55 protein-coding genes and 1 pseudogene are annotated in these 53908 nt (G+C 69.3%); 26 read left to right on the forward strand and 30 right to left on the reverse strand.

All coding sequences use genetic code 11. The annotated features are described in order from the left end of the window. The first annotated feature begins 244 nt into the window (after positions 1 to 244). The 5 genes from ACRC20_RS17335 to ccsB all read left to right on the forward strand — a co-directional run bounded on the left by ACRC20_RS17335 (position 245) and on the right by ccsB (position 4928). Positions 245 to 877 (forward strand): histidine phosphatase family protein, encoded by a 633-nt coding sequence (locus ACRC20_RS17335; protein ID WP_438687643.1) that lies wholly within the window; start codon positions 245 to 247, stop codon positions 875 to 877. Beyond that, complete coding sequence (locus tag ACRC20_RS17340) at positions 874 to 1461, forward strand: TlpA family protein disulfide reductase (RefSeq protein ID WP_438687644.1); 588 nt, start codon at positions 874 to 876, stop codon at positions 1459 to 1461. The genes ACRC20_RS17335 and ACRC20_RS17340 overlap by 4 nt, the downstream gene beginning before the upstream one ends. Positions 1462 to 1474: 13 nt before the next feature. Then, on the forward strand, positions 1475 to 2269 hold the full coding sequence (locus ACRC20_RS17345) for a cytochrome c biogenesis CcdA family protein (RefSeq protein WP_438687645.1): 795 nt from the start codon (positions 1475 to 1477) through the stop codon (positions 2267 to 2269). A 112-nt stretch (positions 2270 to 2381) separates the two neighbouring features. Further along, the gene (gene resB / locus ACRC20_RS17350; protein WP_438687646.1) at positions 2382 to 3938 is read left to right on the forward strand and encodes a cytochrome c biogenesis protein ResB; all 1557 of its coding nucleotides are present in this window, start codon (positions 2382 to 2384) and stop codon (positions 3936 to 3938) included. Positions 3939 to 3986: 48 nt separating this feature from the next. Further along, entirely contained in the window at positions 3987 to 4928 is a 942-nt protein-coding gene (gene ccsB / locus ACRC20_RS17355) for a c-type cytochrome biogenesis protein CcsB (RefSeq protein WP_438687647.1), read from the forward strand. A gap of 21 nt (positions 4929 to 4949) precedes the next feature. Here ccsB and ACRC20_RS17360 read toward each other — a convergent pair whose 3' ends face one another. Next, the gene (locus ACRC20_RS17360; protein ID WP_438687648.1) at positions 4950 to 5102 is read right to left on the reverse strand and encodes a hypothetical protein; all 153 of its coding nucleotides are present in this window, start codon (positions 5100 to 5102) and stop codon (positions 4950 to 4952) included. A 67-nt stretch (positions 5103 to 5169) separates the two neighbouring features. Here ACRC20_RS17360 and ACRC20_RS17365 point away from each other — a divergent pair, with 67 nt between their 5' ends. Then, complete coding sequence (locus tag ACRC20_RS17365; protein WP_438687649.1) at positions 5170 to 5508, forward strand: DUF4229 domain-containing protein; 339 nt, start codon at positions 5170 to 5172, stop codon at positions 5506 to 5508. A gap of 9 nt (positions 5509 to 5517) precedes the next feature. On the opposite strand, the gene ACRC20_RS17370 is transcribed toward ACRC20_RS17365, so the two are convergent. The 3 genes from ACRC20_RS17370 to ACRC20_RS17380 form a co-directional block, all read right to left on the reverse strand. Then, complete coding sequence (locus ACRC20_RS17370) at positions 5518 to 6390, reverse strand: cyclopropane mycolic acid synthase family methyltransferase (protein WP_438687650.1); 873 nt, start codon at positions 6388 to 6390, stop codon at positions 5518 to 5520. Positions 6391 to 6508: 118 nt separating this feature from the next. Next, complete coding sequence (locus ACRC20_RS17375; RefSeq protein ID WP_438687651.1) at positions 6509 to 7375, reverse strand: cyclopropane mycolic acid synthase family methyltransferase; 867 nt, start codon at positions 7373 to 7375, stop codon at positions 6509 to 6511. 142 nt (positions 7376 to 7517) lie between these two features. Beyond that, complete coding sequence (locus tag ACRC20_RS17380; protein ID WP_438687652.1) at positions 7518 to 8387, reverse strand: 1,4-dihydroxy-2-naphthoate polyprenyltransferase; 870 nt, start codon at positions 8385 to 8387, stop codon at positions 7518 to 7520. 60 nt (positions 8388 to 8447) lie between these two features. Between ACRC20_RS17380 and ACRC20_RS17385 the strand changes: the two genes are divergently transcribed. Beyond that, the gene (locus tag ACRC20_RS17385) at positions 8448 to 10091 is read left to right on the forward strand and encodes a DEAD/DEAH box helicase (protein ID WP_438687653.1); all 1644 of its coding nucleotides are present in this window, start codon (positions 8448 to 8450) and stop codon (positions 10089 to 10091) included. Between the two features lie 15 nt (positions 10092 to 10106). On the opposite strand, the gene ACRC20_RS17390 is transcribed toward ACRC20_RS17385, so the two are convergent. Continuing rightward, positions 10107 to 11090 carry an oxygenase MpaB family protein gene (locus tag ACRC20_RS17390; RefSeq protein WP_438687654.1) on the reverse strand — a complete coding sequence of 328 codons (984 nt, stop codon included), beginning with the start codon at positions 11088 to 11090 and terminating at the stop codon, positions 10107 to 10109. A 266-nt stretch (positions 11091 to 11356) separates the two neighbouring features. Between ACRC20_RS17390 and fadD5 the strand changes: the two genes are divergently transcribed. Next, positions 11357 to 12922 (forward strand): fatty-acid--CoA ligase FadD5, encoded by a 1566-nt coding sequence (fadD5, locus tag ACRC20_RS17395; RefSeq protein ID WP_438687729.1) that lies wholly within the window; start codon positions 11357 to 11359, stop codon positions 12920 to 12922. Between the two features lie 25 nt (positions 12923 to 12947). Here the strand turns inward: fadD5 and ACRC20_RS17400 are convergent, their stop codons facing one another. Next, positions 12948 to 14222: an FAD-dependent oxidoreductase gene (locus ACRC20_RS17400; protein ID WP_438687655.1), complete on the reverse strand. Its 1275-nt coding sequence runs from the start codon at positions 14220 to 14222 to the stop codon at positions 12948 to 12950. A 121-nt stretch (positions 14223 to 14343) separates the two neighbouring features. Between ACRC20_RS17400 and ACRC20_RS17405 the strand changes: the two genes are divergently transcribed. Then, the gene (locus ACRC20_RS17405; protein WP_438687656.1) at positions 14344 to 15105 is read left to right on the forward strand and encodes a hypothetical protein; all 762 of its coding nucleotides are present in this window, start codon (positions 14344 to 14346) and stop codon (positions 15103 to 15105) included. 13 nt (positions 15106 to 15118) lie between these two features. Here ACRC20_RS17405 and ACRC20_RS17410 read toward each other — a convergent pair whose 3' ends face one another. Together ACRC20_RS17410 and ACRC20_RS17415 are read right to left on the reverse strand one after the other, a co-directional pair. Beyond that, positions 15119 to 16048: a dienelactone hydrolase family protein gene (locus ACRC20_RS17410; RefSeq protein WP_438687657.1), complete on the reverse strand. Its 930-nt coding sequence runs from the start codon at positions 16046 to 16048 to the stop codon at positions 15119 to 15121. A gap of 75 nt (positions 16049 to 16123) precedes the next feature. Continuing rightward, positions 16124 to 16750: a TIGR03085 family metal-binding protein gene (locus ACRC20_RS17415; RefSeq protein WP_438687658.1), complete on the reverse strand. Its 627-nt coding sequence runs from the start codon at positions 16748 to 16750 to the stop codon at positions 16124 to 16126. Positions 16751 to 16848: 98 nt separating this feature from the next. On the opposite strand from ACRC20_RS17415, the gene ACRC20_RS17420 reads away from it, so the two are divergent. Genes ACRC20_RS17420 through ACRC20_RS17430 form a run of 3 tightly spaced genes read left to right on the forward strand, consistent with a single transcriptional unit; the run spans position 16849 to position 18661 of the window. Beyond that, positions 16849 to 17604, forward strand: a complete 756-nt coding sequence (locus ACRC20_RS17420; RefSeq protein WP_438687659.1) for an alpha/beta fold hydrolase — start codon at positions 16849 to 16851, stop codon at positions 17602 to 17604. Continuing rightward, positions 17601 to 18212 (forward strand): hypothetical protein, encoded by a 612-nt coding sequence (locus ACRC20_RS17425; RefSeq protein WP_438687660.1) that lies wholly within the window; start codon positions 17601 to 17603, stop codon positions 18210 to 18212. Before ACRC20_RS17420 ends, ACRC20_RS17425 begins: the two co-directional genes overlap by 4 nt. Then, positions 18209 to 18661, forward strand: coding sequence for a bleomycin resistance protein (locus tag ACRC20_RS17430; RefSeq protein ID WP_438687661.1), 453 nt, complete (start codon positions 18209 to 18211; stop codon positions 18659 to 18661). The genes ACRC20_RS17425 and ACRC20_RS17430 overlap by 4 nt, the downstream gene beginning before the upstream one ends. Positions 18662 to 18706: 45 nt before the next feature. Here the strand turns inward: ACRC20_RS17430 and car are convergent, their stop codons facing one another. Beyond that, positions 18707 to 22273: a carboxylic acid reductase gene (gene car / locus ACRC20_RS17435; protein ID WP_438687662.1), complete on the reverse strand. Its 3567-nt coding sequence runs from the start codon at positions 22271 to 22273 to the stop codon at positions 18707 to 18709. A 185-nt stretch (positions 22274 to 22458) separates the two neighbouring features. Here car and ACRC20_RS17440 point away from each other — a divergent pair, with 185 nt between their 5' ends. The 3 genes from ACRC20_RS17440 (at position 22459) to ACRC20_RS17450 (ending at position 26165) form a co-directional block, all read left to right on the forward strand. Further along, positions 22459 to 23256 (forward strand): polysaccharide deacetylase family protein, encoded by a 798-nt coding sequence (locus ACRC20_RS17440; protein WP_438687663.1) that lies wholly within the window; start codon positions 22459 to 22461, stop codon positions 23254 to 23256. 128 nt (positions 23257 to 23384) lie between these two features. After that, entirely contained in the window at positions 23385 to 24743 is a 1359-nt protein-coding gene (locus ACRC20_RS17445) for an ABC1 kinase family protein (protein WP_438687664.1), read from the forward strand. A 69-nt stretch (positions 24744 to 24812) separates the two neighbouring features. Then, the gene (locus ACRC20_RS17450) at positions 24813 to 26165 is read left to right on the forward strand and encodes a CoA transferase (RefSeq protein ID WP_438687665.1); all 1353 of its coding nucleotides are present in this window, start codon (positions 24813 to 24815) and stop codon (positions 26163 to 26165) included. Positions 26166 to 26177: 12 nt separating this feature from the next. On the opposite strand, the gene ACRC20_RS17455 is transcribed toward ACRC20_RS17450, so the two are convergent. From ACRC20_RS17455 to ACRC20_RS17465, 3 genes are read right to left on the reverse strand one after another with little or no spacing between them, the layout of a single operon-like run. Further along, the gene (locus tag ACRC20_RS17455) at positions 26178 to 27146 is read right to left on the reverse strand and encodes a phosphotransferase (protein ID WP_438687666.1); all 969 of its coding nucleotides are present in this window, start codon (positions 27144 to 27146) and stop codon (positions 26178 to 26180) included. Further along, positions 27143 to 28042: a phosphotransferase family protein gene (locus tag ACRC20_RS17460; protein WP_438687667.1), complete on the reverse strand. Its 900-nt coding sequence runs from the start codon at positions 28040 to 28042 to the stop codon at positions 27143 to 27145. The genes ACRC20_RS17455 and ACRC20_RS17460 overlap by 4 nt, the downstream gene beginning before the upstream one ends. Then, positions 28039 to 29391, reverse strand: a complete 1353-nt coding sequence (locus ACRC20_RS17465; protein WP_438687668.1) for an aspartate aminotransferase family protein — start codon at positions 29389 to 29391, stop codon at positions 28039 to 28041. Before ACRC20_RS17465 ends, ACRC20_RS17460 begins: the two co-directional genes overlap by 4 nt. 88 nt (positions 29392 to 29479) lie before the next feature. On the opposite strand from ACRC20_RS17465, the gene ACRC20_RS17470 reads away from it, so the two are divergent. Both ACRC20_RS17470 and ACRC20_RS17475 read left to right on the forward strand, forming a co-directional pair. Continuing rightward, positions 29480 to 30073 (forward strand): DinB family protein, encoded by a 594-nt coding sequence (locus ACRC20_RS17470; RefSeq protein WP_438687669.1) that lies wholly within the window; start codon positions 29480 to 29482, stop codon positions 30071 to 30073. Continuing rightward, positions 30073 to 30795 carry a hypothetical protein gene (locus ACRC20_RS17475; RefSeq protein WP_438687670.1) on the forward strand — a complete coding sequence of 241 codons (723 nt, stop codon included), beginning with the start codon at positions 30073 to 30075 and terminating at the stop codon, positions 30793 to 30795. The genes ACRC20_RS17470 and ACRC20_RS17475 overlap by 1 nt, the downstream gene beginning before the upstream one ends. A gap of 34 nt (positions 30796 to 30829) precedes the next feature. On the opposite strand, the gene ACRC20_RS17480 is transcribed toward ACRC20_RS17475, so the two are convergent. Then, positions 30830 to 32209 (reverse strand): DoxX family protein, encoded by a 1380-nt coding sequence (locus ACRC20_RS17480; protein WP_438687671.1) that lies wholly within the window; start codon positions 32207 to 32209, stop codon positions 30830 to 30832. A gap of 127 nt (positions 32210 to 32336) precedes the next feature. Here ACRC20_RS17480 and ACRC20_RS17485 point away from each other — a divergent pair, with 127 nt between their 5' ends. Both ACRC20_RS17485 and ACRC20_RS17490 read left to right on the forward strand, forming a co-directional pair. Continuing rightward, positions 32337 to 33434, forward strand: coding sequence for a sulfate ABC transporter substrate-binding protein (locus ACRC20_RS17485; RefSeq protein ID WP_438687672.1), 1098 nt, complete (start codon positions 32337 to 32339; stop codon positions 33432 to 33434). 25 nt (positions 33435 to 33459) lie between these two features. After that, on the forward strand, positions 33460 to 35244 hold the full coding sequence (locus tag ACRC20_RS17490) for a SulP family inorganic anion transporter (protein ID WP_438687673.1): 1785 nt from the start codon (positions 33460 to 33462) through the stop codon (positions 35242 to 35244). A gap of 70 nt (positions 35245 to 35314) precedes the next feature. Here ACRC20_RS17490 and ACRC20_RS17495 read toward each other — a convergent pair whose 3' ends face one another. Further along, complete coding sequence (locus ACRC20_RS17495; RefSeq protein ID WP_438687674.1) at positions 35315 to 35950, reverse strand: TetR/AcrR family transcriptional regulator; 636 nt, start codon at positions 35948 to 35950, stop codon at positions 35315 to 35317. 74 nt (positions 35951 to 36024) lie between these two features. Between ACRC20_RS17495 and ACRC20_RS17500 the strand changes: the two genes are divergently transcribed. From ACRC20_RS17500 to mddA, 4 genes are all read left to right on the forward strand, one after another. Next, positions 36025 to 36951, forward strand: coding sequence for an SDR family NAD(P)-dependent oxidoreductase (locus tag ACRC20_RS17500; protein WP_438687675.1), 927 nt, complete (start codon positions 36025 to 36027; stop codon positions 36949 to 36951). Further along, positions 36948 to 38597, forward strand: coding sequence for an AMP-binding protein (locus ACRC20_RS17505; RefSeq protein ID WP_438687676.1), 1650 nt, complete (start codon positions 36948 to 36950; stop codon positions 38595 to 38597). The genes ACRC20_RS17500 and ACRC20_RS17505 overlap by 4 nt, the downstream gene beginning before the upstream one ends. 29 nt (positions 38598 to 38626) lie before the next feature. Beyond that, a complete protein-coding gene (locus ACRC20_RS17510) occupies positions 38627 to 39238 on the forward strand; it encodes a TetR/AcrR family transcriptional regulator (RefSeq protein WP_438687677.1) in 612 nt (203 codons plus the stop codon). A gap of 228 nt (positions 39239 to 39466) precedes the next feature. Further along, complete coding sequence (mddA, locus tag ACRC20_RS17515) at positions 39467 to 40237, forward strand: methanethiol S-methyltransferase (protein WP_438687730.1); 771 nt, start codon at positions 39467 to 39469, stop codon at positions 40235 to 40237. Positions 40238 to 40254: 17 nt separating this feature from the next. On the opposite strand, the gene ACRC20_RS17520 is transcribed toward mddA, so the two are convergent. From ACRC20_RS17520 to ACRC20_RS17530, 3 genes are all read right to left on the reverse strand, one after another. Continuing rightward, a complete protein-coding gene (locus ACRC20_RS17520) occupies positions 40255 to 40980 on the reverse strand; it encodes an FMN-binding negative transcriptional regulator (protein WP_438687678.1) in 726 nt (241 codons plus the stop codon). Continuing rightward, positions 40962 to 41663, reverse strand: coding sequence for an HAD family hydrolase (locus tag ACRC20_RS17525; RefSeq protein WP_438687679.1), 702 nt, complete (start codon positions 41661 to 41663; stop codon positions 40962 to 40964). The genes ACRC20_RS17520 and ACRC20_RS17525 overlap by 19 nt, the downstream gene beginning before the upstream one ends. A 70-nt stretch (positions 41664 to 41733) precedes the next feature. Next, entirely contained in the window at positions 41734 to 42546 is an 813-nt protein-coding gene (locus ACRC20_RS17530) for a TetR/AcrR family transcriptional regulator (protein ID WP_438687680.1), read from the reverse strand. A gap of 85 nt (positions 42547 to 42631) precedes the next feature. Between ACRC20_RS17530 and ACRC20_RS17535 the strand changes: the two genes are divergently transcribed. Beyond that, positions 42632 to 43903: an FAD-dependent oxidoreductase gene (locus ACRC20_RS17535; RefSeq protein WP_438687681.1), complete on the forward strand. Its 1272-nt coding sequence runs from the start codon at positions 42632 to 42634 to the stop codon at positions 43901 to 43903. Here the strand turns inward: ACRC20_RS17535 and ACRC20_RS17540 are convergent. From ACRC20_RS17540 to ACRC20_RS17580, 9 genes are all read right to left on the reverse strand, one after another. After that, positions 43900 to 44958, reverse strand: coding sequence for a cation diffusion facilitator family transporter (locus tag ACRC20_RS17540; RefSeq protein WP_438687682.1), 1059 nt, complete (start codon positions 44956 to 44958; stop codon positions 43900 to 43902). The two genes, ACRC20_RS17535 and ACRC20_RS17540, sit on opposite strands and share 4 nt — an antisense overlap. Further along, positions 44955 to 45371, reverse strand: coding sequence for an ArsR/SmtB family transcription factor (locus tag ACRC20_RS17545; protein ID WP_438687683.1), 417 nt, complete (start codon positions 45369 to 45371; stop codon positions 44955 to 44957). Before ACRC20_RS17545 ends, ACRC20_RS17540 begins: the two co-directional genes overlap by 4 nt. A 104-nt stretch (positions 45372 to 45475) precedes the next feature. Next, positions 45476 to 45892, reverse strand: a complete 417-nt coding sequence (locus ACRC20_RS17550) for a VOC family protein (RefSeq protein WP_438687684.1) — start codon at positions 45890 to 45892, stop codon at positions 45476 to 45478. A 23-nt stretch (positions 45893 to 45915) separates the two neighbouring features. Continuing rightward, positions 45916 to 46494, reverse strand: coding sequence for a cation transporter (locus tag ACRC20_RS17555; RefSeq protein ID WP_438687685.1), 579 nt, complete (start codon positions 46492 to 46494; stop codon positions 45916 to 45918). 55 nt (positions 46495 to 46549) lie between these two features. Then, entirely contained in the window at positions 46550 to 47002 is a 453-nt protein-coding gene (locus ACRC20_RS17560) for an ArsI/CadI family heavy metal resistance metalloenzyme (protein WP_438687686.1), read from the reverse strand. A 10-nt stretch (positions 47003 to 47012) separates the two neighbouring features. Next, positions 47013 to 47450, reverse strand: coding sequence for a low molecular weight phosphatase family protein (locus tag ACRC20_RS17565; RefSeq protein WP_438687687.1), 438 nt, complete (start codon positions 47448 to 47450; stop codon positions 47013 to 47015). Continuing rightward, entirely contained in the window at positions 47447 to 48562 is a 1116-nt protein-coding gene (gene arsB, locus ACRC20_RS17570) for an ACR3 family arsenite efflux transporter (protein WP_438687688.1), read from the reverse strand. Before arsB ends, ACRC20_RS17565 begins: the two co-directional genes overlap by 4 nt. Then, positions 48559 to 48927, reverse strand: coding sequence for an ArsR/SmtB family transcription factor (locus ACRC20_RS17575; protein ID WP_438687689.1), 369 nt, complete (start codon positions 48925 to 48927; stop codon positions 48559 to 48561). The genes arsB and ACRC20_RS17575 overlap by 4 nt, the downstream gene beginning before the upstream one ends. Before the next feature lie 84 nt (positions 48928 to 49011). Then, positions 49012 to 49590 carry a TetR/AcrR family transcriptional regulator gene (locus ACRC20_RS17580; RefSeq protein ID WP_438687690.1) on the reverse strand — a complete coding sequence of 193 codons (579 nt, stop codon included), beginning with the start codon at positions 49588 to 49590 and terminating at the stop codon, positions 49012 to 49014. 50 nt (positions 49591 to 49640) lie between these two features. On the opposite strand from ACRC20_RS17580, the gene ACRC20_RS17585 reads away from it, so the two are divergent. Then, positions 49641 to 50495 carry a phytanoyl-CoA dioxygenase family protein gene (locus ACRC20_RS17585; protein ID WP_438687691.1) on the forward strand — a complete coding sequence of 285 codons (855 nt, stop codon included), beginning with the start codon at positions 49641 to 49643 and terminating at the stop codon, positions 50493 to 50495. 56 nt (positions 50496 to 50551) lie between these two features. Here the strand turns inward: ACRC20_RS17585 and ACRC20_RS17590 are convergent, their stop codons facing one another. Then, positions 50552 to 51394, reverse strand: coding sequence for a LysR family transcriptional regulator (locus ACRC20_RS17590; RefSeq protein WP_438687692.1), 843 nt, complete (start codon positions 51392 to 51394; stop codon positions 50552 to 50554). Positions 51395 to 51496: 102 nt separating this feature from the next. Here ACRC20_RS17590 and ACRC20_RS17595 point away from each other — a divergent pair, with 102 nt between their 5' ends. Beyond that, complete coding sequence (locus ACRC20_RS17595; protein WP_438687693.1) at positions 51497 to 52222, forward strand: SDR family NAD(P)-dependent oxidoreductase; 726 nt, start codon at positions 51497 to 51499, stop codon at positions 52220 to 52222. Between the two features lie 88 nt (positions 52223 to 52310). Here ACRC20_RS17595 and ACRC20_RS17600 read toward each other — a convergent pair. From ACRC20_RS17600 to ACRC20_RS17610, 3 genes and pseudogenes are all read right to left on the reverse strand, one after another. Beyond that, positions 52311 to 52415: pseudogene (locus tag ACRC20_RS17600) on the reverse strand (alpha/beta hydrolase fold domain-containing protein); the annotation flags it as partial. Positions 52416 to 52617: 202 nt separating this feature from the next. Continuing rightward, positions 52618 to 53082 carry a hypothetical protein gene (locus ACRC20_RS17605; protein WP_438687694.1) on the reverse strand — a complete coding sequence of 155 codons (465 nt, stop codon included), beginning with the start codon at positions 53080 to 53082 and terminating at the stop codon, positions 52618 to 52620. Between the two features lie 64 nt (positions 53083 to 53146). Beyond that, positions 53147 to 53791, reverse strand: coding sequence for a hypothetical protein (locus ACRC20_RS17610; RefSeq protein WP_438687695.1), 645 nt, complete (start codon positions 53789 to 53791; stop codon positions 53147 to 53149). Between the last annotated feature and the right edge of the window lie 117 nt (positions 53792 to 53908).

Raw genomic sequence — 53908 nt, forward strand, 5'->3', positions numbered from 1 at the left:
CCCCCCCCCCCCCCCCCCCCCCCCCCCCCCACGGCGCGCGAGGCTCCACGGACAGCAGACCTGCGGCCAATGATGTCTTTACCTCGATGGCTACTACGTTGCCGACGCCAGAGGCGTCAAGGCGTGGTTGTTCTATGCGAACGTCAGCCGTATCAAGGACAAGTGCCCGGCTGTGTTCGCCGATGTCGTGGACAATCCCGACGCCCTCTAGAATGCCTAAGGCCACCGAATTCGAGGAGAGCAGATGACCCAGACCGGCGACGAGCAGATCGTCCGCACGATCGTCCACGTGATGCGCCACGGCGAGGTGCACAACCCGACGGGGGTGCTCTACGGCCGCCTGCCCGGCTTCTACCTCTCGGAGCGGGGCCAGCAGCAGGCGAAGAAAGTGGCCGAGCATCTGGCCGGGCGCGACATCAAGCGCCTTGTCGTCTCCCCGCTGCAGCGCGCGCAGGAGACCGCGAGGCCGATCTCCGAGACGCTCGGCCTTGAGATCGAGACCGAGGACGAGCTCATCGAGGCGGGCAACGTCTTCGAGGGCACCAACTTCGCCGAGGGCAAGGGCGTGCTGCTCAAGCCCCAGCACTGGTGGAAGCTGCGCAACCCCTTCAAGCCCTCCTGGGGCGAGCCGTACACGGAGATCCGCGACCGGATGGTCCGCGTGGCGACCTCCGTCCGCGACAGCGTCCGGGGCCACGAGGCGGTCATTGTGAGCCACCAGCTGCCGGTCTACACGCTGCGCCTGCACTACGAGGGCAAGGGCTTCTTCCACGACCCGCGCAAGCGCGAATGCGACCTCGCCTCGCTCACGAGCATCGTCTACGAGGGCGACGCGGTGGCGGAGATCAAGTACAGCGAGCCCAGCGCGGGGATATGAGGCAACTGTTCGTCGCGCTCGGTTGCGCGCTCGGTTGCGCGCTCGTCGCGCTCTCCAGCGCGGCGTGCGTGGTGCGCCAACCGTCCCCGAACGGGATCTTCTCCCCAGACGGGAAGCCCGAGCACTGGTACGACCCCGGCCACCGTCCGACGCTCACCGGGCCGGTCGCGGGGCCGGAGCTCGTGACCGACGCGCGCGTCTCCCTCGACGACCCGCAATTCGCCGGGAAGGCCGTGGTGCTCAACACCTGGGGGAGCTGGTGCGGTCCGTGCCGGAGCGAGACCCCCGCGCTCGAAGCCACCTACCAGGCGAAGAAAGACCAAGGCGTGGCGTTCCTCGGAGTCGACCTGCGGGAAGACTCCCGCGACAGCGCCAAAGACTATGTGCTCGACCGCAACGTGTCGTACCCGTCGATCTACGACCCGCCGGGACGCTCGCTTCTGGGCCTCTCGGCGCACGTCTCAACGAGCGCGGTCCCGACGACCGTGGTGCTCGACCGCGCGCACACGGTCGCGTGGGTGCATATCGGGGCCGTGAGCCAGACAGTGCTCGAGCCCGTGCTGGACAAGGTGCTCGCAGAATGAATGAGATGGCACAGTGAGCCTCGGCGCGACCTTCGAGCAGGCGGCCGCCTCGGGGCCGATCCTGTTGGCCTTGGGCGCGTGCGCGCTCGCAGGCCTGGTCTCGTTCGCGTCGCCATGCGTGCTGCCGCTCGTGCCGGGGTACGTGTCCTACCTCGCGGGCCTCGTCGGGGTGAGCGTGGACGGCACAGGAGCAGAGGGCGCAAAGCTGCGCGGCGCGGGGGCGAGGTCGAGAGCGGCGTTGGGAGCCGGGCTCTTCGTCCTGGGCTTCAGCCTGGTCTTCCTGTTGGAGACGGCGCTGGTCTTCGGCCTGGCAGACCAATTCGCCCTGCACCGCGAGACGCTTTCGCGGATCGGCGGCGCGGTGACGATCCTCCTCGCGCTGGTCTTCCTCGGCTGGCCGCCCATCCTGGGCAGGGAGGCCCGACTCGCGCCTCGGCCGGTGGCGCACCTCGGCGGGGCGCCGTTGCTCGGCGCGGTCTTCGCCCTCGGCTGGACCCCGTGCATCGGCCCGACGCTCGGCGTGGTCGTGTCCTCCGCGCTGGCGACGGACGGCGTCGACGCCGTCCGAGGCGCGGGGCTGGTCCTCGCCTACTGCCTCGGGCTCGGCGTGCCGTTCCTCCTCGTGGCGATCGGCTCCGCTGCCATGGCCAGCGCCACGAGCTGGCTGCGCGACCACGCCAGGGCCGTGCGGATCGTCGGCGCGGCGACGATGGCGCTCATCGGCCTGCTGCTCGTCACCGGGCAGTGGGACGCCGTCGTCGGGCAGCTGCGGTCCGGTATAGGGGCGGAGTACGTCTCGCCGATATGATCGCTCGCACCCTGGCGGCGATCTGCCGCGTTATCGGAGTCTCGCGCACCCCCACCGCCCATGTGCGCGTCGACTCCTGCTGCCTCGCATCTCATCCGCCAGGATCACGAGCATGATCTCCTTCCTCCGCAATAGCTGGCGGGCGCTGACCAGCATGCGGACCGCGCTCTTGCTCCTGTTCCTGCTCGCTGTGGCGGCCGTGCCTGGCGCGATCTTGCCGCAGAAGGACCTGAACATCGGCAAGGTCGACCGTTGGATCCAGGACCATCCCGGCGTCGGCCCATGGATGGACAAGCTCAAGTTCTTCGAGATCTTCGTCTCCCCGTGGTTCACCGCGATCTACGCGTTGCTCTTCGTCTCTTTGGTGGGGTGCCTCGCCCCCCGCCTGGTCGAGCAGTTCAAGCAGTTGCGCGCGCCCCTCACCGCGACCCCGCGCAACCTCTCCCGGCTCCCGCACCACGCCCGGCTGCGGCACGCCGGGGCGGAGAGCGCGCTGGCCCAGGTGCGGGCCGTGCTGCGCGGCTGGCGCCACGAGGTCCGCGAGACGGCGGAGGGCTGGGAGCTGTCCGCCGAGCGGGGCTTCCTCCACGAGGCGGGCAACCTGCTCTTCCACTTCGCCCTGCTCGGGATCCTCGTCGCGATCGCGCTCGGCAGGCTGTGGGGCTACGAAGGCACCCGGACGTTGATCGCGGGCGACAACGAGGCGGGTTTCTGCAACACGTCGACCTCGGTCTACGACTCGTTCCGGGGCGGACTGCTCGAAGACGGCACCGACCTCGACCCGTTCTGCCTCCAAGCCAGGAGCTTCCACGAGAAGTTCCTCGCGAACGGCCAGCCGGACGACTTCCAGTCGGATGTCGCCTACCAGCTGCCTGCGGACTTCGCGGGCGGGGGCTGGCACGGCTACCAGCTCAAGGTGAACCATCCGCTCCGGGTGGAGGGCCTGCGGGTCTACCTCATGGGCCACGGCTACGCGCCAACGTTCACCGTCACCTGGCCAGGCGGCCCGGACGGGCAGCGCCGGACCGAGACCGTGCCGTTCATCCCGCAGGACGGGGCCACGTTCCTCTCCAGCGGCGCCGCGCGGTTCGACCCGCCAGCGGGCATGTGGCCCGATCTCGGGGAGCGGGACAAGCACGGCGTCGCGCTCGAAGGGCTCTTCGCGCCGAGCGCCGGGCTGCACGGGACGCTGTTGACCTCGCTCTCGCCCGAGCTCACCGATCCGGGCGTGGCGATCGACGTGTACGAGGGCGACACGGGCCTCAATTCCGGGCGTCCCCAGTCTGCGACCGCGCTCGACCATCGGCTGGTCGAGTCGGGCAAGCTTGTCCGGCAAGCGCGCAAGAACCTCATGGCGGGGGAGTCCGTGACGTTGCCGGACGGGGTGGTCGTCCGGTTCGACGGCGTGCAGCAGTGGGTGTCGTTGCAGGTGTCCAAGGACCCGGCGCAGCTGTGGGTGCTGCTCTTCGCGCTGACGATGGTGTCCGGCCTTGTGGGCTCGCTCGTCGTTCGCCGCAGGCGCGTCTGGGCCAGGTTCGAGGCAGGGACGCTAGAGCTGGGCGGACTGGCGCGCACCGACCAGGCGGGCTGGCACGGCGAGTTCGACGAGCTGGTCAGAAGGATCGAGCAGAGGCTGCGAGAAAGCGCGGCAGGGCCGACTCAGGCGTGACGCTCTACTACGTGCGGTAGTCTGAGTAGCTATGAGAAGGAGCGCCCCATGCCGGTGAACGAAACGCTGGCCGGGTACGCCGGAGTCGCCTTCGGCGCTGCCCTCACCTGCTACGTGGTGGCGTTCGTCGCGTTGCTTTTCGAGTGGGCGCGGGCGGTCAAAGAACAGCCCGCCGAAAAGGAGCTCGTCGCCGTCGGCGCTGCGCAGAAGCCCGGCGTGGTGAGCGCGCCGAACCAGGGCGCGACCCGGACGGCGGGGGAGCGGGCAGGCCGGGCGGGGTTCGCCGCGATGATCCTCGGCTGGGTGTGCCACGTCTTTGTGCTGCTGTTGCGCGGATTCGCGGCGGGCAGGCCCCCATGGGGGAACATGTTCGAGTACATCACCCTCGCCACAGCGGCGGGCCTCTTGGCGGCGATGGTCCTCCTGCGCTCGGACGCGACCAGGCGGGGCCTCGTCTTCGCGCTCGGCCCTGCGGTGGTGCTCATGTACATCGCCGGGAAGTGGCTCTACACCCCGACCGCGCCGGTCGTGCCAGCGCTGAAGTCGTACTGGCTCGCCATCCACGTCTCTATCATCTCCACGGCGACCGGGGTGTTCCTCGTCTCCGGGGTCGCCAGCGCGCTGTACCTGGCCCGCGAGCGGTTCAAAGACACGGCATGGGGCTCTCGCCTGCCGCAGGGGGAGGTGCTGGACCGAGTCGCCTACCAGGCGGCGGTGTTCGCGTTCCCGCTGTTCGGGATCGGCGTCATCTGCGGCGCGATCTGGGCGGAGTCCGCATGGGGCAGGTTCTGGGGCTGGGACCCCAAGGAGACCGTCTCGTTCGTGGTCTGGGTGATCTACGCGGCGTACCTGCACGCGCGGGCGACAGCAGGCTGGAAAGAGCAGCGGGCGGCGTTGATCAACCTCGTCGGCTTCGGCATGCTGATTTTCAATCTCTTCTACGTGAACCTGGTGCAGTCCGGGCTGCACAGCTACACGGGCCTGAACTGAGCCGAGCTCGCTCCTAGGCCGCTACTCCTGGTCGCGCTGGATGCGGTTGCGCAAATCCAGCAAGAAGTCGGGGTCGTCGTCGGGAGCGAGCACTCTGCGCTGCTGCGCCGGGCGTGCCCGCCACAGCAGCACCACGACCACAGCGATCGCCAACGCGGCTATGAGGTACGCCATGTCTTCCAGAATAGCCCGTTCACCCGCTGTTCGCGTCGGCTCCCCTTTTTGAACTACGCTGTGTGACATGTCGGACCCCACCACTGGCCCTGCTGCTTCGGGCAAAGGCCGTTTCGCCGCGAGCGTCGCCGGATACCTGCTGATGCGCTTCGCGCTCCTCGTCGTCGTCGCCGCATTGGTCTACGGGATCGGCAGGCTCATCGGCGTTGAGGTGCCAGTGATTGTCGCGCTCCTCTTCTCGGGCGTCGCCTCGATGCCGCTGTCCTGGCTCCTGTTCAACCGGTACAGCGCGAAAGTCGGCTCCGGCATGGCGGAGGCGGACGCGCATCGCCGCTCGGAGCGCGCCACGCTGCGCGCCCAGCTCGCGGGGGAAGGCCAGTCCAAGGACGGCTCGAAGGACTCGTGAGGCGAGCCGCTACTTCACGAGGGTGAACTGGATAACGTCGTTGAAGCCGAGCTTGAAGCTCTCCGAGCTGCCGGTGAGATACCGGATGTAGCGGTCGTAGACCACTTGTCCGCCGATGGCGAGCGCCTCGTCTTTATGGGCTTCGAGGTTCGCCACCCAGATGTCGAGGGTGCGGGCGTAGTGCGGCTGGAGGGGCTGCTCGCGTTCGAGGGCGAAACCGGCCTTCGCGGAGAGCTCGCGGACGTCCCTCGGGTTGGGGAGCTGGCCGCCGGGGAAGATCTCTTTCGCGATGAACAGGGCGAAGCGCAGCCGTTCTGAGCTGTAGTAGAGGCCTTTGGCGGCGAGCTCGTCCATGTCCTCAAGGGTGATGGTGTGCAGGAGCATGCGCCCGTCGGCGGGCAGCAGCCGGTGGGTCTTCTCGAAGAACGCGGTGTGGCGCTCTTTGCGGAAGTGCTCGAAGGCGCCGATGGAGACGATACGGTCGACGGGCTGGTCGAACTCCTCCCAGCCTTGCAGGCGGACTTCGGCAGTGCGGCCGTTGGGGTTGGGGAGCTTGGCGAGCTCGTTGTTGACATGCGCGTGCTGGTTCTTGCTCAACGTGAGGCCGATGACGTTCACGTCGTATTTGGCCAGGGCCCGTTTGATGGCGGTGCCCCAGCCGCAGCCGATGTCGAGGAGGGTCATGCCGGGCTTGAGGTCCAGCTTGCCGAGGGCGAGGTCGACCTTCGCGAGCTGCGCCTCTTCGAGGGTCATGCCGTCGCGCTCGAAGTACGCGCAGCTGTACGTGCGCGTCGGGTCGAGGAACAGCGCGTAGAAGTCGTCCGAGAGGTCGTAGTGCGATTGCACGTCCGCATAGAACGGTTCGAGGTCAGTCTGTGCCACGTTGCACCTTGACTTTCGCGCCTCGCTCAAGCAGGGGAGGCGTGCCTGGAGCTGCGGGGATTTGCGCTCATGTGAAGGCTAACACACCCATGCGCGGAACGCTAGGAAACGCGTGCGACTACTTCACGAGCGTGAACTGCATGACGTCGATGCTGCCGTCCCAGAAGCCGACGGCGCAGCCGTTGAGGTAGCGGATGTAGGTGTCGTAGACCTCTTGGCCGCTGATCGCCACGGCTTTCTCCCGCTTCTCGGCCAGGGACCAAGACCAATGGTCGAGGGTGCGGGCGTAGTTGATGTTCAGAGAGTGCTCGCGCTCGAGGGAGAAGCCGGCCTTCGCGGAGAGCTCGTGCACCTTCTTCGGGTTGGGGAGCTGGCCGCCGGGGAAAATCCGTTTCGCGATGAACAGGCCGAAGCGCAGCCGCTCGGAGGTGGGGTTGATGCCCTTCGCGGCGAGCTCGTAGAGGTCGAACGAGACGATGGTGTGCAGGAGCATGCGCCCGTCGGCGGGCAGCAGCCGGTAGGTCTTCTCGAAGAACGCGTCGTGGCGCTCGCGGCGGAAGTGCTCGAAGGCTCCGATGGAGACGATGCGGTCGACGGGCTGCTCGAACTCCTCCCAGCCTTGCAGTCGGACTTCGGCGGTGCGGCCGTTGGGGTTGGGGAGCTTGGCGAGCTCCTCGGTGACGTGGGCGTGCTGGTTCTTGCTGAGGGTCAGGCCGATGACGTTCACGTCGTATTTGGTCAGCGCGCGCTTGAGCACCCCGCCCCAGCCGCAGCCGACATCGAGGAGGGTCATGCCGGGCTTGAGGTCCAGCTTGCCGAGGGCGAGGTCGATCTTCGCGAGCTGGGCCTGTTCGAGGGTCATGTCCTGGCGCTCGAAGTACGCGCAGCTGTACGTGCGCGTCGGGTCGAGGAACAGGGCGTAGAAGTCGTCCGAGAGATCGTAGTGCGACTGCACGTCTTCGTAGAAGGGCTTCAAGTCAGACATTCGGGGGCCTTCGCCTGCCACACGGTTGAGGGGTGGCATTTCCTCGGCTCCGACCACAGCGTCCAAGCCTTTCAGAAGGCTACAACATCGTGTGCGATGTTCTGTGCGTGACGCGCGATACGTGTGGCGCGCGCAGCGCGGGCTAGCCGAGGAACAGCGCGGCGGAGGCGATGGCGGACCAGGCCAGCATGCTCAAGTTCGTGGCGCCGAGGACTGCGACGAGCGTGGGCCCCTCTGCTCCCCGGCGCACCGCCATGGCGGGGCCGACGAGGAGCAGGGCGGCGGCGAGGGACAAGATCGCCATGGGCTGGCGCGCGGCGAGCGCGGCGGAGACCAGGAAGGGCGCGACGGCCAGCCCCAAGTACAGGTACCGCGTCCGGGCCTGGCCGAGCCGGACCGCCAGCGTGCGTTTCCCGCTCTGGGAGTCCCCTTCGATGTCGCGGAGGTTGTTCACCGCCAGCACGGCAGCCGAGAACGCCCCGGCGCCGACGGCGCAGAGCACGCCTGTCGTGTCGATCGTGCCCGATTGGGAGAGCTCGGTGCCGAGCACGGCGGCGAGCCCGAAGCAGAGGAACGCGGCGACTTCGCCGAACCCCTGGTAGCCGTAGGGGTTGGAGCCTCCGGTGTAGAACCAGGCGGCGAGCAGGCAGCAAGCGCCAAGGGCCACAAGCCACCACGTGCTGGTCGCGGCGAGGGCAATGCCCGCCGCGCAGGCGACGGCGAAGCTCAGGACGGCGGCCCGCAGCACCGCCTTCGGGCTCGCGGCGCGCGAGCCGACCAGGCGCATCGGCCCGACCCGGTTGTCGTCGGTGCCCCGGACGCCGTCCGAGTAGTCGTTGGCGTAGTTCACTCCGACGATGAACCCGACGGAGACGACGAGCGCCAGCAATGCCTTCCACCAGACGAACCCGCCGAGCGCCGCGGCGGCTCCCGAGCCGAGCAGCACCGGGGCGACAGCGTTCGGGAAAGTGCGCGGGCGGGCTCCTTGCGCCCACTGCCTGAGTGTTGCCATGGGCCGATCATTCCCTATTCATTAGGCGAAAGCGCTCTCGCCCCGGTAGACTTTCGCCTAGTGAGCTCAGAATCTCCGGCGGACGTCACCTTCGCCGACCTCGAATTGCATCCAGCGGTGTTGAAAGCGGTGCAAGAAGTCGGCTATGAGACGCCTTCGCCGATCCAAGCCCAGACCATCCCGGCCCTGCTCGACGGACACGATGTCGTCGGCCTCGCGGCCACCGGCACCGGGAAGACGGCGGCCTTCGCCTTGCCCGTCCTCTCGCGGATCGACCCGAAGCTGCGCAGGCCGCAGGCGCTGGTCCTCGCGCCGACGCGCGAGCTCGCGCTGCAAGTGTCCGAGGCCTTCGGCCGCTACGCATCGAAGTTGCCGCAGGTCTCCGTGGTCTGCATTTACGGCGGCGGCTCGTACCCGGTGCAGCTGCAGGCGCTGGGCCGGGGCGCGCAGGTGGTGGTCGGCACCCCGGGGCGCGTGGTGGACCACCTCGAACGCGGGACCCTCAAGCTCGACGGGCTGAAGTTCCTCGTGCTCGACGAGGCCGACGAGATGCTCAAAATGGGCTTCCAGGAGGACGTGGAGCGGGTGCTCGCCTCTGCCTCGGAGGACAAGCAGGTGGCGCTTTTCTCGGCGACGATGCCGGGCGCGATCCGCAAGATCTCCAAGACATACCTGCGCAACCCCGTCGAGGTGACCGTCAAGTCCGCGACGACGACTTCGGAGAACATCGAGCAGCGGTACACGCTGGTCGCGCACCATCGCAAGCTGGACCTCTTGACCCGGATCCTGGAGGTCGAGCCGTTCTCGGCGATGATCGTCTTCGTCCGCACCAAGCAGGCGACCGAAGAGCTCGCCGAGCGGTTGCGCTCGCGGGGCTTCACGGCCCGCCCGCTCAACGGCGACATCGCGCAGTCGGCGCGCGAGCGCACCGTGTCCGCGCTGCGCGAGGGGAAGATCGACATCCTGGTGGCGACGGACGTCGCGGCCCGAGGCCTCGACGTCGAGCGGATCAGCCACGTCTTCAACTACGACGCGCCGCATGACACAGAGTCGTACGTGCACCGCATCGGGCGGACCGGCCGGGCGGGCCGCACGGGGGTCTCGTACCTCTTCGTCACCCCCCGCGAGCGCTCCATGATCAATGCGATCGAGCGGGCGACCCGCCAACCCCTCGCCGAAGCTCCGCTGCCGACGGTGGCGGACGTGAACGCGGGCCGGATCGCGAAGTTCCGGGACTCGATCACCGAGGCGTTGTCCCTGCCGGGGGTGGAGCAGTTCCGCAGGCTCGTCGAGGACTACGAGCGCGAGAACGACGTGCCGATGGCCGACATCGCCGCCGCGCTCGCGGCGCAGACCCGCAGCGGGGAGGAATTCCTGCTCAGCGAGGACCAGGAGGACTTCCAGCCGAAGAAGGGGCCCAGGGGCGAATACCGCGACGACCGGGGCGGTCGAGAAAGCCGTGGCGGCGGCCAGGACGGCCGCAGGTCCGGCTTCCACAAGCGGGGCCCCGGCGGCTTCGGGAGCCGCTCGGAGGGTTTCTCCTCCGGCGGGTCCGGGCGGCGCGACTTCGGCGGCCGCCGCGAGCAGCGCGGCGGCTGGGAACCGCGCAGCGGCGGCGGCGAGTCGCGCGGCGGTTGGGAGCCTCGGGGCGGCGGCGACAAGGGCGGACGCAAGGGCGGCGGTCCCCGCCGAAGCGGTTGGTGAGCTAGCCGCCGCGCCCTAGAAAGGGCATCCGGCGGCTTTGCGGGCCCTGCGGGCGTGTTTGTCGTTGGCGGTGAAGTCGTCGAGCTCTCGCTCGCGCATCGTGTTCACGATCCGTTGGTGTTTGCGCGCGTGGTAGGCGAGCGGCGCGAATGTGGCGCGCTCTGGAAGGACGCGGTGCGCGGCGCGGATCAGCCTGCCGAGCAGCTGCAGCTGCCGCTCGTCCCGCGCGCTCCACTCGATTTCGAGGATCGTCCGGATCTGCGGCGGCATCACCCCGGCGTAGAGCAGGCGCAAGACGTGCATGCCTGTCTTCGCGACCGGCTTGGCCAGCGGCCACAGCGCCGAGGGGATCTGCGGGGGCTTGCGGAGGCTCGTCCGGAAGTTGTGCACGATGTTCCTCGCCACCGTGGTGTTCTCCAGCGCTTGGCCCGTCATCCGGTCGAGGTAGCGCGCGAATTCGGCACGGGTCGCGGGGAATTCGTTCTCGGGCACTTGGAGGCAGCGGGCGATGGTCCGGATCTCCTGGAAGAGCTGTTCTTCCTCGGCTTCGTCGTACCGGCGGCCGAGCAAGAGGGGAGCCGCCCACACGCTGGACACGAACGCGGTGGCGACCACCCAGCCGTACGCCTCCGGGTTGAGGGCGCTGATGTGCTTGCCCTTCGCGTCGGCCATCTGCAGGGGCCGGTGCATCTCGCGTAGCCAGTAGCCCTGCTCGATCGCGGCTTTGCCGCCGTAGAACCATTGCAGCACGGCGTCGAAAGAGCGCACGCCGCGTCCGGCCGGGTCGGTGTCGTAGACCGAGTAGCGGTCCACCACCGCGCCGATCACCGGGTGCATCGTCTGGAGGATGAAAGCCGCGCTGTTGACCGGCAGTCCCACCCATCGTCCCGCGACGTCTCCCATGAGGCCCAAGGGGTCCACGAGGTCTGGCACTGGCTGGACCCAGTTTTGCCGCTCGCTCTCGGCGGCCGGTCGGTCCTGGTCGAAGACGGCGGTCATAGTTGCTCCTCGGTGCGTTCGGGCTGCGATGTCATGTTAGTAATAGGATATGTTCGTAACATACCAGGTTACAAGAGCGCAGTTTGAGAGATGGGCGTCACGTATGTGGCGCGGAACTCTTTTTGACCAGAAAATCAAGTGTTGCCCAGCACATTTGCAAAACGATGTGAGTGTAAGCTCTCTTCTGCCTCGTACCCCGCCGACCAAACCGAGAAGGGAAAGCTGTGACCACAGTCCTGCGTCACGACGACCACCAGAACAACGCGGTGCTCGACCCTGACCGCCAGCCATTGCGCTCCAGCCACAACACGTGGGCTGCGAGCGTCGCCCGGCACGCCCAGATGCGCCCCGGCTCGGCAGCCTTCCGCTTCCAGGGCGCGACCACGACGTGGGCCGAGGCCGAAGACAGGACGAGCAGGCTCGCGGAGCGCCTGCGGCAGGGCGGCGTCGGCGTCGGCGACCGGGTTTTGGTGCTGATGCTCAACCGGCCGGAGTACATCGAGACGGCGATCGCGGTGGGCAGGCTCGGCGCGATCTCTGTGCCGGTGAACTTCCGGCTCGCCCCGGCCGAGGTGGCGTTCATCGCCCGCGACAGCGGCGCCCGCGCGATCGTCACCGACGTCGTCCTGGCGCAGTTGGCGCGCGCCGTGGTCGCAGAAGTCCCCGAGCTGTCGTTCGCGATCGGCGTGGGGGTCGAGGCGGGCGACGGCCTCGTGCCGTACGCCGAGGCCGTGGCGGGCGGCAGGCTGGAGCACGAGCGGGCGACGGCGGACGACGAGCCCGCGTTCATCATGTACACCTCGGGCACCACGGGCAAGCCGAAAGGCGCCGTGCTGACCCACGCCAACCTGCACGGCCAGGCCTTGACGTCCATCTGCGCCTTCCAATCCCGCGCGGAGGAGGAGGTCGCGTTCGTCGCGGCGCCGATGTTCCACATCGCGGGCCTGGGGAGCATCGGCCCCGACCTGGTGCTCGGCTTCCCGACCGTGATCCATCCGACCGGCGGATTCGACCCGGCCCAGGTCCTGGACTCCCTCTCGGCGGAAAAGATCACGACGACATTCTTCGTCCCGACCCAGTGGCAGGCGCTCTGCGCGGAGCAACGCGCCAGGCCGAGGGAGCTGAGCCTTCGGATCATCTCGTGGGGCGCCGCTCCGGCTTCGGACGAGCTCCTGCGCGAGATGGCCGAGGTCTTCCCGGACGCGGACAACGTCGCGGTGTTCGGCCAGACCGAGATGTCGCCGATCACCTGCGTCCTTGAGGGCAAAGACGCGATCCGCAAGCTCGGCTCGGTCGGCAAGGTCATCCGGACCTTGGAGGCGCGAGTGGTGGACGACGAGATGAACGACGTGCCGCAGGGCGAGATCGGCGAGATCGTCTACCGGGGACCCACGATGATGCGCGAGTACTGGAACAACCCGAGGGCGACGGCAGAGTCGTTCGAGGGCGGCTGGTTCCACTCCGGCGACCTCGTGCGCGTGGACGAGGACGGGTTCGTCTTCGTCGTCGACCGCAAGAAGGACATGATCATCTCCGGCGGCGAGAACATCTACTGCGTCGAGGTGGAGAACGTGCTCAGCGGGCACCCGCAGGTGGCCGAGGCCGCAGTCGTCGGCCGGGCGCACGAGAAATGGGGCGAGGTGGTCGTCGCGGTGATCGCCCCGCTCCCCGGCGCGGGCGCCGAGGCGCTCACCGCTGCGGGGCTCTCCGCCTGGCTGGACGACAAGCTCGCGCGCTACAAGCACCCGAAAGACGTCGTGATCGTCCCCGCGCTCCCGCGCAACGCCAGCGGCAAGGTGGCCAAGGGCGACTTGCGCGCCCAGGTCGGCTGAGGCGGGCGAGCCCAGGACTGCGCGATCAGCTCTGCGGCCTGCGGGCCCATTCTGGCGCGTGCTCGGGCAACGGGCCGATGGCGATGAAATAGCCGGGGACGACCTGGAGCGCGGGGAAGCGCGTGATCACCCGCAACACGAACGGCTTGGGCTTGTTCGGGTCTGGCGGCGCGGTCGGCTTCGGCGCGCCGATCTTCGAGAACAAGGCTCGGTGCGCGAACTGCTGGAAGCCTTGGACCACGGCGGTGGGGAAGAGGCGGCGCCTGCGCACTTTGGCGAGCTCTTGGCCGGAGACGGGCGGGCCGCCCGCTTGCGCCCGCTTGAGCGGCTCGGCCAAGATCCGCGCCGCCGCCACGCCGTCTTGCACCGCGAGGTTGATCCCGACCCCGCCGACCGGGGACATCGCGTGCGCGGCGTCGCCGATGGCGAGCAGGCCCGGCACATGCCAATGCCCGGGCAGCCGGTTGAGCTGGACGTCGAGCAGCTTCGCCTCGTCGAGGCTCGTCACCGTGCTCATCCGGTCGGCGAGCCAGGGCACGAGCGCCCCGACCCGCTCCCGGAACTTCTCCACGCCTTCTGCGCGCAGCGCGCCATCGGCGCCTTTCTGGATGAGGTAGGCGATCTGGTAGTAGTCGCCCCGGTCGATGATCGCCATGCCTTGCCCGTTCGAGAACCGGCCCGTCACCCCCGCGACATCGATCCCCTCGACCCTGGGCACGCGGAACCACCACACGTCGATCGGGGCGCCGAAGGACTTCGGGGAGAGGCCTGCCGCCGTCCGCAGCGTCGAGACGCGTCCGTCGGCGGCCACGACGAGCGCCGCTCGCAGCTCGCCGGGCACGCCGTCGCGGCGGTAGGCGATCCCCGCGACCCGGCCGTCCTCCATGATGGTCCCGGTCGCCTCGGCTTTCATCCAGAGGCGGAACGAGGGCTCTTGCTCTCCGGCTTCCGCGATGAGCTTCAAGAAATCCCATTGGGGGATGAAGGCGATGTGCTTGTGCGGTCCGGGCAGCCGGCGCAACGCGCCGAGCGGGGTCGGCCCGGAGTCCAAGATGAACTGCGCCGAGTCGATGAACCGCGCGTTGAGCTTTTTGAACTTCTCCCCGAGGCCCAGCTCGTCGAGCAGCGTCAAGGTGCTGGCATGCACCGTGTCGCCCCGGAAGTCGCGCAAGAAATCGCCGTGCTTCTCAAGGACGACGACATCGACCCCGGCCCTGGCGAGCAAGAGCCCGAGGATCATCCCCGCAGGGCCGCCGCCGACGATCGCGCAGGTCGTCGTGTTTGTGGTTGCCTCGGCCATGGCGGTTCCTTCCTCTTGGATCCGAGCTTAGCCTTCGCCCCGCCTTCACCCGGAGAAACGCGGCAGGTGCAGTACAATTGCCCGTCAATCGGCGAGACAGGGGACGAGAGGAGCGCGAGATATGGCCCGTCGGGGAACGGCGCTGCCGCTCGCGCTGCTCGCCGTGGGGACAGCGGTGCTGGCGGGCTGCGAGCGGCCTGTTCCGGCGAGCGGGGCGGCTGCCGCGAGCATCGATCGCACAGGCCCCTCGGCCTCGGCGGTCCGGCTTGCGCCCGGGCAGCTCGCCATGCGCCCGGACGGCGAGCTGTTCGCGCTGCTGCCGACGCAGGAGGACTTCCCGGCGGACGCGTTTTTGACCCCGAGCCCCGCAGACTCGGGCGGGGCGCAGCAGTCTGCGGAGCGCAAGCTTCCGGAGACGGACCCGCCAGGCTGCGCGGCTGGCAATCCGGCAGGGTTGCGGGCGAGCAGCGTGGCCGCATCATTGGCCTCGGAGGAGGCGGGCAAGCGCGCCGTGGCGCTGTCCATCGGGAAGCTGACGGCGGGCCAGGACGAAACGCGGACGGTCAAAGACTGGGTCGCCCGGTGCGGGCATTACCGCACCCAGCCGAGCTTCGGCGGGGTCGAGGGCGACGAGGCGGTGACGCTGGTCCCGCAAGACTCCCCGGACCTCGGGCTCGACGAGATTGTCTCCTACGAGCAGCGCACCACGGGAAGGGTCCGGACCACCGGCAGCGACCAAGAGACGGACGTGGACGAGCGTGTCGTCACCGTGTTCGGCCAGCTTCGCGGCGTGTTCGTCTCGGTCTCATGGCTCGACGACCAAGACCGCGATCTCGCGGCGCGGCTGTTCGAGGGCCTTGTCGACCGTGTTCGCTCCGCCTAGCCAGACGGATTGCTCACGCGAGGTATTTCTTGAGCCAGAAGACCAGCTGCTGCCACGCGTCGTTGGCCGCGACGGGGACGTAGCGGGGGCCGGTGTCGTTGAAGAAGGCGTGGTTGGCGTTGCGCTCCACCACGATCGCATGGGCGAGCCCTGCCGCTTTGAGCGAGTTCTCCGCCGCCGCGCGGCTCGCGTTGACCCGTGCGTCCTGCTCGCCGTAAAAGGCGATCACCGCCGCGCCGCTCCCTCGGAAGTCCACGAGCGCGTCGGGCGGCCCCTCCTCGTGCAGCGGCCCGTAGAACGGGGCGCCGACGGCGACCCTCGGGTCTTTCGTCAGCAGCAGCTGCCAGGTCAGGCCGCCGCCGAAGCAGAAGCCCATGACCGCGAGCTTCTTGCCAGGCTCGCGCCGGGCAAGCTCGTCGAGGCCGGATTTCAGGTCCTCGGCGAACCGCTCGGACGATGCGGCCATCAGCGCTTTGGTCGCCTCGTCCTGGCTCGCGAACGCCGAGGTGCCGCCCTCCTCGGACAACAGGTCGATGGCGAGCGCCGAGAAACCAACCCCCGCGAGGCGGCCGGGGATGGTCTTGATGTGGTCGGTGAGGCCTCGGTTCTCGTGGATCACCAGCACGGCGCCTTGCGCGTTCGGAGCCTCCGACCACGCGCCGAGCAGCTCGCCCCGAGCGCCGGGGAAGGCAATGGGCTCCACCGCGAGCGCGTCCTGCGCGCCAGGCGGGGGCGCCGAGGGGGATGCGGCGGTCGCAGGGACGCCCGCCCGCTCGCTCTCGTGGGCAGACTGGCGGCCTGCGGGCGCGCAGGCGGCGATGAGCGCGGCGGCCGCGGCGGCGGAGAGGCCCAATCCGGTCAGCCTCCCGAGGGCCTCGCGGCGAGAGAGAACACCTTCCGCGCAATCGGTGGCGATTTCTTCGGCGATGTACTTCTGGAACATCACCCCATCCTATGCAGAGGACGTGATGCGTGGCGCTGGAAACCAGCCAGAGCAAAGACCCATGCGGGCCGGGCGCTAGAGGCCGCGCTTGGCCTGCGCCACGCCGATCAACGCCGAGGCCGTGCCGTCGAGCGTGATGTTGGCGGGCTCGCGCCCGAACGCGAAGAGCAAGAGCTCCTCGACTTCGCCGATGACGGACACCGGCTCGCCGCCGCTGCCGCCCCGCGCCACGGTCTCGCCCTGCGGCGTCACGAGCGAGACATCGCCCGGGGTTCTTTTCAACGAGACCGAGCCAAGGGTCCGCAACGGGCGGACGAGCGCTTTGCGCAGCCCCTGGCTGATCGTCCGGGGCTGGAAGCCGGGCTGCGCCCGCGCGATGTCCTCGGTGTGGACGAACATCTCGACCAAGTTCGCGGAGCGGTCGACCAGCGCGAACGGGGAGTACCACGCGGGGCCCGAGGCGACGGTGTCGAGCAGCGTCTCCCAGTCGCGGGCCACGACGCGCAGCCGCAGGCGCTCGCTGTGCGCGGCGAGCTTTGGCACGAAGATCCCGGCGGTCGCGTCGACGCGCAGCGACTCGCGCAGGACGAGATGCGCGAGGAGGTCGCGAACAGTCCAGCCTTCGCAGAGGGTCGGCGCGTCCGGGCCTGCCGCGCGCGCCGCGCTCACCAAGGCCGCTCGTTCGTTCTGGGAGAAAGTCATGCGGCCAGTCTAAGACGGGCGGGAAGAGCGCGGAGGCCGTGGCCGAGATTGGTACAGTGAGATGATCAGTTTCGTCTTGCGAGCGTCAGGAGAGGCCGATGCCGAAGTTCTTGCTGCTGCGGGGACTCAGTCGGGAGAGCCGCCACTGGGAAGATTTCCCCGAGCTGCTCGAAAGCAGGCTCGGGGCGACCACGACAAGCGTGGACGCCCCTGGGTTCGGCTCGGAGCACCGCCGAGTCTCGCCGCGCACGATCGCGGGCATCACCGACGACATCAGAGAGCGGTTCGGCCAAGGCGGCGCGGACTGGACGTTCGTGGGGATCTCGCTCGGCGGCATGGTGGCGCTGGACTGGTGCGCCCGCTACCCCGAGGACTTCGGCCGCGTCGTGATCATCAACTCCAGCACTGCCGCGACGCCGCTCTTCCGCCGTTTCTCGCCCGCCGCGCTTCCCGACATCGCGCTGGGGCGGTTCAAATCCGACGTCGAGGCGGAGCTGGCGATCCTGGCGATGTCGGCGAACCATCCCGAGATCGACCGGACCGACCTCGCCGAGCGGTGGGCGGGCTATCTCGCCGAGCAGCGCCCGTCCAGCACCAGCCTGGCCAACCAGATCATCGCCGCCGCCCTTTTCCCCATGCCGAAGCAGGTGAGCACGCCCGCGCTGGTGCTCGCTGCTCGACAGGACCGGATGGTCTCGGCCTCCTCGTCCGAGACCATCGCGGCGCGGCTTGGAGCCCCGATCCGCTACCACGAGACGGCAGGGCACGACCTGACCCTGGACGACGGCCCGTGGGTCGTGGACCAGATCGCGGCCTGGCTCGGGAACCCTGCGGACGAAAAGGCCTCGTTATGACTTCTGCCGGGCAGGGGCTCCCGTTCTCCTCCGACGCCGAGGCCATCGTCTGGTGCGCGCGACTGCGCAGCGACACCTTGCGCACAGACGTGCTGGGCAGGGCAGGCCTGCGTCGCCGGAACGAGGCGTTCGCCGAGCTGTCCAGGGTCTTCCAAGCCGCGCCCGCCCCGAAGCCGTTCGACGGGAACACGGACATCGGCCTTGTGGCGGCCCCGCTGGGCCCGCCGGTGGACGCGGTGGTCCGCCTCTTCTTCAACACCGGGTTCTGGCTGCACAAGAAGTTCGACGCGAGCGAGCGCCGGGGGATCAACGGCTTCCCGAGATGGTTCCGCCCGCTCGCCCCGCTCGTCTTCCCCCGGGGCGGCTTCTTCGCGGACGGGGGCGGGCTCTGGGGCGTGCGCTTCTCGAACGAGCTGGCGCAGAGCCTCGCCTTCCCCGGCAAAGAGGTGTTCACCATCGATTACCGGGACCCCGGGACGACGCTCGTGATGCGTCCTGCCGTCGACGAGGCCGTGCAGATCTCGCCGAACGTGTCGCTGTGCCTCGGGCTCGCGGTCGTCGCAGGGCGGCCCGTCAAGCTGCTGTGGTTCACATTGACCCGCGCGTGAGCCCCCTCGCCCCCGGTCCCGCGCTCGTCCCCGAGCTGCTGGTCGCCGACACGCGCAGAAGCATCGAGTTCTGGTGCGGGCTCTGCGGGTTCGCGGTCGACTACCAGCGCCCAGAAGAGGGCTTCGCGTACCTCTCGCTCGGCGCCGCGCACATCATGCTCGAGCAGGTCGGCTTCGGCAGGAACTGGATCACCGCGCGCCTGGAGCCGCCATTCGGGCGAGGAGTCAACTTCCAAGTCGGCGTCCCGGCTGTCGACCCGATCCTCTCGGCGCTCCACCGGGCAGGCTATCCGCTGTTCATGCCGCCTGAGACGAAGTGGTACCGCGTCGGCGGCCACGAGGAAGCAGGCGTGCGGCAGTTCCTCGTCGCCGACCCCGACGGGTACCTCGTCCGCTTCCAAACATCCCTCGGCCGCCGCCCGGCCGCCCAACAGGGAGCCGCGCCCTAGCCGGGGCGGGCGAGGGGAGCGCTCTGCGGAGCTCCCTCGCCCGCGCTACAGCAGCCCGAGCTGCTTGATGTCGTCGGCGTACTTCACGATGAGCGCCTTGTCCAGATGCGGCACGTCGTGCTCTTCGCCGATCTTCGCCTCCTGGACCGAAGAATGGAAATTCTTGGTCTGGAACGGCGAGCCGTCGATCGCCAAGCCGGGCTCGGCGAACCCGTGCAGCAGCGGGAGCACCGAGTGCTGGCGCTGGGCCTCGGGCAAGCCGCGCAGCGAAGTCTCGAACCGGGACAGCCATTCGGCGTAGTCGTCGATCCGCGAGATCGGGTGCCCCGCCTCGACGAGCCAGTCGACGAACTCGTCGTACCCGATCCCGTCGTGGTGCGGGTTGAACACGTCGAAGCTGCGGTAGCCGTCCGTGCCCGCCAGTCCGAGCTCCGTGATCGCCTCGGCGGTGAAGTCCACCGGGATGCCGTCGTAGTGGGCCCGCTGCCGTTCGCCCCCGGCGCCCAGCTGGTAGAAGGACTTCGGCGCGATCCCGGTGGCCAACAGGCTCAGGATCAGGCGGGTGAACTGGTCGGGGACGTTGAGCTGCCCGGTGTACTTGCGGTGGGCGAGGATCATGTCCGAGCGGAACACCCGGACCGGCAGGCCCGTCAGCTCGTATGCCTCGCGCAGCAGCACCTCGCCCGCCCACTTGCTGTTGCCGTAGCCGTTCGCGTAGCCCTCGTCGATCGAGCGCTCGGCGCTCACGTCGCGGATGTCGCCGTCCTCCTCGAAGGCCGAGGGCTCGATGCCCGCCGCGACCGCCACCGTGGAGAGGTAGGTGACCGGCTTGAGCCGCTTGGTGAGCGCGAGCTTGGCGACCTCTGCCGTGCCGACCACGTTCGGGCCGAACAGCTGGGTGTACGGCAGGACGTGGTTGACCAGCGCGCCGGAGTGGACGACAAGGTCGACCTCCTCGGCGAGCCGGTCCCAGTCCGCCTTGCGCAGGCCGAGGTCGGCGTCGCTGAAGTCGCCCGCGAGCACTTCGAGGCCCTTCTCGGAAAGGCCCTGGTAGTGCGCCAAGAGGGCGGGGTCGCCGCTCTCGAAGGCGGAGTCGAGCCGCTCCTTGGCGGCCTTGTCGTCCTTGCCGCGCACGATGGCGACGACTTTGCCGCCCTGTGGCACGAGGCGCTCCAGCCAGGTCAGGGCGAGGAATCGCCCGAGCCAGCCGTTCGAGCCGGTGAGGAGCACAGTGCGCACCTCGCCTGTGGGGCGGGGCAGGGACGGGGCTGCGGCGAGGACGTCCGCGTCGAGGAACTTCTCCAGCTTCAGGTCGCTCGCGCGGATCGTCGTCGAGCCCGCGCCGTGCACGCTCGCGAAGGTCGGGCGGCCGTCGTCGGAGGAACGCTGCTTCTCGATGTGCGCCGCCACGCCCCGCAGGTTGTTCGCGGCGCTCACGATGACGCTCACCGGCACGTCGACCTGGAAGATCTCGTGCAGGAAGTTGGAGTAGGTGAGCGCGGAGAGCGAGTCGCCGCCGAGATCGGAGAAGTGGGCCTCGGGGTCGACCTCGGCGGTGGAGGCGCCGAGCAGCGCGGCGGCCGCCCGTTGCACGGTTTCGAGCACCGGACGGTCGCCCGCGCCGACGCGGATCGAGCGCAGCTCGCCCGCCTGGCTCTCGGCGAGCGAGGCGTACAGCGCCTCAAGCCGCTCGCCGTAGCGCTCCTTCACCTTCGGGCGCAGCGTCTTCCCCGCGTCGGAGAGGATGCCGTTCTCGATGGTGAACGGGTCGGTCTCGATGATGAAGTCGCGCGGCACCTCGTAGGACTGCAGGCCCTCCTCGCGGGCGATCTTCTGCAGCGACTCGCCGAGCGCGGACTTGACCGCCTCGCCGTCGCCGTGCTTCGCGAGCGTCTCCGGGGTCGGGACGACGACAGCGAGGAGGTAGGAGCGCTCGCTGGAGCCGTAGACCGAGATCTGGCGCACGAGGGTGCTCGTGCCGTAGACCGCCTCCAATTTCGACAGCGCGACGAATTCGCCCTGCGAGAGCTTGAGGACGTTCTTGCGCCGGTCGACGTAGACGAACTTCTCGGGGGCGACTTCGGCCACCACGTCGCCGGTGAGGTAGAAACCGTCCTCGTCGAAGACCTCTGCGGTCACGTCGGGGCGTTTGTAGTAGCCGGGGAGGATGGTCTTGGTCTTGATGGCCAGCTCGCCCCGGGGGTGCGGGGTGTCGGTGGCGAAGTAGCCGAGCTCGGGCACGTCGATCAGCTTGTAGTCGGTCACCGGGGGCTTGACGAGGCGGCCGTCGCGCCACACGGGGCCCGCCTCGGTCGATCCGTAGCCGTCCACGAGGTGGACCTGCAGCAACGACTCGACGAACGCGGTGAGCTCCGCGGACAGCGGAGCCGAGCCGGAGCCCGCGGTGAGGACTCGCCCGCCGAGGAGCTTCTCGCGCAGCTCGGCCTTCACCGCCTCCGCCTGGGGCGTGCCGTCGAGCGCGCCCTGCTTGTCCAGCTCGCTCTGGTAGTGCTGGTAGATCATCTCGGAGATGCGCGGCACCGCGAAGAACCGTGTCGGCCGCGCGAGCGAGAAGTCCTCGAAGAACGTGGACAGGTCGCTCTTGGCCACGAAGTACGTGATGCCGCCGCTGGAGAGGGTGCCCATGAGGCCGATCCGCCCCGCGACGTGGCTGAGCGGCAAGAAGTTGACCATGATGTTCGGCGTGTCGACGACGTCGTCGCCCTCGCCGAAGGCATTGTCCCAAATGCCGCCCCAGAACTGGGCGACGTTGCGCTCGGGGTACATCGCGCCCTTCGGGGTGCCTGTGGACCCCGAGGTGTAGATGAGCAGGGACAACGACTCGTCACCCTCCGTGGTGGCGGGCGGCAGCGCGACCTCGGGGAGGCCGTGGCCGCGTGCGACCACCTCGTCGAGCGTGTCGACGACGACGGCGCTGCCCGCCTCGGCGAGCTGCTGTCGGGCGGCCTCGACCGCCTCGCGGTCGCCGTCCACCCCAGGCCGGTAGTCGAAGACGAGAAGCCTGCGCACGGACGGGGTCGCGAGCGTGGTCGCGACGGCGTTGTCGAGGTATTCGACGCTCGACCCGAAGACGGAGGGCGCGGTCTCCTCGGTGATGGCCGCGAGCGTCGCGAGCGTCGCGCCGGTCTGCAGCGGCACGGATGTGAGGCCGAGCAGCACAGCCGCGATGTCCAAGGTTGTGTAGTCGGTGCTGGTGAAACCGATGGTCGCGAAGAACTCCCCGGCCTTGACCGGCGCCTCGGCGTGGTGGGCCAAGTCGCTCGCGACCGCCCGCGCCCGCGCCAGCAGCTCGCGGTACGTCACCGTTTCGTATGCGGGCTGCAGCACGGCTTCAGCCCGTCCGGTGATGGGATCTTTTGTGACTGCAAAAGCGCGCTGGCCGAGGGCCGGGCGGTCTCCGTAGCCCGTGAGGAGGGCTTCGACGCGCTGGGCGAGCCGCAGCTCCGGGCGAGTCGCGCGCTTGGCGATCTCCCTGTCCGGCATGGCGAGGGCGGCCTGCGCGTCGGTGGCGAGGAGTTCGGCGACGCGCTGGGCGAGGCTCTGTCCGAGCGGCGCGCCCTGCGCGCCTCCAGCTGAGTTCGACTGGGTCATGAGGATCCTTCCTTCATCGCGGTTCTGTCGCAGCGCGGGGCCTGCGGCGTCGGAAACTATAGTTTCGCTTCCCTAACTGTATACCTGGACCAGGGTCGAAAGTACATGGTTGCCCATGTGAATTTTGGCACTGCGCGCGGGCGCGTTCTTCCTGGAAGAGCCCTGTGCGCTGCTATCATTGTCGCATGGCAGCGATGGAACGGCGGCGGTTCCTTCAAGCGCTCGCGGCAAGCGCAGCGGTCCTCGGATCGGTCACTGGCGGCACGGATTTGGCGCTCGACGACATACTGCCTGGCGAGGAGAGGACGCCGAGGGCCTCGGCGAAGCCGCTGCGAAGCGCCCCTGTGGTGGGCGCGCCTTTCGGGGTGATCACGAGATTGCCGGAGAGCGCGGGCTCGCGGCTCGCCTGGACGGTGGACGACGGGTGCAGCGTCCCCGTGGTCGCGGCCTTCGCGCAATTCCTCAAAGACACCGGAATCCGGATGACTTTTTTCCCAAACGGCGCGAATGCCTCGTGGACGGCATGCGCGCCCGCGCTGCGCCCGATGGTGGAGTCGGGGCAGGTGGCGCTCGGCAACCACACATGGTCCCATCCGGACGTCACCAAAATCTCGGCGAGCGACGTCGCGGACCAGATCGTCCGGAACGAGAAGTTCCTCAAGAACACCTACGGGGTCACCGGGCGGCCGTTCTTCCGCCCGCCCTTCGGCAAGCGCACCGCCGCGACCGACCGGATAGCGGCGGACAACGGCTATCGCGTCATCGCGCTCTGGAGCGGCACGCTCGGGGACTCGACCGTGGCGGGGGCGCAGAGCCCGGACCGGCTGGAGGCCGCAGCGCGCAGGGAGTTCCAGCCGAGGGGCGTGGTGCTCAGCCACGCCAACCTCCCAGGGGTCACGCATTGCTACCCCCAGCTGGTCGAGCTCATCAAGAGCCGGGGGCTGCAGACGGTGACGCTCCAAGACGTCTTCGGCGCTGGTTAGATCCGGCCGGTCGCGGTCGGGCGACGGCATGCGGCTTCCGGCGGATATCCGCCACATCCGTGACGCGCCCTTGGGCGGGGTCACATTCGTGCTGTTACGCTCAGCTCGATCGTCAAGGAGGACGCGGCATGGGCGAAGACATTCCTGTCAAAGGGTGGCGGCGGAACGCGAAATTGGCTTCCTTCTCGGTCGGGGTCGCAGGCCAAGCGGCGAAGGGGCTCGGGAAACGCCTCGGCGGCAAGAGCAAGGACGAGGTCTCCGTCGAGCTCGCGCTCAAGACCGCAGAAGACCTCTTCAAAGTCCTCGGCGAGCTCAAGGGCGTCGCGATGAAGATGGGGCAGCTGCTCAGCATCTATGAGACGGCGCTTCCCGACGAGATCGCGGAGCCGTTCCGAGAGCATTTGGCCAAACTGCAGGACCAGGCGCCGCCATTGCCAATGAAGCAGATACACCGAGTGCTCGACCAGCAGCTCGGCACCCGGTGGCGCGAGCGGTTCCAGTCTTTCGGCGATGCGCCGGTGGCCGCCGCCAGCATCGGCCAAGTCCATCGGGCGGTGTGGTCCGACGGCAGGGCGGTGGCTGTCAAAGTCCAGTACCCGGGTGCCGAGCAGGCCGTTCGCAGCGATCTGAGAACGATCAGGGGGCTTTCGAAGCTGATCAAGCCGCTCCTGCCGAGAGCGGATGTCGACGCGCTGATCCAAGAGGCCGTCGACCGGACCGAGGATGAGCTGAACTATCGGCAGGAGGCCGACAACCAGCGCCTCTTCGCCAAGGCGTATCAGGGCGACGAGAAGTTCTTCGTGCCCAAAGTGCTGGCCAGCTCGCCGAAGATCCTCATCACCGAGTGGATCGACGGGACTCCGTTGAAGGAGGTCATCGCGGGAGGAGACCAGGAGCAACGCGATATGGCCGCCGCGCGGCTCCTGGAGTTCTCGCTGGCCAGCCCGACGATCGCCAAGGCGCTGCACATCGACCCGCATCCGGGCAACTTCATCCTGATGGCGGACGGGCGCCTGGGCGTGCTCGATTTCGGCGCGGTGGCGCAGTATCCCGAGGGACTGCCGCCCGCGATAGGGCGGTGCTTGCGCCTCGCTCTGGCGGGACAGCAGGAGGAGGCGGAGGAGGAGCTGCACGCGGCGGGGTTCTTGGGGGAGGGCGAGAGCATCCCGGAGCACATCGTCGAGAAATACATGCCGCGCCTGGCCGAGGCCTTCGACGCAGACCAATACCACCTTTCCCGGGAGCGGATCCAGGAAGCGGTCGAGGACGCGACGGGGGTGCTGTTCGGCGCGAAAGGGATCCAGACCATGGATTTCGGACGGAAGCTCAGTCTGCCGCCCCAGTATTTGATGATCGGCCGGGCCATGAGCGGCGTGCTCACGATCGCTGGCCAGCTCGACGCGGACGTGCCCGCGCGGGCGCTCGCGCAGCGGTGGCTCCCCGGCTTCGCCGAGGAAAGCTCCCCGGACGCGCTCGCCAGCGCGTGAGGCTCGCGCCGCCCGCTGCGCCGCCGGGGCGCAGGGGCAGCCGCCGGTGGAAAGGCTAGGATCGGCCCCATGGCGGTTGCTCCCGAGGCTGTCCCCGCATTGCACGAGTGGCTCGTTCCTGCGGTGGGGAGGCTGTCCGCCGAGGACGTCGCGGCCATCGCGGGGCCGCGGACCTGGTGGGCCGGTCCGCTCGATGTCGAGGGCCTGTCGCTGGGGAGCGTCCAGGCGGCTTTGTCCGCCGCGCGCCTCCTGTTCGGCCCCCGGCCCCGCCTCTCTTCCGCCGCGGCCTTGGTCGCCGCGGCGTTCGACTCCCTCGGCCAGCTGCGGATCGCCGGGCGCGCGCCGGAAGGCTTCGCCCTGCTCTCGGGATACTTCCCCACGCGCGACGGCTGGGCGCGGCTGCACGCGAACTACCCGCAGCACGAGCGGGCGCTGCGCTCGGCGTTGCGGGTGGCGACGAAAGACGAGCTGACGCGGAGGCTCTCGGAGCTCACGGCGGACGAAGCCGCCGAGCGCGTCACCGCGGCGGGCGGCCTCGCGGTCGCGCTCCGTCCGGCGGCGGCGTGGCGGGAGAGCGCTCCGGGCCGCGCCGTCGACGCGCGGCCGTGGATCCGGTTCGAGCTGGGCGAAGCAGGCGCTCGGGGGCTGCCCGAACCCGGCTCGTTGGCCGGTGCGCGCGTCCTCGATCTCACGAGGGTGATCGCCGGGCCGGTCGCGACGCGTTTTTTGGCGCTGTTCGGCGCGGACGTGCTGCGCGTCGATCCGCCCGGCAACCCCGAGCTGCTCGACCAGTACATCGACGCCGGGTTCGGCAAGCGCAGCGCCGTGGCGGACTTCGCCGATCCCGCGCGGCTCGGGGAGGTCCTGCGGCTCGCGGGCTCCGCCGACGTCGTCGTCTCGGGTTATCGGCCGGGGGCGCTCGACCGGTTCGGGCTCGACGCGCGCAGCCTCCGCGAGCGCTTCCCGTCGCTCGTCGTGGTCACGCTCGACGCGTGGGGGGACACGGGGCCGTGGGGAGAGCGGCGGGGATTCGACTCGGTGGTGCAGTCCGCGACCGGGATCGGCGAGCGCTACGGGCGGACCGGCGCGGACGGCGTGTGGCGCCCGGGCGCGCTCCCGGTCCAAGCGCTCGACCACGCCACCGGCTACGGCGCGGCCGCGGCGGCGCTGGCCTTGCTCGCCAGGCGGCGCGAGAGCGGGGGCGGCTGGGCGCACCTCTGTCTGGCCCGCACCGCGCATCTGCTCTTGGATCTGCCGCCGCCGCGGCCCGTGCGTGCGGAGCTTGCCGTCGGACTCGAGTTCTCAGACTCCCCGTACGGTCCGCTGCGCCACGCGGCTGCGCCTGCGCTGGCGGACGGGGCCGCGCTGCGGTACCGTTTCGCGCCTGGCCGGTACGGGTCGGACCGGTTGGCTTGGGCGTGACGGCGGCGCGGCTCAGACCGCTGCCTTCACCTTGTCCCAGTCGTACATGCGGACCAGCGCCTGCGCTCGGACGAGCTTCCACGCGCCGTACTTGAAGTAGTCGAAACCGCTGCCTTTCACGCGGGCGTTCAACAGGCCCCACACGCCCCAGAAGAAATCGGCGGCGACCTGCGAGGCCTGCACTCGTGCGACCTCGGCCGGAGTGGGAGACCCGAAGTACCCGTCCAGCAGTTCCCGCGACGGGTTGTCGATGAAGGCCTCGGTGCACAGGAGGGCGAGGTCGGCGCTGCGGTCGTTGTCCGACGCGTACTCGAAATCGATGATCTTGACCCCGCCCGGCCCGAGCAGGAAATTGCCCGGCATGGGGTCGTTGTGGCTCGGCACGAGGTCGAACCCGGAGGCTTCGAAACGCGCCTTGAGGTCCTCGAACTCGTCCTCCAGCCAGCGGAACGGCCCGGGGACCGCGCCGCCCGCCGCGCGCAGCTGGTCTCTTTGGGCTTGCGCGAGGTCGAAGAGGGTGGCGCGTTTGCCGAGGAGCGGGAGCTGGTGCAGGCGCCGGTAGACAGCCATGATCTCGCTGCCAAGGCCCGGGTCGCGCAGCTGCGCCGTGGTGCACGTGCTGTGCCCGTCGAGGAAGCCCGCCACCTCGACGCCGGTGGCCGCGTCGAAATGGTGGACCTCGGCGGTCAGGCCGATCTCGCCCGCCGCCCGCGCGGCGCGGTTGGCGGTCGCCCGGTCGATGTACTCCTCGGTGCCTTGCCCCGGCACTTTCATGACGTAGCGGGCCTCGGCGGCGATGTCGGTGACGAGCCAGTTGTCGTTCGTGAGGCCGCCTGCCAGCGGCTCGGCCGCGATGGCGCGGCCCGACCACAGCGGCACCCCGCGCAGGGCCGCGCGGATCCGCTCGGGAAGCTCCTGCCCGTTCGCCGCGCCGATCGGATCCGCCCCGCTCACTGCGCTGCCCTGATTCGCTCCGCTCATCGTGGGTCCTCTAGCCAGGCGGAGAGTCCCCCGCAAGCGGGAGGCGCCCCCACGGGGGAGCCGTACAGCGCAGCGCGGCCCTTGGTGAAGCGCCAGAGCCCGTATTTGACGTAGTCGACGGCCCGGTCCGAGCTGGTGGCCATCCGCCAGCTGGCGATCAAGCCCCACAGCAGATCGTCCGCGACCGACCACGCGCGGGCAACCAGCTCCGCCTCGACCGGCAAAGCCAGCGCCCGCAGCACCTCGCTCGCGGTGGCGCAGAAGGGGACGATCTCCCCGAGGACCGATCCGGCCTCTTCCAAGGGGTCTCGCCGGGCGACGACGCTCCATCCGGTGAGCTTCGGATCGGACGCGCCGCCAGGGGCGATCAGCAGGTTGGAGACGGCGCCGTCGCCGTGGCAGGGGATCGCGGGCATGGCGAAGCGCTCGCGGCGGGCGGCGAACCGGTCCAGGGCGCGGCTGAGCTCGTCGGCTTCGACGGGCGGCGGAATGCCTGCGGCGCTGTGCGCCTCGCGCAGCCTCGCCACGTCCTCGAAGAGTGTGCGCTCCGGCAGTTGGGCGAGCGGCAGCTGGAGGTCGAGCGACTGGAAGCGCGTCCGAAGCCCGAGCGCGGCGCGCAGCAGCCCCGCGTCCGCGAGGTCGTCGAGTTTCGCGGGCCGAGCGCCTTCGACCAGCTCGGTGGTGAAGCCTGCCGAGTCGGACGCGACGACCGAGGGGGCGATCCCGGCGGCTCCCGCCGCCGTCGTGGCGGCGAGGATCGCGGGAAGGGGCGAGGCGAACACCTCGTCGGCGGGGTCGTGCGTGCGCCGGAGCAGCGCGTCGCCCTCCCGGTCCCACCGCGCGCTGCAGGCGATCCAGCTCGGGCTGGGCTCCGGCTCCACTGCGGCTCGTGTCAACGCGAACCGGCCGGTCTTTTGTCGAGCACCGCGTCGAGCGCCTCGTCGAGGGCGGTGACGAGCCAGTCGATGTCGTGCTCCCCGAACGCGAGCGGGGGCCGGAGTTTGAGCACGTTGCCGTGCGGGCCCGCGACGGAGGTGAGCACCCGGCGCTCGCGCAGCGCCTCGACAGCTTTGAGGGCGAGCTGTTTGTCGGGAGTCTTCGCCTCCGGGTCGGAGACCAGCTCGAAGCCGATGAACAGGCCCGCGCCGCGCACATCGCCGACGTTTTCGTGCTTGTCGCCAAGCTTCTGCAATTCGGCGAGGAGTATGCGCCCGACTCGCAGGCTGTGCTGGAGCAGCCCTTCCTGCTGGATCACGTCGAGCACCGCCTGCCCGGCGGCCATGGCGACCGGGTTGCCGCCGAAGGTGTTGAAGTAGGGGAGCGTCGTGGCGAAGGGCGCGAGCACGTCCGCGCGCGCGGCCATGCCGGAGACGGGGAAGCCGTTGCCCATCGGCTTGCCAAGGGTGACCAGGTCCGGGACGAGGCCGTGGCGCGCGAACCCCCAGAACGCCTCGCCGGTGCGGCTGAAGCCGGGCTGCACCTCGTCCGCGATGAACATCCCGCCCTGGCGGCGCACCTCGTCCACCGCCTCGCGGAGCATCCCCTGCTCGCCGGGGAGCACCCCGTCGCTGGAGAAGATCGAGTCGGCGAGGAAGGCGGCGAAGCCGAGGCCGGACGACTTGAGGTCCTCGATCGCGGCCTTGATGTCCGAGGCGAAGGCCGCGCCGTCGCGGCCCCGGTAGGTGTCGGGGGCTTCGACCAGGCGCACGAAGTCCGCCAGCGGCTGGCCGCTGCCGAGCGCGGGGGACAGGCCAGAGGTGAGCGCGCTCGTGCCGTGGTACGCCTCGCGGGTGACGATGACGCCCTGCGCCCCGGTGGCGACCTGGGCGACGCGCACCGCGAGGTCGTTCGCCTCCGAGCCGGTGCACATGAACATCACCTGGTCCAGCTCGGCGGGCATGGTGGCGAGCAGCCGGTCGGCGTAGCCGACGATGCCCTCGTGCAGGTAGCGGGTGTGGGTGTTCAACGTGCGCATCTGGCGCTCGACGGCTTCGACCACGGCGGGGTGGCAATGCCCGATGCTCACCACGTTGTTGTAGACGTCGAGGTACTGCGTGCCGTGCGCGTCCCAGACATAGGCGCCCTCGCCCCGGACGAGATGGACCGGCTTTTGGTAGAAGAGCCGGTAGGCGGGCCCGAGCAGTTGCTCGCGCCGCTCGATCAACTGGCGGTCGGCTTCCGGAAGGGCGGCCGAGCCGTCGCCCCGGTAGCTGTTGGTGTCCATGATCGTCGAGCGGGTCGGCATCCCCCTAGTCTTGCCGACTCCGGGCTCGGCGGACGGCTGAAACGCGTGAAGAGCTTGTAACGTTTCACCCCCGTGGCAGACTGGGGGCATGCCCGAGGAGAACCTGAAAGCGGACTTGCGCAGCTATTTGCAGACTGTCCGAGAGGCCGTGCTGTGGAAGCTCGACGGGCTCTCGGAGTACGACGCGCGCCGCCCGCTCACCCGGACGGGGACGAACCTGCTCGGCCTCGTCAAACATCTGGCGCACGTCGAGTTCGGCTATTTCGGCGCGGCGTTCGGCAGGGATCCCGAGGAGGACCTGCCGGGGTGGTCCGAGGACGCGGATCCGAACGACGACATGTGGGCGAAGCCCGACGAGTCGCGGGAGGCGGTCGTGGCGTTGTACCGCCGCGCGTGGGCGTGGGCCGACGCGACCATCGGGGAGAAGCGGCTCGAAGACCGAGGACGCGTGCCGTGGTGGCCTGCGGACCGGGCCGAGCCGACTTTGCACAAGGTCCTGGTGCATGTGATCGCGGAGACGAACCGGCACGCCGGGCACGCGGACATCGTCCGCGAGCTCGTGGACGGCGCCGCGGGGCTCCGAGCGGGCAATGACAACCTCGCCTCGGGCGACGCGGCATGGTGGGCGCAGTACCGCGATAAGCTCGAACGCGTGGCAAAACAAGCAGGCTCGGTGCAATGATGGCCCGAACATCCCTTTTCCAGGCGGCGACCAGCGTTGTCGCGGCGTCCGCCGTGCTGCTCGCAGGCTGTTCCGCGAAGCAGCAGGGCACGCCGCGCAGCGCCGCCGCGCCGTCCTCGGCCTCGGCGCTTCCCCCGGCGAAGACCATCACGCCGAAGGACGCGGCGGACAAGAAGCCGTTGCGGTTGAAGTTCGGCCAGCCGGTGACGTACCAGCGCGACGGCGTGTCCATCACGATCGTCCCGCGCAGCATGGAGAAGATGCAGAGCACGCCGGAAGGGCTGAGCGGCAGCATCCTCGATTGCGGGGCGTGGTGGCGCGTGGTCGAGACATGGGTCGTCGACATCAAGCCGGACACCGCCTGGCGTAGCTGGCGGCGGGACTTCCAGGGCGTGTTCGGACTGTTCAGCGAGTCGCAGGACAAGCAGTACGGTTTCTACAACGAGGTCGCGACCTCGGCGGTCTCGAGCGAGCCGACGGACCTCGACAAGGCGCTCGGGAATGCGAACCGGGCCTGGGACCGGAAAACGCCGCTGCATTTCGAGCAGAGCGGGCCGCAGTACCTCGCGGGCTGCAAGATCAACACAGGGACGGACGACCCGGCGAACAGCGGGCAATTCGCGCCGGACAGCCGTCCGCTTGTCGGGCTGGAGCTGATCCTGCCCTCGTCCGACGGGCAAAACCCCCGGACATGGCCGACGCTGGCGATCTGGACCCCCTGACCTCCCCCTGACCTCCGACCGGCCTCTGCGGGGCCTATCGGTTGTACGGGTGCTCTTGGACCCAGTTGAAGCCGCGCTCGACGAGCGGGAACGCGCTCGGGTCCATCCGGTCGAACCAGATGTGGACGCGATGCCCGACGTAGTCCTCGCCGTCGATCACCATCGAGCCTGGCCGTGGCCACCAATAAGTCAGCCTGATCCGCGCCGGGGTCTCGACGTACGTGCCGAGCTCGATCCGGTGGCCGAGGTCGATGATGTGGTGGCGAGGGTCGATGGTCCCGCCGAACACTTCGAACGAGTCGTCCATATGCTGCACGGTCACCATGACCGGATCGGAGACGTGGAAAGGGCGGTCGAACACCACTCGCCGCCAACGGAGCCCGTCGGTGAGGAGCGGATCGCGCTGGTACCCCTCGGCGGAGAAGTGGTCCACCTGCCAGATGCCGTACAGCTCGGGCGCGGGCCGGGCGAACTGCTGCCAGCCCTGCCCGCCGAACGCGGCGAGCAAAGCGAGGCCCGCGCAGATCTGGGCGACAGACGCGAGGCGGTTCGCGCGGCGGCTGCCGAACAATGCGGCGGGCGCCGCCGCAGGGACGGGCCGGTCGGTGAACAGCGCTGCGGACAGCCTGCGCGCGTGCGGCGCGAACAGGAACAGGCTCATCAGCAAGAGCTGGGACGACACCGTCTTGAGCCGGATGTCGTAGGTCATGTTCAGGAGGAACACCTGGGCGAGGTCGACCACGCTGACCAGGGCGCCCGCCGGAGCGGTCCGAGACGACAGGAGCAGGAGGCCGCCGAGCACCTCCGCCGCCGCGCCGAGGACGATCTCATAGGGCTGGGAGACTCCGACCTGCGCCCACAGCACGCCTTCGGGGCTGAAGTTGCCGTACGGCTCCACCAGCCGGTTGAGCACGAACGGCATCTGGGTGGGGACCACCTTCGCCATGCCGAAGTAGAACATCGCGGTCGCGAGCACGAGGCGCAAGAGCGTCCACACCCAGGCCTGGAACCGGTCGTAGCGCCGCCGCTGCCGGTCGAGCGCCGTCCAGAGCGCTGTGGCGAGCGCCGCCGTCGCGGCGACGCAGAAGAGCGCGGACCATTGGAAGGCGCTGTCGCTGCCGACCTGGGTGCTCTCGACGCGCAGACCCAACAGATGCTCGCCTGCCCACGCGACCGGCGGGCGGGTCGCGCGGAGCATCCCGAGCATCGCCGACCACGGGCTGTCGAAGCCGAATCCCGTCAGGACGACCGGGACGAGCCCGACCGCCAGCACGAGCCCGAACGAGCCGAAATAGCATGTCCCGAATCGGAATGCGATCAACGTGATGGGTTTCCAACGCGGCCCCGACGGGGGAGCGTCCTCGTCGCGAAGAGGGCCGTTGTCGTCGTGCAACTGGTGATCGCCCCCGCGCATCGGGCCACGATAGCACGCGAATCCTGCTCCGAATCGAAGAATGCCGCCGATTTCGAGACAGCCGAGACCTGCGTCCCTTCGATATGCTGAGCCGCCCCCGCCAGCAGAGACCACAGGAGCGCCGCCCATGCCCGACACATCGCTGCCCCCGTCGAACAGACCCGGATTCTGGTCGCGGATCGCGGCGCTCAAGATTTCCGCGCTCAACCTCGTCGGGGTCGTGGCGCTGGTGGTCGCCGGGGCGTTGCTCGTGGCGGGAAATCTGCCGGACAACTCGCCGAATCAGCTGCTCAACGTCTCGTACGACCCGACCAGGGAGGTGTACGCGGCCCTCGACAAGGCTTTCGTCGAGCACTACCGCAAGCAGACCGGCGTGTCGGTGGAGGTCAAACAGTCGCACGGCGGGTCGGGGCGCCAGGCGCGCAACGTCATCGACGGATCGGAGAGGGCAGAGGTCGTCTCGCTCGCGCTGGTCAGCGATGTCGACGCGCTGAGCAAACACGGGCTGGTCGCCCCGGACTGGCAGAAGCGGCTCCCCAACGGCTCGACTCCCTACACGTCCACCGTCGTGTTCGTCGTCCGAAAAGGCAACCCGAAGGACGTCCACGACTGGCCCGACCTGGTCAAAGGCGATACCGGAGTCGTCACGCCCAACCCGCGCACCTCCGGCAACGGGCAGCTGAGCGTCCTCGCCGCGTGGGGCGCGATCACCACGCGGGGCGGCAGCGCCGCCGACGCGCTCGCCTACTTGCAGGCGCTCTACCGGCATATCGCCGCATTCGCGGCAGGCGCGCGCGGCTCGACCACCGCCTTCGCCGAGCAGCGGATCGGCGATGTGCATGTGACGTGGGAGAACGAGGCGATCCGCGAGGTGGGGGCCAAGCCGGGCGAGCTGGAGATCGTCTATCCGCCGGTCAGCATTCGAGCCGAGCCCGCAGTCGCCTGGGTCGACGCGAACGTCGCTGGCACGAAGGCCGCCGCGTACGCCAAGGCGTATCTGGAGTACTTGTTCACCGACTCCGCGCAGGAGCTGTTCGCGCAGTACGGTTACCGGCCGACGAACCCCTCGGTGCTCGCCAAGCATGCCGACCGGCTGCCGCCGATCAGCTTGTTCCCCGTCACCGCGCTCGCCGCGAGCTGGAGCGACGCGCGGGAGAAATTCTTCGGGGACAACGGCGTCGTCGACAATCTCCCGGCGCCGTCGGCGGCGGGGCCGGGCGCGTAGCGGCGCGGGAGAAGAGGAGCAAGACATGGGCTTCGCAGCGCAATACAGCTGGACAGCGCGATATGACTGGATCAGGGGCCGCCGAGATTTGGTCGCCGGGCTCACGGTGGCCGCGGTTTCCCTGCCGCAGGGCATGGCGTACGCGCTGATCGCCGGGGTCGACCCGAGGTTCGGCGTCTACTCGGCGATCGTCGTCACGTTCGTGGCCTCGGTCTTCGGCTCGTCCTCGCACCTCGTCAACGGGCCGACGAGCGCGATCTCGTTGCTCGTCTTCAGCGCCCTGGCCTTCCTCGACCCGGAGAATTCGAGCGCCCTCTTCGAGGCGTTGTTCCTCCTCGCGGTGCTGGTCGGGGCCTTCCAGATCCTCATCGCTGTGTTCAAGCTCGGCGATCTGACGCGCTACATCTCCGAATCGGTCATCGTCGGGTTCATCGCGGCGGCGGCCTTCCTCCTCGCGGTCGGCCAGATCGGCAACGCGCTGGGGGTCAAGGACAAGGGCAACGGCAAGATGCAGGTGCTGCACCGGCTGTGGCTGACCTTGCTCCACGGCGACGCGATCAATCCCCGTGCGCTCGTCCTCAGCGTCTCGGCGGTGGTGCTCGCGCTCGTGTTCCGCCGCGTGGTCAAACGCTACGGACTGCCGCAGGTCGACCTCTTGGCGGTGCTCGTCGTCGCGGCGGTCATCGCGTACGCCGCAGGCTGGGCCGCCCCCGGCAAGGGCGGCAAGACGGCAGTGACCCTCGCGGCGAAAGTCCCGCAGAGCCTGCCGTCGCCGCATATCCCGCACGTCGACTTCGCCACGCTCGGCGAGCTCTCCCAAGGCGCGTTGGCGATCGCGTTCATCGGGCTGATCGAGGCGCTGTCGATCGCCAAAGCCATTGCGCACCAGACCCAGCAGAAGGTCGATTACAACCGGCAGATCCTTGCCGAGGGCCTGGCCAACATCACCGGCGGGTTCTTCCAAAGCCTGCCGGGCTCGGGGTCGTTGACCCGCTCCGCGATCAACTTCCAAGCAGGCGCCGCCACCCGGTTCTCGGGCATTATCGCGGCGGCGGCGGTGTCCGTCGCGCTGCTGCTGTTCGCCCCGCTCCTGCATTACGTGCCGCAAGCCGCCCTCGCGGGCCTGCTCTTGGTCACCGCAGTGCGGCTGGTCGACTACAAGCGATTGGCCGCCACAGTCAGAGCTTCGCGCTACGACGCGGGCCTCGTGGTCGTCACAGCGCTGACCGGCGTGCTGGTGGATTTGGACAAGGCGGTCCTGCTCGGCGTCGGGCTGTCGATCCTCTTGTTCGTGCCCCGCGCGGCGAAGCTCAAGGCCGCCGAGCTGGTCGTCACCCCCGAGCGCGTGGTGCGCGAGCGGACCCCCGACGACGTCGTCGACCCCGCCGTGGTCATCTACGACCTCGAAGGCGAGCTGTTCTTCGGCGCGGCGCCCGAGCTGGACCGCTACCTCGACAGCCTCAGGGCTCGGATCCGGGCCGACGAGGTGCGGGTCGTCGTGTTGCGTCTGAAACGGGCGCGGCACCCCGACGCGGTCTGCATCGAGCGGCTGGAGCATTTCCTGCGCGAGGAGCAGGCGCGCGGGGTCGTGATCCTGCTCGCGGGCGTGCAGCCCGACACGCTCGCCGTCTTGAAGAACACCGGGTTCTTGGACTGGTTCCCGCCCGAGCAGATCTTCCTCGAAGAGGAGGCCGAGTTCTCCGCGACCCTCAAAGCGGTGCGCCACGCCCACGCGAAGCTCGCGAGCGGCGAGCTCGCCGCCGCGAGGGCGGAAGAGCCCGAGTTGGGGCGGCTCTACTACCTCGTCTGATCCGGGCCGCCCGACGGGGTCAGGCTGCGCCAGATGTGGCAGGGATAGGAAGTCGCTGCCAACTCGCCTGCTAGCTCTTCTCTGAGTCCGGATCGAGAGGGCGCTCCCCGGTCTCGGGAGACTCGGGCTGGAGGAAGCCTCCGGCGAACTGCGCCAGATCGGTGAACAGCGCGGTGGAGACTTTCGGATCGATGATTCTGCGCACCGCGAGGCCGACCACCAGGTTCATCGTCGCCTCGGCGACCTTGCGGACCGGGAGCGCTCCGGCGGCCTCCTCTGGCAACAGCTTCTCGATGGCCTGCGCGATGAAGTCCACGCTTCGACCGTGGCGGCCGCCCTCTTCCTTGACGAGTTCTGGGTCCCCCCTCGCGGCCAAGGCGAACTCCAGCTCCAGCAGGGGCCATCCGCTCTTGAGCACTTCTTCGCTCCACGCCTCGATGCTCGCGATGGCCTCGGGTTGGCGCAGGCGCAGGATCGCCTCGACCTCCTCGGTCCGTTCGGCCTGGATCTCCTGCAGCACAGCGAGGGCGAGGGCGCCTTTGTTGGGGAAGTTCGAGTAGAAGGCGCCGCTGGAGAAGCCCGCGCGCTCGGTCACGGCGGCGATCCCGGTGGCGTTGTACCCGTCCTTGAGGAACAGCTCGCGCGCCGAGGCGAGCAGCAGCGCGCGGGTCTGCGCCTGGCTGTCGGCTCGGGTCATGCGGGTCATAGGGGTATCATAGTGGCGATATTCAGATAGTGGTAATATCTGAATATCACTACTACTCCAATGAGAGGTGCCAGATGTCTGCTTCGTCGATCGCGCGAAAGGCTGAAGAGCTGTTGATGGAGGTGGTCGGCCCGCGTCGGCTGAAGAGCCTCGACGAGCTCAGCGCGGAGGTCCGGGGGAAAGTCGCCCTGGTCACCGGCGCGTCGTTCGGCCAGGGGGAGGCGACAGCCAGGCTTTTGGCGCGCGCGGGCGCGACAGTCGTCCTCGCCGCGCGGACCAAGGAGCGGTTGGACGAGGTCGTCGCGGAGATCGAGGCCGACGGCGGCCGGGCGCACGCCTACCAGGTCGACATGGGGGACCTGCCCGGCGTCGAGCGGTTCGCGGCCGCGGTGCTCGCCGACCACGGGCACGTGGACTACCTCATCCACAACGCGGGCAAGTCGCTGCGCCGCTCCATCTATCTCTCCTGCGAGGGGACAAAGGACATGGACGCGATGGTCGGGGTCAACTTCCTCGGGCCGATGCGTCTGACGATGGCGCTGCTGCCGAGCATGCGCGCGCGCCGGAGCGGGCATATCGTGAACATCTGCACGGCGGGCGTCGAGTTCCCGGTCGCGCCGCGCTGGGGCTTCTACCAGGCGTGCAAGGCGGGGTTCGACATCTGGCTGCGCTCGGTGGCGATGGAGACCCGCGCCGACGGGATCGGCCTGAGCTCCATCTACGCAGGCCACCTGAAGACCCGGATGGTCGCGACCGGCTGGGTGCACAAGATGCCGGGGCACACCCCGGAGCAGGCGGCGCAGATCATCGCGCGCTCGCTGGTGCGCAAGCCGCGCATCCAGGCCCCGATCATCGGCAGGCCCGCGGAGGTGGCCTCCGTGCTCTTCCGGACGCCGATCGAGCTGTGGCTTGGCTTCACGAACAAGTACTCGGGGGAGACGGCGGCTTCGATCAAGGCGCTCGAGGCGACCAGGGCCCGGTCGGCAGGACAGGCTCGATGAGGGGCTCGTGGCGCGTCACTGCGGGCACGGTCTTCGGAGCCGTGCGCGCGGGACTCGGCTCCGGAGTCGTCGGCCTGGTCGGGCCGAGAACGGCGGCGCGGATGGTCCGAGCCGTCGCCCGGTACGGGCCGAGCCCGGCGACGCTGGTGGCGGTGGCCGCCGCCCGCACCCCCGATCGGCTCGCCATCGTCGATGAAACGGGCGGATTGAGCTACGCGCAGCTGCAAGCGCAGTGCGAGTCGATCAGCGCCGCGCTCTACGCGGCCTCGGGCCGCACGGCTCCGAGGTCGGTGGGCGTGCTCTGCCGGAACCATCGGGGCTTCGTGCAGGCGCTGGTCGTCGGACTGCAGTTGGGGAGCGAGGTGGTGCTGGTCAACACCGAGCTGCCCGAGCAGCAGCTCGGCCACATCCTGCAGCGCCATCGGCCCGAGGTGCTGATCGCCGACTCGGAGTATCTGCCCGCCCTCGCCGCAGTCGGCTTCGCGGGCAAGATCGTCGTCTCGGACGTGGAACAGGCGGACGGGGAGTGGGCAAACGGGGAGTGGTCAAACAAGGCGCAGACGCTCGCCGGATTGGCCCGCGCCGGTGGGGAGCGTCCGCCGAGGACGCGGCGGCCCAGCCGGATCACGATGCTGACCTCCGGCACGACGGGCCTCGCCAAAGGCGTCCCCAAATCGGTCAGCCCGCTCGGCGTCCTGGGCGTCGCGGTCTCCGGGCTGAACGTGCTGCGCCTGCGGGCGGGGGACGGCATGCTCGTGGCCCCGCCGTTCTTCCACGGGTTCGGCATGCTCGGGGCGATAGCCTCGCTCGCAGTGGGCGGGACTCTCGTCTGCGCGAAGAAATTCGACGGCGCGTGGGCGCTGGAAGCCGTCGAACGGCACAAAGTCGCGGTCTTCTTCGGGGTGCCCGTGATGTTCCAGCGCCTCCTCGCAGCGGCCGGGCCCGCGCCGAGGAGGACGAGCCTCCGGCTGGCGCTCACCGGGGCGGCCCCGATGCCGACGCATGTGATCGAAGAGTTCACGCGCGTGTTCGGGAACATCCTCGTCAACGGGTACGGCTCCACCGAGGTGGGGATCGTTTCCCTGGCCGCGCCGCGCGATATCGCCGAGTCCCCCAGCACGGTGGGGCGGCCGGTGCTCGGGGTGAAAGTGCGGGTGCTCGGCGAGGACCGGGCGCCGCTCGCCCCGGGCGAGACCGGGACCGTGTTCGTCAAGGGCGGCCTGGCCACTGCGGCCTACACCGACGACCCGGTGAAGAACCCGACGGCCAAAGAGGTCGTCGGCGGGTACATCAGCACCGGCGACATGGGGCACTTCGACTCCGGCGGCAGGCTCTATGTGGACGGGCGCTCGGACGACATGGTCGTCTCCGGCGGGGAGAACGTCTTCCCCGGCGAGGTCGAAGAGGCGCTCGGCGCCCACCCCGCGCTCGTCGACGTCGTCGTGCGGGGGATCGCGGACCAGGAATACGGCCAGGTGCTGCGCGCCTATCTCGTGGTGGCTCCGGGCGCCGAGCCGCCGGAGCCGGAGGAGCTCAAAGCGCATGTGAAAAACCGGCTGGAGCGCTACAAAGTGCCGAAAGAGTTCGTCTTCCTGCCGGAGATCCCGCGCAATCCCAGCGGCAAAGTGGTCTTGCCGCACGATTGATCAGAACAGGGCGGCACGGACGATAGACTGTGTCGGTGACGACAGACACGACCGGAGAGCGCATCCTCGACGCCGCATTGGACGAGCTGCTTCGCTTCGGGATCCGGCGGGCGACTGTCGAGGGGATCGCAAAACGGGCCGGGGTGTCGCATATGACCGTGTACCGGCGATGGCCCGCCAAGAACGACCTCGTGCTCGCCGTCGTGATGCGGGAGATCGAAGGGCTGTTCGCGCACGTCGACAGGGAGATCGCGGCCTTGGAGAGCTTCGAGGACAAGCTGGTCGCCGGGTTTGTCGGGATCTACTGGTTCGCGCGCGTCCACCCGCTCTTGGGCAGGACCTTGGAAACCGATCCGGAGGCGGTCCTGCCGGTGCTCACGACCGGCGCGGCGCCCTCGCTCGAGATGGCGATCAGCTATCTCGCCGGGCACATCGAACGGGCCGCCGCCGCGGAGGACGTCGTGATCGACGCCAGGGGCCTCGCAGAGATATTCGTCCGCCTGACGCACTCGTTGCTCGTGTCGCCCGGCTCTGCGGGCCTCGCCGACCAGGCCGAGGTCGAAGAGTACGCCCGGCTGCGCATCCTCCCGATCGCCCAGGCGGCCATGCCGTCGCGCTACGCGGCCGGGCGCGGCGCCTGACCGACGCCACAGCGCCCGAGGAGGACTTCTGGTCCTGGCGGGGCACACTGTCCGCCTTCGACCGGTGCCGCGACCCCGAAGCGGCGGCCAAGGGGCCGTCCTGCGCAACGGCGTTGTCGCAGCGGCCGGTGCGTAAGAATTTGTGACGCGTCTCTCTTTTTGGCCGTAGAATATGGGGACGGCCGCCCTGGCGGCCGGGGTGCGCAGCGACAACAGGAAGGGCGCATGATGAGCCGTTTGCCGATAGTCGCGTACGGGGTCGTCTGCTATGCGGTCTTCCTCGCCGCTTTTCTCTATTCAGTCGGCTTCGTGGGGGACGTCGTGGTCCCGCGCACCGTCGACCACGCCGTCGCCGCCCCGGTGCCCGAAGCGCTCGTCGTGGACATCGTGCTGCTCGGGCTGTTCGCCGTCCAGCACAGCGTGATGGCCCGGCCGGGGTTCAAACGGATGCTCACGAGGGCTGTGCCCGCCGCCATGGAGCGCAGCACGTACGTGCTCGCTTCGAGCCTGCTGCTGGCGCTGTTGTGCTGGCAGTGGCGGACGATCCCCGCCGTGGTCTGGGATGTGGCGTGGCGGCCGGGGCGGCTGGCGGTCGAGGCGTTGTTCTGGGCAGGCTGGGCGGTCGTGCTCGCGTCGACCTTCATGATCAACCACTTCGACCTGTTCGGGCTGCGCCAGGTGTATCTCGCGTGGCGCGGGCGGCCCTACACAGAGGTCGCCTTCCGCACCGAGCTTCTCTATCGGCTCGTGCGGAACCCGATCATGCTCGGCTTCCTCGTCGCGTTCTGGGCGGCCCCGACGATGACGGCAGGGCATCTGCTCTTCGCCATGGCGACCACGGCGTACATCTTCATCGCGCTGCAATTCGAGGAGCACGACCTGGAGCAGGCGCTCGGCGAGCAGTACCGCGAGTACCGCAGGCACGTGCCCATGCTCGTCCCGGGGCTGCGCCCCGGCGGGCGGACCCGGTCGCCGAAGTCCGGCGTGCGGCCCGCGTGACGGCGGCCAGGGCGGCGCTACGCGGTGGCGCCGCGCTGGCGGGCGCGCACTGCTGCGGCGACGGCGGGGTCGTCGGCCCTGCCTCGGGCCTGAAGGCCCGCGATCACGCCTTCGACGTTCTGCGCCGGTTGGTTCTGGCTGAGCTTGAACTTGGCCTCGACACGGCTGATGACCACTTCGACGCCGACGACGGCGCGCAGCTGCTGCTCGATGAACGCGGCGGGGGCGTGGTCGACGGACCAGGGCTCTGCGGAGTCGGCCTCGTGCCGCTCGACGAGGCGGCGGATCTGCCGTTCCGCCCAGGCCGGGTCGTCGTGGACGACGAGCCGCCCGTACACATGCGCGGTCACGTAGTTCCACGTCGGCACCACGCGGTGGTGCTCGGCCTTCGTCGGGTACCAGGAGGGCGACACGTACGCCTCCGGGCCTCGGACGATCACCATCGCCTCGCCTTGCACGGGCTCGCGCCAGTGGCCGTTGGCCCTTGCCATATGGCCGATCAAGGCCCCGTGCTCGCCGACGGCGGGGTCGTGCTCGAAGGGGAGCGGGGTCGCCACCAGGCCGCTCGGGGCCATGGTGACCAGGTCCGCGCTCCCCATGTTGGCGAGCAGGTCGCGGACGGCTTCCTCGTCGGGCGCGAAGGGGCGGGGGATGTACATCGAGGCCTTTCGTTCGAGGGCGCGGTGGGAGTGGGCGGAGCGGGTTCTCGCGGGGCGGGCGCCGGTCAGGGGGCGCAGCAGCACCGGCTGCCGTGCTCGGACGCGACTGGTCCGACGGCGGCGGCCCATGCTTGCAATGCGGGGTCGGCCAGCGAGGCCGTGTTGTAGTCGCCGCCGAGATGCTTGCCCGGCTGCGAGGGCACGCCGACGAGATAGGCGCCCGAAGCCCTGGCGGCGGCAGCGCCAGTGGCGGAGTCCTCCAACGTCACCCCGGCGCAGGGGCGCGCCCCCAGCTTGGCGAACGCGGCGAGATAGAGATCCGGCGCGGGTTTGGGGTTGCGGACCTCGTCGGCGGCGACGGTGAAGGAGAAATAGCCTGCCAGCCCCGCGCTCCGCAGCGCGCTGTCGAGCATGCGCCGGGGACTGTTGGTGGCCACGGCGAGCGGAACGCGCCCGGCCAACGCGGCCAGCAGGTCTTCGGCGCCGGGGAGCGGCCTGACCCCCGCCGCGAGCTCGGCCTCGACAAGGGGGACGAGCTCGGCCTGCAGGCGTGGCCCCTGGCCGGGCAGATCGAGGCAAGCGGCGATGTTCTCGCAGGCCGCCGGTATCGCACGTCCGATAAGGAGGTCTTTCTCCGTGGGGCCGAACGTCCGTCCGTGCCGCGCGAACAACGTGGCTTCGGCGCGGGACCAGCACACCTCGGTGTCGAGCAAAAGCCCGTCGCAGTCGAACACGACCGCGCTGACGCGCGAGGGCAGATTGGTCACTTTCTCGACGATACCTGTCCCGCGCCGGGGACGCCCCGCAATTTCTTCGCCGTCCTGCTGGATGGCCGTCTCATCGGCTCGCGCTGCCGACGCCGCGAAGGAAGGTCTCGGCGAAGAGCGAGCAGCTCTCGCGCAGATCGGGCAAGACAAGGCCGGGCACGCCCGACGCGGCGGGGCGCAGCGCCGTGTGCATGATCACGGGCCCGATCATCTGCTGGACCAGCACAGGCAGGGGGAGGTCTCGAACGCGCCCTGCGGCGATCTCGCCTGCGAGCCATTGCCCGAGGCTGGCGAGCATGCGCGGGGCGGTGTGCTGGGCCAGCGCGCGGGCGGCGGGATCGGCGGGGCGGGCCATCACTTCGGCGAACATGGCGGGTATGACGCGGGGCTCGCGGCTGAAGACCTCGGCGAACAGCTGGTAGACGCGGTGCACGGTCTCTTCGAAACTTGCTCGGGGGTCGGCGACCGCCTGCTCGATGTCGAGGACCGGGCCGAAGCGGTCGAAGACGGCGCGCAGCAGCTCGTCCCGACCGCCGAACACGGCGTAGAGGCTGTGGACCGAGCATTCCGCCCGGGCGGCGACCGCTTCGAACGTCGTGGCGGCGAGCCCGCGCTCGTCGATGAGCTCCCCGGCGGCGAGGGTGGCCCGATCCCGGACCGGCGCCCGCCCGCCGGGGTCGACCCCGGCGGCCCGGACGGCCTCGTCGAGGGCGTGCCGCGTCCCGCCGAGGCGGCGGAGCAGTGTGCTCCTCGAGATCCCGGCTTCGCGGGCGACTTCGCCGAGGGGCACATCTGCCACGTCTTTGCCGAGGGCCTCCGCCGCGCGCAACGCGGCATGCACCACGTCCTGCGAGACCTCGGCCGTTGGTTTCGTCGTCGCCATGCCACGAGTGTACATCTAGACAAAGGAACATTACTACATGTACTCTTTATTCGAGTTTCAAAACGACAACCAGAAGGAGCGAACGATGGACGAGAAAAAGACGTGCGTGATCGTCGGGGGAGGCCCTGCGGGGATGTTCGCCGGGTTGCTCCTGGCCCGAGGCGGCGTCGACGTCGTCGTGCTGGAGAAGCACGCGGACTTCCTGCGGGACTTCCGGGGCGACACCGTGCACCCGTCGACGCTGCGCTTGCTGGACGAGTTGGGCCTGTACGACCGGTTCGCCGGGCTGCCGCAGAGCAAGCTCGAGCGGGTGGCCATCGACGCTCCGGGCGGCCGCAAGCTCGTCGTCGCGGACTTCGGCAGGCTGCGCGTCCCGCACCGCCACGTCGCGATGGTGCCGCAGTGGGACCTCCTGGACATGCTGGCCGAAGCCGGCCGCGAGGAGCCGAACTTCGAGCTGCGGATGAGCCACGAGGTCGCAGGCCTGCTCCACGATGCGTCAGGCCGGGTCGCCGGGGTCCGCTACGACAGCCCGGACGGCTCCGGCGAGCTGCGCGCGGATCTGACGCTCGTGTGCGACGGGCGCTGGTCGCGGCGGCGCCAGGAGGCAGGGCTCGCGGCGAAGGAGTTCCCCGTCGGCACGGACATCTGGTGGCTCCGCGTCCCCGCCGCGCCAGGGGTGGTCCCCGAGCTGCTGCCCGTCTTCAAGGACGACGTGTTCCTCGCGGTCATCCCGCGCCAGGGCTACTTGCAGATCGGGCGGTTCATCCGCAAAGGCTCCGACGCCGAGCTCCGGGCGAAGGGGGTCGAGGCGCTCCGCCGGGACGTCGCGCACGCCATGCCGGCGTTGTCCGAGGCCGTCGCGCAGATCGGATCGATCGACGAGGCCAAGCTTTTGGACATCCGGATCAACCGGCTGCCCCGTTGGCACGTCGACGGGCTGCTCTGCATCGGCGACGCCGCGCACGCCATGTCTCCGCTCGGCGGGATCGGCATCAACCTCGCCGTCCAAGACGCCGTGGCGGCCGCGCGGATCCTCGCCGAGCCGCTGCGCGAGCGGCGCCTGGCCGAGAAAGACCTCGCCGCCGTCCAACGGCGGCGGATGTTCCCCGCCGCCGCCACGCAGGCCGTCCAGCTCGCGGCGCACCGGCACATGATGGACCCGGCGCTCGCCGGGAAGCCGTTCGGGGCGCCGGGCTGGCTCCCCGCCGCCTTCGCCCGCGCGCCCTGGCTCTCGTCGCTTCCCGCGCGTTTCGTCGGGTTGGGCTTCCGGCCCGAGCACGCGCCCGGCTTCGCCCGCAGGCCGTCGACGCCTCGGCCCGGGCCGTCCGTCCGAGGCGGGACGGGCCGCGCTTAGCCGCTCGGCGCGGAGAGGGGCTGCTCGGCCGCCCGGTCGAGCGCCTGCGCGGGGCGGGCGCAGACAAGCGCCGAGGAGAGTTTGGGGATCGCGTGGGAGAGGGCGTGCTCGGCCTCGTGCGCGATCAAGCCTGCCTCGGCCAGGCTGGTCTTCGGGTCGACGTCGAGCTCGGCCGCGACGTGGAGGCGATGGCCGATCCAGCGCATCCGGAGGCTGTGGACGCGTTGCACTCCGGGCTGGGCGGCGAGAGTGGATTCCGCCGCGTCCGCCAAGGCCGGGTCGACGCTGTCCATGAGCCTGCCGAACACCTCGCGGACGGCGGTGCGCAGCACGAGCAGGATCGCCACGGTGATGAGCAGCCCGATCGCCGGGTCGGCGAGCGGGAAGCCGAGCGCGACGCCGCCCGCCCCCGCGAGGACGGCCAACGACGTCAGGCCGTCCGTTCGGGCGTGCAGGCCGTCTGCGACCAGGGCGGCGGACCCGATCCTGCGCCCGACTCCGATCCGGTAGACGGCCACGAGCTCGTTGCCGACAAACCCGGCGAGACCGGCGGCGGCGACCCATCCGAGGTGGCCGATCGGCTGCGGATGGACCAGCCGCAGCACGGCTTCGACTCCTGCGACGAGGGCGGACAGGGCAATCATGGCGACGACGAACAGTCCGGCGAGGTCTTCGGCCCTGCCGAATCCGTAGGTGAAACGTTTGGTGGCGGCGCGGCGTCCGAGCGCGAACGCGATCCACAGGGGGATCGCGGTCAGCGCGTCGGAGGCGTTGTGGGTCGTGTCGGCCAGCAGCGCCACCGACCCGGAGGCGAGCACGACGGCCAACTGGGCCAACGCCGTCACGCCCAGCACGAGCAGGCTGATCTTGACCGCGCGGATGCCTTCCGCGCTCGACTCCAACGCGGCGTCCACTTTGTCGGCGGAGTCGTGGCTGTGCGGGACGAACACCTCGCGCAGCGCCCCGACCAGGCCGCCTCGGTGCTGGTGATGGCCATGCGGGTGGCCATGGCCATGGTCGTGCGAATGGCGGGGGGAGCGGTGCTCGTGGCTCATGCGCCGAGCCCCTTCCGCGCCGGGGCCTCTGCGGCCTCCTGGTGCAGCAGCCGGAGCTTCTCGTCGCCGCGATGATGGGCGGGCACGTCGGGGCCCGCGTGTTCGGCGTTGAACACGGCGTCCGTGAGCAACTGGCGCACATGGTCGTTCTCCAACCGGTAGAACACCTGCACGCCTTCTTTGCGCGTCTTCACCAGGCGGGCCATCCGCAGCTTCGCCAGATGCTGCGACACCGAGGCGGCAGGCTTGCCGACGTGCTCTGCCAGCTCGTTCACCGAGCACTCGCGGTCGACCAGCGCCCACAGCACCCGCACCCGTGTCGCGTCCGCGAGCATGCGGAACGTCTCGACGACCAGGTCGGCCTGGTCGTCGGGCAGCTGCCTGCGGCATGCTCTGCTATTACCTGCATTCATACGCAGATATTAGCAAATATCGGCCCGGGGGATGCCGCGAGCAGGGACCGATGGCGCGTTGGCCGGACCTCCCGCCGACTTCCCTCTGGCCGGCTTACCTCTGCTCAGAGCTGCGGATTCCAGCTCTTGTGCACGATTTCGAGCATGTTCCCGTCGAAGTCGAGAATATTGGCGGCGTAGTAGCCGGGGCCGAAATGCTCGCGTATGCCCGGCGCGCCCGCGTCGGTCCCGCCTGCCGCGACGGCGGCCTTGTGGGCCGCGTCGACCTCTGCCTGGCCTGCGGCGGCGAGCCCGAGGTAGATTCCTCTGCCTGCCTCGCTCTCGCGCAGCCAGACGCTCGAGCCGACTTTGACGCCGCCGCCGTAGTTCTTGTCCGCGAATCCGTGCAAGTTCGGCACGTCTGAGCCCGCAGGCGCCTCGTAGCCGCCTAAGCCGCGCCAGCCCAGCGGCTTCAAAACTGCCTCGTACAGCGAGCTCGACCTTTTGATGTCGCTCACCGAGATGTACACATGATCGATCATGCGATGGTGTATACCATGCCGCGTCAGCAGCAGCTGTCGCCGCGCCATGCCGCGCGGCCCTCCTTGAGGGCGAGGGCCGAGATGGCGAGGGCGACGAGAGGGTCGAGCCACCACCAGCCGATGAGCGTGTTGGCGAGCAGGCCGACGAGCACGGCGGCGGCGAGGTAGGCGCACAGCAGGTTCTGCGTGCCTTCCCCGGCAGTCGCGGCGGAGCCGAGGCGGGAGCCGACCCGGCGTTTGGCGATCCCGAGCAAAGGCATGACGACCAGGCTGGCGATGGAGAGCCCGACACCGAGCCAGCTGGTCGACGGCCGCTCGCGGGCGAGGAGGGCGGCGACGGCCTCGTAGGCGATGTACGGGGCGAGGAGGAAGAAGGTGACGGCGACGGCTCGCTGCGCTGTGCGTTCGGCGGCCTCGGAGAAAGTCCGGGCTCCGGTGAACCGCCAGATGACGATAACGCTGGCCAGGCCCTCGATGACCGAGTCGAGCCCGAATCCGAGCAGGGCGACCGAGTTTGCGAGCACTGCCGCCGTGATCGCCACGGCTCCCTCGGCGGCCATGTAGGCCAGCGACAGCCACGACAACGCCAGCGCGCGGCGCACATCGCCTGCCTGGGGTGTGCCGCAGCAGGCAGGCGCAGATCCGGCGGCCGGGGTTTCAGGCCTCGACGGATCCATCGGAGCTTCCCGCGCAGCAGCTGGCCTCGGGCTGTTCCGTGAAGAGGTTCGGGCTGGCTCCGAAGGCCTCCGAATCGGCGAGGACGGTGTAGACCTCCCATTGCTCGCCGTCGGGGGCGGTGGCCCAGACCTTGTCCTGGACGGCGTAGCAGCAGGTGGTGCCCTCCTCCTCCAGGGCGATCAGCCCCTCGGCGGCGAGGCGGTCGGCCTCGCGGCGGACATGTTCGCTGGTGTCGGTCTCGACTCCGAGGTGGTTGACCGTGCCCCCGTGGCCGGGGTTCTCGATGAGGACGAGCTTGAGCGGGGGCTGGTCGATGGCGAAGTTGGCGTAGCCGGGCTTGCGCTTGGCGGGCGCTGCGCCGAAGAGCTTGGCGTAGAAGGAGACGGCGGCTTCGAGGTTCTCGACGTTGAGGGCGAGCTGGACGCGGGACATGGGGCGCTCCTTACTGGTCTGGCGCGAGCTCTTGGGCGAGCTCGCGGACGCGGGCGGCGATGTCGTCGCGGATCAGGCGCATGCGCTCCATGCCCTCGACGCCGCGCTCGGCGGGCTCGTCGGTCTCCCAGCGGTCGATCCGCACGCCTTCCACAGGGTCGAGCTGCGCTTCGCGGCCGAGGATCACGACGCGGTCCACCGAGCGCAAAAGCTGGGGGTTGACAGGTTTGGGGCGCTCGCCGGACATGTCCGCGCCGACCTCTTCGAGGGATCGCGCGGAAGTCTCGTTGACCGCTTTTCCGGGCTTGGTGCCTGCGGAGTGCGCGTCAATCCGGCCGGGCGCTTCTTTGCGCATGAGGGCTGCGGCCATCTGCGACTTTCCCGCGTTGCTCGAGCACACGAACAGCACAGAGGGGCGTGCGGCGTTCTTCGGGTCCTGTTGGGTCATCGGTTCTCGGCTCCTTCATATGCCGGCTCCTGCGCCGGTCGGGTCTGGGTTGGTCCGGTCTGGGCCGGCCGGCTCTGGGCCGTTCGGTTTCGTAGCGCGAGGGAGAGCCTGACCAGCGCGAGCAGGGCGGGGACTTCGATCAGCGGGCCGACCGTCCCGGCCAGGGCTTGGCCGGACTCGACGCCCCAGGTGGCGACGGCGACGGCGATGGCGAGCTCGAAGTTGTTCCCGGCGGCGGTGAACGCGAGGGTCGCGGTCCTCGCGTAGCCGAGGCGCAGCAGCGCGCCGAGGAGGCAGCCGCCGCCCCACATGACCGCGAAGTACACCAGCAGGGGGAGCGCGATCCGTGCGACGTCGAGGGGCCTGCTGGTGATCTGGCCGCCCTGGAGGGCGAAGAGGACGACGATGGTGGACAAGAGGCCGTAGAGCGCGAACGGCCCGACTCTCGGGAGGAACGACCCCTCGTACCAGGCGCGGCCCTTCGCCCGCTCGCCGAGGCGGCGGGAGAAGTACCCGGCGAGGAGGGGGAGCCCGAGGAAGACGAGGACGGATTTGGCGATCTGCCAGGGGGAGACCGCGATGGCGGTCTGGGGCAGCCCGAGCCAGCCGGGCAGCACGTCGAGGTAGAACCAGCCGAGGACGGCGAACATGGCGATTTGGAACAGGGAGTTCAGCGCCACGAGCACGGCGGCGGCCTCGCGGTCGCCGCAGGCGAGGTCGTTCCAGATGATCACCATCGCGATGCAGCGAGCCAGGCCGACGACGATCAGCCCGGTGCGGTGCTCGGGCAGGTCCGGCAGGAACAGCCAGGCGAGCGCGAACATCAGCAGCGGGCCCGCCAGCCAGTTCAGCGCCAACGACCCGAGCATGAGCCCCCGGTCGCGGGCCACCGTGCCAAGCCGGTCGTAGCGGACCTTCGCCAGGACCGGGTACATCATCACCAAGAGGCCGACCGCGATCGGCAAGGACACCCCGTCCGCCTGGACCCGCTCCAGCGCCGGCCCGAGGCCGGGCGCCCACCGTCCCAGCAGCAGCCCGACGAGCATGGCGGCGCCGATCCACACCGGCAGCAGCCGGTCAAGGAGCGGCAGCCGGGGGACCGGGGCGCTCATGCCCGTGCCCCCGCGAGGTCCACGCCGCCGAGGAGCTGGGAGAGCTTGGCGAGCGCGGCGGGGACGACCCGGTAGTACACCCAGGTGCCGCGCCGCTCGCTATCGAGCAGCCCGACCTCGCGCAGCACCTTCAGGTGGTGCGAGATCGTCGGCTGGGACAAGTCGAAGGCCCCCGAGATCTCGCACACGCACGCCTCGCCGCCCAGATGGCTCGCGATGAGCGACAACAGCCGCAAACGGGCGGGGTCGCCCAATGCCTTGAACATCCGGGCGAGGTCGACGGCCTCGCCCTGGCCGAGCGGCTCGTCCGTGAGCGGAATGCAGCACGGCGGCGCCACATCGGCCGCAAAGCCTTGATTCGACATGTGTCTATATTGATAGATATCAAACTAGCCGTCAAGGGGCGGGCGCGTGGGCGTCACGGAAACCCTCGGCGGCGCCGTCGCGGATCAGCCGATGCCGAGCGTGGTGGCGATCAGGCTCCAGAGCCGTTCGGCCGCCTGGTCGGGCGTTGGGCGCGGGACGACGCGCAGCTGTTGTGCCACCACGTGGCGGAAGCCGCCGATGAGATAGGCGGCGGCGCTGTCGGGGTCGACGCCCTCGGGCAGTTGGCCGAGCGCCTGGCCTTGCCGGATGTTGTCCGCAGCCATGTCGATCATGCCCTGGATGTAGGCGGCTTCCAGCTCGGTGAGCTCGGGGTCCAGTGCCGTCCGGTTGAACAGGATCGGGGTGAGCGGTTCGGCGAACTGGTAGGCGACGGAGCGGCGGGCGCGCTCGCGCTCGCGGGTGGCCCAATCGGCGTCCGCCGGGAGGTGGGAGTCGGCGGTGGCCCGCCTGAGCCCCTGGTAGAAGCCGTCGTAGATCGCGACGAGCAGGCCGCTTTTGGAGCCGAAATGGTGGTAGAGGGCCCCGGTGCTCAGCCCGGAGCGGCGGGTGAGCGCGCTCAGCTCCATCACGCCGTTGCCCCGGACCAGCTCGTCGCGAGCAGCCTCGAGGAGCTGTTGACGTCCTACGGGTGGGCGTGCCATATTGAGAAGCATAACATAATTCGTTTATTTCATGGCTCGAAGGAGACGACATGGGCGTCGAAGTGTCCTCAGTGCTCGACATGGGCGGCGATCTGGCCGGAACGTATCGGCGGACTCAGAGCAGCGGGGCGAGCGTCGACCCGGCGGTGGTCGAGGCCGACCTCGCCGCTGTCGAGCGGGACGGGTACGTGGTCTTGCCCGGCCTTTTGACGCCAGGGGAGTGCGACGAGGTTCGCGAGGCCGTCGGGCCGCTGTTGGACCGGCACGGCCGCAACCGCTTCGAGGGGCACACCACCCAGCGGGTGTACAGCGTGTTGAACAAGACCCGCGCCTGCGACCGGATCGCGGACCACCCTCGGGTGCTGGCGCTTTTGGACCGGCTGTTTTTGCCGAACTACTTGCTGTCGATGCTGCAAGTCATCAACATCCTGCCGGGGGAGCAGGCGCAGATGCTGCACACCGACGACGGCTTCTACCCGTTGCCGCGTCCTCGCGCGGCCCTCAGCGCGGCGACGATCTGGGCCATTGACGAGTTCACCCCGGAGAACGGCGCAACGGACATCGTTCCTGACAGCCACACGTGGGCCGACCGGGTCCCGCAGGAGGGCGAGCGGGAGCCGGTCGTGATGGGCGCGGGGTCGTGCGTGTTCTTCCTCGGCACGCTCTGGCACGGCGGCGGCGCCAACAGCGCCGCCCGCCCGCGCTTGGCCGTGACCGCGCAGTACTGCGAGCCATGGCTGCGCCCGCAAGAGGCGTTCACCCTCTCGGCCACCCGCGACACGGCGCGCGCCGTGTCGGAGGACATCCGCCGGATGCTCGGCTACAGCATCCATCCGCCGTTCGTCGGCCAGGTCGACGGCATGCACCCCAAACGGCTGCTCGAACCCGGGGCGCAGGGCTTGTGAGCCTGCCAAAACCACGGGAAGCCGAACGCTGCGAGCCGCGCTCGCGGATGTACCGGTTAGAGGCGTGTCGCGGTGTGGACGAGGTCGGCGACGGCTTTGGATCTGCTGTGCGGCGGCCAGGCGATGACGGTCGTGACGGCAGGCGCGTCCGGCACCGGCACGATGGCGTGATCGTCGCGCAGCTGGGCTCGTAGCGACTCGGGCATGATCGCGCAGGCCCGTCCGAGCGCGATCAGCTGGATCAACTGGGTATGGTCGCGCACCTGCGGGCCGGGGCCGTCCGGGTAACTTCCGTCCCGTCGGGGCCAGCGCGGCAATGGCAGGTCTGTCAGGGCGTTGACCTCGGCCATCGACATGTGGGCCCGGTCGGCGAGGGGGTGCCCTGCGGGCAGGACCACCACCTGCTGTTCGGTGTGCAGGTCCTCGGTGTCGAATCCGGACGTCGTGTCCCAGGGCCGGTGGAGCAGGGCGACGTCGGCGCGCCCGCTGCGGAGCAGGCTTTCCGGTTCGCCGGGCCCGCAGAGCACCACCTCGACGGCGACAGCGCAGGGGTCGGCGGCGTACGCGTCCAGCAGTTTCGACAACAGTTCCTTGGACGCCCCCGCCTTGACCGCCAGCACCATGCCGGGCCGGTCGGCAGCGGCGCGACGGGTGCGGCGCTCGGCGGCTTCGACCGCTTCGAGAGCGATCCGAGCCTCCCGCAGAAGCACCGACCCGGCCTCGGTCAAAGCGATGGCGCGAGCAGCGCGGTGCAGCAGAACGACTCCGAGCCGCCGTTCGAGCTGTTGGATCGCCCGCGACAGCGGTGGTTGCGCCATCGCCAGCCGCTGTGCCGCCCGCCCGAAGTGCAACTCCTCGGCGACGGCGACGAAATACCGCAACTCCCGTGTCTCCACCATGTCATCGTATCCGACGCTCACCACGACCGATACCCGTGCGGTATCGTCGCCCGTCGGATCGGTCTTGGACGCCCCGCCCGAGCCCGCAGTACCTTCGACGGCATGAGTGGTCGAACGATCGCGCTGGTGACTGGCGCGAACAAAGGAATCGGATACGAGATCGCGGCGGGCCTCGGCTCCCTCGGCTGGCGAGTCGGCGTGGGCGCGAGGGACCAACAGCGCCGCGAGAACGCGGTGGCGAAGCTGCGCGCGGCGGGCGTCGATGCGTTCGGCGTGCCGCTCGACGTGGACGACGACGCGAGTGTCGCCGCTGCGGCCGAGCTGGTCGCCGACCACGCCGGAGGGCTCGACGTCTTGGTCAACAACGCCGCGATCACCGGCGGTGTGCCGCAGACGCCCACCACGCTCGACCCCGCGACCGTGCGAGCCGTCGTGGAAACCAACGTGATCGGCGTCGTCCGGGTCACCAACGCGATGCTGCCCATGCTGCGCAGCTCGGCGGCTCCGCGAATCGTCAACATGTCCAGCAGCGTGGGCTCGCTCGCCCTGCACACCACACCCGGCGTCGACATGGGACCGGTCCCCACCGCGTACCTGGCGTCAAAGACCTTCCTCAACGCCGTCACCGTCCAGTACGCCAAGGAACTGGGCGGCACCAACATCCTGATCAACTCCGGCTGCCCCGGTTTCACCGCCACCGACCTCAATGGCTTCCAGGGCACCCGCACACCACGGCAGGGGGCGGCGATCGCGATCCGCCTCGCGACCCTGCCCGACGACGGGCCGACCGGCGGGTTCTTCGACGACGACGGCACAGTGCCCTGGTGACAGGCATACTGACTTGAAACAGCAGGCCTCGGGCCTGCGCGCCTTATTTCTGGTGGCAGAAACAGTTACGAAGATTCGCTGGGATCGGCTATGGGGAAGCAGCGCAGCGGAGCTTCGCCGCGTAGGCTTCGCCTTGGTCGCGCAGCACGTCGGCTTCTGCGGTGATGACCAGGGCAGGGGGCAGGCCGCAAGCTGCTCGGCAGAGGCGCGCAAAGGGAAGGCGTGGATCTCGTCGCGCTGTGCCTCGTTCTGGGTGTAAGTACCCGCCCGAGCTGCGTGAGCACGCGGTGCGCCTGGTGCGCGAGGCGCATCACCACTTCAAACCCTCGCCGCTGGCCGTACCCTGCGCATTCGCAAGGTACGGCCAGCGGCGAGGGTGGCGGTATTCGCAGCGCCTAGTAGATCGGGACGATCTTGACGTTGGTCCATGCCTTCTCGGTGCACGCGGCAACAGCCCAGTAGATGCACCCGCCGGGGGTGTACGAGACCTCGAGGGTGTTCTTCTTACCGTCGGCAGGGTGGTCGTGCTGGACGACGTTGTCCCGTGCCTTCCCCGCGGAGTTGCCGCTTCCGTACCCGAAACTGTACTTCTTGAACGGCTGTCCGGTTGGGCATGAGAAGCTCACCTTGCCCTTGGCGCCGGAAATCGATCCACCTCCGGCAGGAGCAGCAGCGGGCTGGCTGGCCTTCTCGATGTTGAAGGAGCAGACCTCGGGGTAGTAGTACTTCGCGTAGCCCTCGGTGTAGTCCTTGAACTTGATCTCTGGATTCTGAGCGTGCGCCGCACTCGGCGCAAGTGCAGCAACGCTCGCAGCGATAAATGCGGCGGTTATGAGATTGGTGGCAGTGAAATTCTTCATGGCGCTTCTCCTGAATTTGGATGAGATCGAAATAATATTATTGCTGTCTGTGTGCGAACCGATTTCAGTAATCCTTGCCGGCTACCGCGGCTTTTCCGTCTGATCGGGTGATTACCCAGCCCATCGCAACAGCAACTTTGATCTTCACTGAGTCAATGGCGCCAACCGCCGTGGGCTTGCCGCCACTCTTGCACTGGTAGGTAGCGCCGTTTGCTTGAAGCATGAAGTACGTGGGTGTCGCGTGGAGCTTGTCCACCTTTGGCGTGATGGAGACGGAATTCGTCGAGGTGAAGGTTACCGTCTCGCCCTGGGTAAAGGTACGGCTGACTTTGGTTCCCAGTGAGGCCTTGATCCCGTTGCTCGACCAGTCGATGCCGACAGTCTTTTCCTGGCTGACGGCCACTTGGTTGGTCTCTGACTTGGATTTCGCGGCAGTCAGGGTCTGCGGGGTGCCTTTAACCAAGACTTGCGTCACGTCGGCATCTTTGTCGAAGTAGTTCTTCGACACCGCCACGGGGTAGATGACGCCGTTGCACGGCACGTTGGATACACCGTCGATCAGTTTGCTGGACTCGCCGCCAACCCTGGGTTCGGCATATGCCGCAGCGACCGGGAGAGTAACAACGGCTGCTGCTACCAGGGCCGCCGACAGCGCGAGTCGCGCCGAGGGGATGGATTTCATGATTTCTCCTAATTGTTCGTTGCCCACAAAAGGTGTCGCATACTAGATATTGCGCGGAGCAAATCTAGATGTTATCTAGAATTTAGATGTTATTTAGAATTGGACTTCGAGCAAGAGCGTGTTTGCGTCGCGGAGAGGATATTT

This window comes from Segniliparus sp. (assembly GCF_051660745.1).
Lineage (GTDB): Bacteria > Actinomycetota > Actinomycetes > Mycobacteriales > Mycobacteriaceae > Segniliparus.

Bases quoted from the DNA above. Each gene is read 5' to 3' on its own strand.
- ACRC20_RS17375 (WP_438687651.1), bottom strand. From the start codon at position 7,375: ATGTCTGACTTGAAGCCCTTCTACGAAGACGTGCAGTCGCACTACGAT.
- ACRC20_RS17550 (WP_438687684.1), bottom strand. From the start codon at position 45,892: ATGATCGATCATGTGTACATCTCGGTGAGCGACATCAAAAGGTCGAGC.
- ACRC20_RS17410 (WP_438687657.1), bottom strand. From the start codon at position 16,048: ATGTTCCAGAAGTACATCGCCGAAGAAATCGCCACCGATTGCGCGGAA.
- mddA (WP_438687730.1), top strand. From the start codon at position 39,467: ATGAGCCGTTTGCCGATAGTCGCGTACGGGGTCGTCTGCTATGCGGTC.
- ACRC20_RS17530 (WP_438687680.1), bottom strand. From the start codon at position 42,546: ATGGCGACGACGAAACCAACGGCCGAGGTCTCGCAGGACGTGGTGCAT.
- ACRC20_RS17440 (WP_438687663.1), top strand. From the start codon at position 22,459: ATGGCAGCGATGGAACGGCGGCGGTTCCTTCAAGCGCTCGCGGCAAGC.
- ACRC20_RS17390 (WP_438687654.1), bottom strand. From the start codon at position 11,090: ATGACCGCCGTCTTCGACCAGGACCGACCGGCCGCCGAGAGCGAGCGG.
- ACRC20_RS17340 (WP_438687644.1), top strand. From the start codon at position 874: ATGAGGCAACTGTTCGTCGCGCTCGGTTGCGCGCTCGGTTGCGCGCTC.
- ACRC20_RS17540 (WP_438687682.1), bottom strand. From the start codon at position 44,958: ATGAGCCACGAGCACCGCTCCCCCCGCCATTCGCACGACCATGGCCAT.
- ACRC20_RS17500 (WP_438687675.1), top strand. From the start codon at position 36,025: ATGTCTGCTTCGTCGATCGCGCGAAAGGCTGAAGAGCTGTTGATGGAG.
- ACRC20_RS17535 (WP_438687681.1), top strand. From the start codon at position 42,632: ATGGACGAGAAAAAGACGTGCGTGATCGTCGGGGGAGGCCCTGCGGGG.
- ACRC20_RS17445 (WP_438687664.1), top strand. From the start codon at position 23,385: ATGGGCGAAGACATTCCTGTCAAAGGGTGGCGGCGGAACGCGAAATTG.
- ACRC20_RS17485 (WP_438687672.1), top strand. From the start codon at position 32,337: ATGCCCGACACATCGCTGCCCCCGTCGAACAGACCCGGATTCTGGTCG.
- ACRC20_RS17365 (WP_438687649.1), top strand. From the start codon at position 5,170: ATGTCGGACCCCACCACTGGCCCTGCTGCTTCGGGCAAAGGCCGTTTC.
- ACRC20_RS17455 (WP_438687666.1), bottom strand. From the start codon at position 27,146: ATGAGCGGAGCGAATCAGGGCAGCGCAGTGAGCGGGGCGGATCCGATC.
- ACRC20_RS17575 (WP_438687689.1), bottom strand. From the start codon at position 48,927: ATGTCGAATCAAGGCTTTGCGGCCGATGTGGCGCCGCCGTGCTGCATT.
- ACRC20_RS17605 (WP_438687694.1), bottom strand. From the start codon at position 53,082: ATGAAGAATTTCACTGCCACCAATCTCATAACCGCCGCATTTATCGCT.
- resB (WP_438687646.1), top strand. From the start codon at position 2,382: ATGATCTCCTTCCTCCGCAATAGCTGGCGGGCGCTGACCAGCATGCGG.
- ACRC20_RS17380 (WP_438687652.1), bottom strand. From the start codon at position 8,387: ATGGCAACACTCAGGCAGTGGGCGCAAGGAGCCCGCCCGCGCACTTTC.
- ACRC20_RS17420 (WP_438687659.1), top strand. From the start codon at position 16,849: ATGCCGAAGTTCTTGCTGCTGCGGGGACTCAGTCGGGAGAGCCGCCAC.
- ACRC20_RS17545 (WP_438687683.1), bottom strand. From the start codon at position 45,371: ATGAATGCAGGTAATAGCAGAGCATGCCGCAGGCAGCTGCCCGACGAC.
- ACRC20_RS17405 (WP_438687656.1), top strand. From the start codon at position 14,344: ATGGCCCGTCGGGGAACGGCGCTGCCGCTCGCGCTGCTCGCCGTGGGG.
- ACRC20_RS17465 (WP_438687668.1), bottom strand. From the start codon at position 29,391: ATGCCGACCCGCTCGACGATCATGGACACCAACAGCTACCGGGGCGAC.
- ACRC20_RS17590 (WP_438687692.1), bottom strand. From the start codon at position 51,394: ATGGTGGAGACACGGGAGTTGCGGTATTTCGTCGCCGTCGCCGAGGAG.
- ACRC20_RS17475 (WP_438687670.1), top strand. From the start codon at position 30,073: ATGGCCCGAACATCCCTTTTCCAGGCGGCGACCAGCGTTGTCGCGGCG.
- ACRC20_RS17560 (WP_438687686.1), bottom strand. From the start codon at position 47,002: ATGTCCCGCGTCCAGCTCGCCCTCAACGTCGAGAACCTCGAAGCCGCC.
- ccsB (WP_438687647.1), top strand. From the start codon at position 3,987: ATGCCGGTGAACGAAACGCTGGCCGGGTACGCCGGAGTCGCCTTCGGC.
- ACRC20_RS17490 (WP_438687673.1), top strand. From the start codon at position 33,460: ATGGGCTTCGCAGCGCAATACAGCTGGACAGCGCGATATGACTGGATC.
- ACRC20_RS17595 (WP_438687693.1), top strand. From the start codon at position 51,497: ATGAGTGGTCGAACGATCGCGCTGGTGACTGGCGCGAACAAAGGAATC.
- ACRC20_RS17565 (WP_438687687.1), bottom strand. From the start codon at position 47,450: ATGACCCAACAGGACCCGAAGAACGCCGCACGCCCCTCTGTGCTGTTC.
- ACRC20_RS17360 (WP_438687648.1), bottom strand. From the start codon at position 5,102: ATGGCGTACCTCATAGCCGCGTTGGCGATCGCTGTGGTCGTGGTGCTG.
- car (WP_438687662.1), bottom strand. From the start codon at position 22,273: ATGACCCAGTCGAACTCAGCTGGAGGCGCGCAGGGCGCGCCGCTCGGA.
- ACRC20_RS17585 (WP_438687691.1), top strand. From the start codon at position 49,641: ATGGGCGTCGAAGTGTCCTCAGTGCTCGACATGGGCGGCGATCTGGCC.
- ACRC20_RS17415 (WP_438687658.1), bottom strand. From the start codon at position 16,750: ATGACTTTCTCCCAGAACGAACGAGCGGCCTTGGTGAGCGCGGCGCGC.
- ACRC20_RS17400 (WP_438687655.1), bottom strand. From the start codon at position 14,222: ATGGCCGAGGCAACCACAAACACGACGACCTGCGCGATCGTCGGCGGC.
- ACRC20_RS17505 (WP_438687676.1), top strand. From the start codon at position 36,948: ATGAGGGGCTCGTGGCGCGTCACTGCGGGCACGGTCTTCGGAGCCGTG.
- arsB (WP_438687688.1), bottom strand. From the start codon at position 48,562: ATGAGCGCCCCGGTCCCCCGGCTGCCGCTCCTTGACCGGCTGCTGCCG.
- ACRC20_RS17470 (WP_438687669.1), top strand. From the start codon at position 29,480: ATGCCCGAGGAGAACCTGAAAGCGGACTTGCGCAGCTATTTGCAGACT.
- ACRC20_RS17480 (WP_438687671.1), bottom strand. From the start codon at position 32,209: ATGCGCGGGGGCGATCACCAGTTGCACGACGACAACGGCCCTCTTCGC.
- ACRC20_RS17495 (WP_438687674.1), bottom strand. From the start codon at position 35,950: ATGACCCGCATGACCCGAGCCGACAGCCAGGCGCAGACCCGCGCGCTG.
- ACRC20_RS17580 (WP_438687690.1), bottom strand. From the start codon at position 49,590: ATGGCACGCCCACCCGTAGGACGTCAACAGCTCCTCGAGGCTGCTCGC.
- ACRC20_RS17450 (WP_438687665.1), top strand. From the start codon at position 24,813: ATGGCGGTTGCTCCCGAGGCTGTCCCCGCATTGCACGAGTGGCTCGTT.
- ACRC20_RS17335 (WP_438687643.1), top strand. From the start codon at position 245: ATGACCCAGACCGGCGACGAGCAGATCGTCCGCACGATCGTCCACGTG.
- ACRC20_RS17425 (WP_438687660.1), top strand. From the start codon at position 17,601: ATGACTTCTGCCGGGCAGGGGCTCCCGTTCTCCTCCGACGCCGAGGCC.